Source organism: Streptomyces gamaensis (genome assembly GCF_042656465.1).
GTDB lineage: Bacteria > Actinomycetota > Actinomycetes > Streptomycetales > Streptomycetaceae > Streptomyces > Streptomyces gamaensis.
This window is the reverse complement of record NZ_JBHSPB010000004.1, coordinates 448606-490281: the sequence shown is the minus strand read 5'-3', so window position 1 is coordinate 490281 and position 41676 is coordinate 448606. Positions and strand designations below refer to the sequence as shown.

The 41676-nt window shown below is 72.3% G+C and carries 45 protein-coding genes and 2 tRNA genes (1 of these 47 only partly in view); 9 read left to right on the top strand and 38 right to left on the bottom strand.

Going from position 1 to position 41676, the window contains the following annotated elements:
- The 3 genes from ACFP1Z_RS09585 to ACFP1Z_RS09575 all read left to right on the top strand — a co-directional run.
- On the top strand, positions 1-690 hold a 690-nt coding region (locus ACFP1Z_RS09585), incomplete at its 5' end, for a C40 family peptidase (protein ID WP_390315521.1).
- A 35-nt stretch (positions 691-725) separates the two neighbouring features.
- Entirely contained in the window at positions 726-1382 is a 657-nt protein-coding gene (locus ACFP1Z_RS09580) for a nucleoside/nucleotide kinase family protein (protein ID WP_390315520.1), read from the top strand.
- A gap of 70 nt (positions 1383-1452) precedes the next feature.
- Positions 1453-2043 (top strand): lytic polysaccharide monooxygenase auxiliary activity family 9 protein, encoded by a 591-nt coding sequence (locus tag ACFP1Z_RS09575; RefSeq protein ID WP_390315519.1) that lies wholly within the window; start codon positions 1453-1455, stop codon positions 2041-2043.
- A 95-nt stretch (positions 2044-2138) separates the two neighbouring features.
- Here ACFP1Z_RS09575 and ACFP1Z_RS09570 read toward each other — a convergent pair whose 3' ends face one another.
- From ACFP1Z_RS09570 to ACFP1Z_RS09550, 5 genes are all read right to left on the bottom strand, one after another.
- Positions 2139-2990 carry a cytochrome c biogenesis CcdA family protein gene (locus tag ACFP1Z_RS09570; RefSeq protein WP_390315518.1) on the bottom strand — a complete coding sequence of 284 codons (852 nt, stop codon included), beginning with the start codon at positions 2988-2990 and terminating at the stop codon, positions 2139-2141.
- A gap of 7 nt (positions 2991-2997) precedes the next feature.
- Complete coding sequence (locus ACFP1Z_RS09565; protein WP_390315517.1) at positions 2998-3807, bottom strand: DsbA family protein; 810 nt, start codon at positions 3805-3807, stop codon at positions 2998-3000.
- Positions 3808-3887: 80 nt separating this feature from the next.
- On the bottom strand, positions 3888-4358 hold the full coding sequence (locus ACFP1Z_RS09560) for a hypothetical protein (protein WP_390315516.1): 471 nt from the start codon (positions 4356-4358) through the stop codon (positions 3888-3890).
- A gap of 99 nt (positions 4359-4457) precedes the next feature.
- Positions 4458-4531 (bottom strand) — tRNA-Lys (locus ACFP1Z_RS09555).
- 75 nt (positions 4532-4606) lie between these two features.
- Complete coding sequence (locus ACFP1Z_RS09550) at positions 4607-5365, bottom strand: IclR family transcriptional regulator (protein WP_390315515.1); 759 nt, start codon at positions 5363-5365, stop codon at positions 4607-4609.
- Between the two features lie 238 nt (positions 5366-5603).
- Between ACFP1Z_RS09550 and ACFP1Z_RS09545 the strand changes: the two genes are divergently transcribed.
- Positions 5604-6701, top strand: coding sequence for an LLM class flavin-dependent oxidoreductase (locus ACFP1Z_RS09545; protein WP_390315513.1), 1098 nt, complete (start codon positions 5604-5606; stop codon positions 6699-6701).
- Positions 6702-6707: 6 nt separating this feature from the next.
- Here ACFP1Z_RS09545 and ACFP1Z_RS09540 read toward each other — a convergent pair whose 3' ends face one another.
- Positions 6708-8483 (bottom strand): putative bifunctional diguanylate cyclase/phosphodiesterase, encoded by a 1776-nt coding sequence (locus ACFP1Z_RS09540; RefSeq protein WP_390315512.1) that lies wholly within the window; start codon positions 8481-8483, stop codon positions 6708-6710.
- A 392-nt stretch (positions 8484-8875) separates the two neighbouring features.
- On the opposite strand from ACFP1Z_RS09540, the gene ACFP1Z_RS09535 reads away from it, so the two are divergent.
- The gene (locus tag ACFP1Z_RS09535) at positions 8876-10093 is read left to right on the top strand and encodes a M6 family metalloprotease domain-containing protein (RefSeq protein WP_390315551.1); all 1218 of its coding nucleotides are present in this window, start codon (positions 8876-8878) and stop codon (positions 10091-10093) included.
- Between the two features lie 76 nt (positions 10094-10169).
- Here the strand turns inward: ACFP1Z_RS09535 and ACFP1Z_RS09530 are convergent.
- From ACFP1Z_RS09530 to ACFP1Z_RS09515, 4 genes are all read right to left on the bottom strand, one after another.
- Positions 10170-10243 (bottom strand) — tRNA-Lys (locus ACFP1Z_RS09530).
- Between the two features lie 56 nt (positions 10244-10299).
- Positions 10300-10878, bottom strand: coding sequence for a bifunctional DNA primase/polymerase (locus ACFP1Z_RS09525; protein WP_390315511.1), 579 nt, complete (start codon positions 10876-10878; stop codon positions 10300-10302).
- Positions 10879-11313: 435 nt separating this feature from the next.
- Positions 11314-11676 (bottom strand): hypothetical protein, encoded by a 363-nt coding sequence (locus tag ACFP1Z_RS09520; RefSeq protein ID WP_390315510.1) that lies wholly within the window; start codon positions 11674-11676, stop codon positions 11314-11316.
- Positions 11677-11763: 87 nt separating this feature from the next.
- Positions 11764-12627, bottom strand: coding sequence for a phosphatase PAP2 family protein (locus ACFP1Z_RS09515; RefSeq protein ID WP_390315509.1), 864 nt, complete (start codon positions 12625-12627; stop codon positions 11764-11766).
- 317 nt (positions 12628-12944) lie between these two features.
- Between ACFP1Z_RS09515 and ACFP1Z_RS09510 the strand changes: the two genes are divergently transcribed.
- Positions 12945-13538, top strand: coding sequence for a histidine phosphatase family protein (locus ACFP1Z_RS09510; protein WP_390315507.1), 594 nt, complete (start codon positions 12945-12947; stop codon positions 13536-13538).
- Positions 13539-13562: 24 nt separating this feature from the next.
- Here ACFP1Z_RS09510 and ACFP1Z_RS09505 read toward each other — a convergent pair whose 3' ends face one another.
- On the bottom strand, positions 13563-14978 hold the full coding sequence (locus tag ACFP1Z_RS09505; RefSeq protein WP_390315505.1) for a tetratricopeptide repeat protein: 1416 nt from the start codon (positions 14976-14978) through the stop codon (positions 13563-13565).
- A 294-nt stretch (positions 14979-15272) separates the two neighbouring features.
- On the opposite strand from ACFP1Z_RS09505, the gene ACFP1Z_RS09500 reads away from it, so the two are divergent.
- Together ACFP1Z_RS09500 and ACFP1Z_RS09495 are read left to right on the top strand one after the other, a co-directional pair.
- The gene (locus ACFP1Z_RS09500) at positions 15273-15713 is read left to right on the top strand and encodes a hypothetical protein (RefSeq protein ID WP_390315504.1); all 441 of its coding nucleotides are present in this window, start codon (positions 15273-15275) and stop codon (positions 15711-15713) included.
- A gap of 79 nt (positions 15714-15792) precedes the next feature.
- Positions 15793-16665, top strand: coding sequence for a spermidine synthase (locus tag ACFP1Z_RS09495; protein ID WP_390315503.1), 873 nt, complete (start codon positions 15793-15795; stop codon positions 16663-16665).
- 18 nt (positions 16666-16683) lie between these two features.
- Here ACFP1Z_RS09495 and ACFP1Z_RS09490 read toward each other — a convergent pair whose 3' ends face one another.
- From ACFP1Z_RS09490 to ACFP1Z_RS09450, 9 genes are all read right to left on the bottom strand, one after another.
- Positions 16684-18081, bottom strand: a complete 1398-nt coding sequence (locus ACFP1Z_RS09490; protein ID WP_390315502.1) for a GH1 family beta-glucosidase — start codon at positions 18079-18081, stop codon at positions 16684-16686.
- Positions 18082-18133: 52 nt separating this feature from the next.
- Positions 18134-19021, bottom strand: coding sequence for a carbohydrate ABC transporter permease (locus ACFP1Z_RS09485; RefSeq protein WP_390315501.1), 888 nt, complete (start codon positions 19019-19021; stop codon positions 18134-18136).
- A 9-nt stretch (positions 19022-19030) separates the two neighbouring features.
- Positions 19031-20029 carry a carbohydrate ABC transporter permease gene (locus tag ACFP1Z_RS09480; RefSeq protein WP_390315500.1) on the bottom strand — a complete coding sequence of 333 codons (999 nt, stop codon included), beginning with the start codon at positions 20027-20029 and terminating at the stop codon, positions 19031-19033.
- A gap of 321 nt (positions 20030-20350) precedes the next feature.
- Complete coding sequence (locus tag ACFP1Z_RS09475; RefSeq protein ID WP_390315498.1) at positions 20351-21745, bottom strand: ABC transporter substrate-binding protein; 1395 nt, start codon at positions 21743-21745, stop codon at positions 20351-20353.
- A 442-nt stretch (positions 21746-22187) separates the two neighbouring features.
- Positions 22188-22502 carry a MazG-like family protein gene (locus tag ACFP1Z_RS09470; RefSeq protein WP_390315497.1) on the bottom strand — a complete coding sequence of 105 codons (315 nt, stop codon included), beginning with the start codon at positions 22500-22502 and terminating at the stop codon, positions 22188-22190.
- A 32-nt stretch (positions 22503-22534) separates the two neighbouring features.
- Positions 22535-23176 carry a dTMP kinase gene (gene tmk, locus ACFP1Z_RS09465; protein ID WP_390315496.1) on the bottom strand — a complete coding sequence of 214 codons (642 nt, stop codon included), beginning with the start codon at positions 23174-23176 and terminating at the stop codon, positions 22535-22537.
- Positions 23173-24657, bottom strand: a complete 1485-nt coding sequence (locus ACFP1Z_RS09460) for a B12-binding domain-containing radical SAM protein (RefSeq protein WP_390315495.1) — start codon at positions 24655-24657, stop codon at positions 23173-23175. The genes tmk and ACFP1Z_RS09460 overlap by 4 nt, the downstream gene beginning before the upstream one ends.
- Positions 24632-25459, bottom strand: coding sequence for a DNA glycosylase family protein (locus ACFP1Z_RS09455; RefSeq protein ID WP_390315494.1), 828 nt, complete (start codon positions 25457-25459; stop codon positions 24632-24634). The genes ACFP1Z_RS09460 and ACFP1Z_RS09455 overlap by 26 nt, the downstream gene beginning before the upstream one ends.
- Before the next feature lie 199 nt (positions 25460-25658).
- Entirely contained in the window at positions 25659-26129 is a 471-nt protein-coding gene (locus tag ACFP1Z_RS09450; protein WP_390315493.1) for a hypothetical protein, read from the bottom strand.
- Between the two features lie 610 nt (positions 26130-26739).
- Here ACFP1Z_RS09450 and ACFP1Z_RS09445 point away from each other — a divergent pair.
- On the top strand, positions 26740-28215 hold the full coding sequence (locus tag ACFP1Z_RS09445) for a transcriptional regulator (protein ID WP_390315492.1): 1476 nt from the start codon (positions 26740-26742) through the stop codon (positions 28213-28215).
- 58 nt (positions 28216-28273) lie between these two features.
- Here ACFP1Z_RS09445 and ACFP1Z_RS09440 read toward each other — a convergent pair whose 3' ends face one another.
- The 18 genes from ACFP1Z_RS09440 to ACFP1Z_RS09355 all read right to left on the bottom strand — a co-directional run.
- Positions 28274-28540 carry a hypothetical protein gene (locus tag ACFP1Z_RS09440; RefSeq protein ID WP_390315491.1) on the bottom strand — a complete coding sequence of 89 codons (267 nt, stop codon included), beginning with the start codon at positions 28538-28540 and terminating at the stop codon, positions 28274-28276.
- Positions 28537-28791, bottom strand: coding sequence for a hypothetical protein (locus ACFP1Z_RS09435; RefSeq protein ID WP_390315489.1), 255 nt, complete (start codon positions 28789-28791; stop codon positions 28537-28539). The genes ACFP1Z_RS09440 and ACFP1Z_RS09435 overlap by 4 nt, the downstream gene beginning before the upstream one ends.
- 58 nt (positions 28792-28849) lie before the next feature.
- Positions 28850-29719 carry a peptidoglycan-binding protein gene (locus tag ACFP1Z_RS09430; RefSeq protein WP_390315488.1) on the bottom strand — a complete coding sequence of 290 codons (870 nt, stop codon included), beginning with the start codon at positions 29717-29719 and terminating at the stop codon, positions 28850-28852.
- Between the two features lie 75 nt (positions 29720-29794).
- The gene (locus tag ACFP1Z_RS09425; protein WP_390315487.1) at positions 29795-30037 is read right to left on the bottom strand and encodes a hypothetical protein; all 243 of its coding nucleotides are present in this window, start codon (positions 30035-30037) and stop codon (positions 29795-29797) included.
- Between the two features lie 86 nt (positions 30038-30123).
- Entirely contained in the window at positions 30124-31593 is a 1470-nt protein-coding gene (locus ACFP1Z_RS09420) for a hypothetical protein (protein ID WP_390315486.1), read from the bottom strand.
- Positions 31594-31609: 16 nt separating this feature from the next.
- Positions 31610-32467, bottom strand: a complete 858-nt coding sequence (locus ACFP1Z_RS09415) for a hypothetical protein (protein WP_390315484.1) — start codon at positions 32465-32467, stop codon at positions 31610-31612.
- Positions 32467-33570: a hypothetical protein gene (locus ACFP1Z_RS09410; protein WP_390315483.1), complete on the bottom strand. Its 1104-nt coding sequence runs from the start codon at positions 33568-33570 to the stop codon at positions 32467-32469. The genes ACFP1Z_RS09415 and ACFP1Z_RS09410 overlap by 1 nt, the downstream gene beginning before the upstream one ends.
- 12 nt (positions 33571-33582) lie before the next feature.
- Entirely contained in the window at positions 33583-34572 is a 990-nt protein-coding gene (locus ACFP1Z_RS09405) for a hypothetical protein (RefSeq protein ID WP_390315482.1), read from the bottom strand.
- A 16-nt stretch (positions 34573-34588) separates the two neighbouring features.
- The gene (locus ACFP1Z_RS09400; RefSeq protein WP_390315481.1) at positions 34589-35494 is read right to left on the bottom strand and encodes a phage distal tail protein; all 906 of its coding nucleotides are present in this window, start codon (positions 35492-35494) and stop codon (positions 34589-34591) included.
- Between the two features lie 4 nt (positions 35495-35498).
- The gene (locus ACFP1Z_RS09395) at positions 35499-37913 is read right to left on the bottom strand and encodes a phage tail tape measure protein (protein ID WP_390315480.1); all 2415 of its coding nucleotides are present in this window, start codon (positions 37911-37913) and stop codon (positions 35499-35501) included.
- A gap of 228 nt (positions 37914-38141) precedes the next feature.
- Positions 38142-38633, bottom strand: coding sequence for a DUF7426 family protein (locus ACFP1Z_RS09390; RefSeq protein WP_390315479.1), 492 nt, complete (start codon positions 38631-38633; stop codon positions 38142-38144).
- Positions 38633-39151 (bottom strand): phage tail tube protein, encoded by a 519-nt coding sequence (locus ACFP1Z_RS09385; protein WP_390315478.1) that lies wholly within the window; start codon positions 39149-39151, stop codon positions 38633-38635. The genes ACFP1Z_RS09390 and ACFP1Z_RS09385 overlap by 1 nt, the downstream gene beginning before the upstream one ends.
- 12 nt (positions 39152-39163) lie before the next feature.
- The gene (locus ACFP1Z_RS09380) at positions 39164-39595 is read right to left on the bottom strand and encodes a minor capsid protein (RefSeq protein WP_390315476.1); all 432 of its coding nucleotides are present in this window, start codon (positions 39593-39595) and stop codon (positions 39164-39166) included.
- Between the two features lies 1 nt (position 39596).
- Entirely contained in the window at positions 39597-39950 is a 354-nt protein-coding gene (locus ACFP1Z_RS09375; RefSeq protein WP_390315475.1) for a hypothetical protein, read from the bottom strand.
- Entirely contained in the window at positions 39947-40270 is a 324-nt protein-coding gene (locus tag ACFP1Z_RS09370) for a hypothetical protein (RefSeq protein WP_390315474.1), read from the bottom strand. Before ACFP1Z_RS09370 ends, ACFP1Z_RS09375 begins: the two co-directional genes overlap by 4 nt.
- Positions 40264-40659: a hypothetical protein gene (locus tag ACFP1Z_RS09365; RefSeq protein WP_390315473.1), complete on the bottom strand. Its 396-nt coding sequence runs from the start codon at positions 40657-40659 to the stop codon at positions 40264-40266. The genes ACFP1Z_RS09370 and ACFP1Z_RS09365 overlap by 7 nt, the downstream gene beginning before the upstream one ends.
- A 4-nt stretch (positions 40660-40663) precedes the next feature.
- Positions 40664-41641 (bottom strand): major capsid protein, encoded by a 978-nt coding sequence (locus ACFP1Z_RS09360; RefSeq protein WP_390315472.1) that lies wholly within the window; start codon positions 41639-41641, stop codon positions 40664-40666.
- Between the two features lie 19 nt (positions 41642-41660).
- On the bottom strand, positions 41661-41676 hold the end of the coding sequence (locus tag ACFP1Z_RS09355) for a hypothetical protein (RefSeq protein WP_390315471.1). It continues 533 nt past the right edge of the window; only the last 16 of its 549 coding nucleotides appear in the window; the start codon falls outside the window, past its right edge; its stop codon occupies positions 41661-41663.

Below are 41676 nucleotides of genomic sequence, written 5' to 3'. Positions count from 1 at the left end.
CACCCCCGCCGCTCCGACGGCCCTTACGACCCGGACCGCCCCTCCCGCCCCGGCACCCCCCACCGCCCGCACGCCCCCGAGTACCCCGGATCCCCGGACCGCCCCGCCGGCCCCGATGGCCCCTACGGTCGGGACCCCTCCGGCCGGCCGGATCATCCGCACCGGCCCGCGCGCCCGGCCGGCCCCCACGACCCCCGTGACCCCTACGACCCGGACACCCCCGCACTCGCCGACCGTCCTCACCGCCCCCACCGTCCCCACCACGCCCACCACCCCCGCGACCCCGAAGCCGCCTCCCCCCACACCCCCGAACTCGCCGACCGGCGCGCGGATCTGGAGCCCGCCGTGCTGTACGCGCTGGCGCATCTCGGGGACGCGTTCCGGATGGGTGGGGCGGGGCCGCGGTGGTGGGACTGTTCGGGGCTGGTGCAGCAGGCGTACCGGCGGGCCGGGGTGCGGCTGCCGCGCGTGGCGGCGGACCAGTACCGGGCGGTGCGGCGCATCCCCAGGACCGCGCTGCGCCGCGGCGACCTCGTGTTCTGGTCGCGCAACGGGCGCGCCTCCGGGGTGCACCACGTGGCGATCTATCTGGGGCAGGGCCGCTACATCGAGGCCCCGCACCCCGGCCGCAACGTCCGCGTCTCGACGTTCTCCCGCTACCGGCCCAACCTCTACGGCCGTATCCGCTGACAGCCCGTACCCCGCCGCCCCCTAGGGTGCGGCCCATGGAGATCACCGAACTGGCGGCCGCCGCCTGGGCCCTGGCCCCCGAGGGCGGCCGTACCCTGCTGGGCATCGCCGGGGCGCCCGGCGCCGGCAAGTCCACGCTCGCGCGGGCCCTGGTGGCCGGGCTGGAGCGGCGGTACGGGGCGGGCTCGGCCGCGTACGTCCCGCTCGACGGCTTCCACTTGTCCAACGCGCAGCTGGACCGGCTGGGCCTGGCCGCCCGCAAGGGCTCCGCCCCGAGCTTCGACGTGTGGGGGTACGCCGCGCTGCTGCGCCGCGTACTGGCGGAGCGCGAACGCCCGTTGTACGTACCCGACTACGACCGCACCCTGCACGAGCCGGTCGCCGCCCGGCACGTCGTCGTGCCCTCGGCCCGGCTCGTGGTGACGGAGGGGAACTATCTGGCGTGCGACGCGCCCGGCTGGCGCGAGGCCCGTGCGTGCCTCGCCGAGGTCTGGTACCTGGAGGCCCCGGACGACGTCCGTCAAGTGCGCCTGATTGAACGCCATATGACCGGTGGCCGGGATGAGACGGCCGCGCGCGCCCGTATGCAGCGCAACGACGCTCCCAACGGCGAGTACGTGAAGGCGTCCCGCTCGCACTGCGACCGGATTGTTTCGGTTGTTGGCCTGGACGCGCTCAACCGTCCGTACTAGCCTCCGAGTTGGTCTAGACCGCAGCTCACTCACCTCACAGAACCCCCCACGTTCACGAGGAGCAGCAGTCATGCGCAAGAAGATCAGTGCGGTGATCATCGGTGTCTGTACCGTCGGGGTGTCCGTGCTCGCGACCGGGAGCGCGAGCAGTCACGGCTACACCGACTCCCCCACCAGCAGGCAGGTGTTCTGCGCCAACGGCACCGTCCAGAACTGCGGCGAGATCCAGTGGGAGCCGCAGAGCGTCGAGGGCCCCAAGGGCTTCCCGGAGTCCGGCCCGTCCGACGGCACCCTGTGCGCGGGCGGCAACAGCCGCTTCGCCGAGCTCGACGACCCGCGTGGCGGCAACTGGCCGGCCACGAAGGTCACGGCGGGGCAGCCGTACGACTTCCGCTGGCGGTTCACGGCCCGGCACGCGACCACGGACTTCCGCTACTACATCACCAACAGCTCCTACGACCCCGGTAAACCGCTCACCAGAGCCGACCTCGACCCCGAACCGTTCCTGACGGTGGACTTCGGCGGCCGGATCCCGGACGCCACCGTCACCCACACCGGCACCATCCCGGCGGGGAAGACCGGCAAGCAGCTCGTCCTCGCCGTGTGGACCATCGCCGACACCGGCAACGCCTTCTACGCCTGCTCGGACGTGCAGCTGTGACGGCTGCGACGGCTATGACGGCTGTGATGGCGTGAGAGCCGGGTGCCGCCTCCCCGGACCCACCCCGGGGAGGCGGCACCCTCACAGGCACCCCCTCACCGGCCCCCGCTCTCCTCCGCCTCCTCGCCGCCCCGCTCCGGCCGCAGCGCGATCCACGCGAGGACACCGGCGACCGCCAGCGCGACGACGGCCAGCACCGCGTAGTCCGGCACCGCGTTCCCCACCGACCTGGCGATCTCCTCGATCCGGAACTCCTGGTCCGCGTCGAGGATCCCGGGCAGCCCGGTCGCCCCGTCGAAGCGCAGGAAGAGCACGCCGATGGCGATGAAGAACAGGCCCGAGACGAGCGAGGTCGTGTGCAGCCGCAGCCGGCCCAGCCGCAGTTCCTTCCCGCGCAGCCAGCTCCGGCCGCCCAGCTGGAAGCGGTCCCAGAACACGGCGAGCAGGAACAGCGGCAGCGCCATGCCCAGCGCGTAGACGGCGAGCATCGACGCCCCGTACACCGGATTGCCGTGCACGGCGGTCACGGTCAGCACCGCGCCGAGGATCGGCCCGGCACAGAAGCCCGCCAGTCCGTAGACGCAGCCCAGCAGGAACGTCGACGCCGCCGTGCGCGGCGTCAGCCGCCCGGCCGCCGCCTGCGCCCGCTTCGAGGCGAAGCCCAGTCCCAGGATCTGGGCCGCGCCCATGGCGATGACGACCCAGCCGCCGATGGCGATCAGTACGTCGCGGTGGCCGTTGAACAGCCGGCTCGCCGCGGTCGAGGCCGCGCCCAGCGGGACGAGCGTGGTCGCGAGCCCCCCGTAGAACACGGCCGTGCGTGCCAGCAGCCGGCCCGGGCTCGCCAGCGAGTACGCGAAGAACGCCGGCAGCAGCAGCGCGCTGCACGGGCTGAGCAGGGCGAGCGCGCCGCCGAAGAACGCCGCGAGATAACCGATGTCGGCCATCGCGGGCTCACTTGCCGCTCTGCGGGGAGTCCGTCCCCGCGTCGTGGGCCGTCTTCGCCTGCGCGACGGCCGCCTCGAAGACGCTCATCGGCTGGGCGCCCGAGATCGGCAGGCCGTTGACGAGGAACGTCGGCGTGGACTGCACGCCGATCGAGTAGCCCTCCTCCTGGTCCTTCTTCACCGCGGCCTGCGACGCGTCGCCGTTCAGGTCCGCGCGGAAGCGGTCGAGGTCGGTGATCCCGCTCTGCTTGGCCATGTCGAGGAGCTTGTCCTCGGCGAGCGCGTCGCCCTTGCGGGTCTTGGCGTACAGCTCGTGGTGGAACTCCCAGAACTTCCCCTGCCGGCCGGCCGCCCACGAGGCGCGCGCGGCCCGCGTCGAGTCGTCGCCGAAGATCGGGAAGTTGCGGAACTCGATGCGCAGCACGCCCTCGTCGACGTACTTCTTGACGAGCTCCGGCTGGGTCTCGCGGGTGAAGCGGCCGCAGAAGGAGCACTGGTAGTCGGCGTACTCGACGAGTACGACCGGGGCGTCGGCCCTGCCGACGGCGAGCGGGTCGCCGTCCTGCCGGCGGATGCTGAGCTTCGCGGCCTGGTCGTAGAGCTTCTGCCGGGGGTCGGCGCTCTGCCCGGAGGCGCTGGGGTGCCGCTTGCCGGAGCCGCCGGCGTTCTTGCCGATGGCGATGCCGGCGCTGACGAGGGCGACGACGAGGGCCACGACCGCGCCGATCGCCGCGACGCGGCGCTTGGCGGACTTCTTCGGGGGTGTCGTCCTGGCCCCGGCGGGCTTACGGGTGGACTTTGGGGACTTGCTGGACATGGGGAAGGGCTCCCTGGTGGGTCTTGCGGAAACGAGGACATGCCGGAGCACGGCCCGGCGCGGGCCGTGGCGCGGCGGGTCTAGATCCGCAGAACGGGGAGCAGCTCGGCGCAGCCGGCGACGGGTACGGGCGGCGCCCTGGGCGCGCTCGGGCGAACGGCGGGGTCGGCGGGCAGCCGGTCCCGTACGGCGGCGGGCGCCGTGAACGGGTCGCCGTGCGGATGCGGCAGGGCGACCGCGGACCCGCCGAACGGCAGCTCCTGCGGGCGGCAGCTGCCGCCGCTGCCGGCGGGGTCGGCGGCGGGCACGGGACCGACCCGGTCGTGGGCGCCCTCCGCGGCGCCGGGGGCCGCCGGTGATCCGGCGTGTGCCCTGGACGGGGTCTGGGCCCGGTCGGGGACGTCGGGGCCCGGTGCGACCGGGATCGCGTCCCGGGCGGCCGCTGCCGCCCGCGCGCCCGCCCCGGCGGGGGCCTGCGTGAGCCAGGGGCCGAAGGCGATCGCGAGGAGCAGCACGAGGACGGTGCCGGCCCGGCGGCGGGTCGGTGCCACGGTGTGCTCCCCTCTCGTGTCGGCTGCGGCTGCCCCCATGCTACGGGCCGCTCCACGACGAAGGCCCCCCACCATCGGTGGAGGGCCTTCGCCTGTCTGTGCGCCGCCAGGGACTCGAACCCCGGACCCGCTGATTAAGAGTCAGCTGCTCTAACCAACTGAGCTAGCGGCGCTCGCTGACGGGATAAATACTACCTGGTCCCGGGGGGTGCTCGTGACCACCGGCCGCCGGGGCCCGCTCCGGGCGGCTACAGCGCCAGCGACAGCAGCAGGGGAGTGGCCCGCCGGTTCAGCGCCTCGGCCGCGTGCCGCAGCCGGTGGGCGTGGTCCAGCGGGAGCGAGAGGGCGAGGGCCCCGGCGCTGTCCCCGGCGGTGATCGGGACGGCCGCGCAGACGGTGCCCACCGCGTACTCCTGGAGATCGAGGACGGGCACGGTCGCGGGGTGGGTGTCGAGCCGGCTGCACAGCAGCCTCGCGCTGGTGATCGTCCGGGAGGTGAGCCGGGGAGTCCGGTGCCGCGCGAGGTGGTCGCGGCGACCGTCGTGGTCGAGCTGGCCGAGCAGGCACTTGCCGAGCGCGCTCGCGTGGGCGGCGGAGCGGAAGTCGACCCACTCGTGAACCTTGGGGGTGTGCGGGCCGTCCGCGTACTGCGTGATCCGCACCTCGCCGTCGATGTAGCGGCTGAGGTAGACGGCCGCGCCCAGGGAGTCGCGCAGCCCGTCGAGCGAGCGCTGGAGCTTGGCCCGCAGGGCGCGCGGGCGGTCGCCGGAGGAGGAGAGCAGATCCAGTGCCTCGCCCGCCACATACGCCCCGTCGCCCACGCGCAGGGCGTAGTCCTCGTGGCAGAGCATCCGCAGCAGGCGGCCGAGGTGCTCCGGAGACAGTCCGGTCTCGCGGGCCAGGTGGGCCCCGGTCACCCCGCCGGGGTGCCGGGTGAGCGCTTCCAGCACGCGCAGGGCGTGCGGCAGTGACTGCTGCGGTGCGGTCCGCTCGGGTCCGATCGCCACGGTCTCCCCCAGGTGCGGGTCTGCGACGTGTTCCGGTCCCCACGATAACCGTGAACGTGTCGACAAGTAGAGGGTGTTGAAGAGAACGGGAGGGGTCGTTGAGGTGCTGGTCCGGACGTTTCCGGGGCGGCATATGTCGATGTCATGGGTGCCGGGGAAGGGGGCCCTCCGGGAATAACCGGAGAAGCGCTCCGGTTCTCTGCGGCGGCAGGAAGACCGCGATCAGGGAGGGGCCGCCGTGGCCGACGTACAGGACGACACCATCCGGGGCACGGCCGTGGGCGACGCGCCCGTACCGCTGTCCGTACTGGATCTCGCGACCGTCGGCAGCGGCCGTACCGCGGGGCAGGCGCTGCGGACCACCGTCGAGCTCGCGCGGCTCGCCGAGCGGCGCGGCTACCGGCGGTTCTGGGTCGCCGAGCACCACTCGATGCCCGGTATCGCCAGCTCGTCCCCGGCCGTCGTCCTCGCCCACCTCGCCGCGCACACCGAGCGGATCCGGCTCGGCTCCGGCGGCGTCATGCTGCCCAACCACGCGCCACTGGTGATCGCGGAGCAGTTCGGCACCCTGGAGGCCCTCGCCCCGGGGCGCGTGGATCTGGGCCTGGGGCGCGCGCCGGGCACGGACGGCGCGACGGCCGCCGCGCTGCGCCGCACGGACCACCTGGACGAGGGGGCCGACGCATTCCCGCAGCAGCTCGCCGAGTTGGTCCGCTTCCTCGACGACGACTTCCCCGACGGGCACCGCTACGCCCGCATCCACGCCGTGCCGGGGCCCGTGCAGGGGCGGGTGCCCGGCGGGGTGCAGCGGGCGGGCCGGCCGCCGGTGTGGCTGCTGGGCTCCTCCGGGTTCAGCGCGCGGCTGGCCGGCGTGCTGGGGCTGCCGTTCTCCTTCGCGCACCACTTCGCCGCCGCGAACACCCTGCCCGCGCTGGAGCTGTACCGGCAGTCCTTCCGCCCGTCCGCGGTCCTCGACCGCCCGTACGCGAAGATCGGTGTGCAGGCGCTGGCCGCCGAGGACGCCGGACAGGCCCGCCGGCAGGCGATGACCGGCGCGCTCGCGATGCTGCGGCTGCGCGCCGGCCGGCCGGGCCTGGTCCCCTCGCCCGAGGAGACGGAAGCCCACGCGTTCACCCCCGCCGAGGAGGAGTTCGTCGGGAGCTGGCTGGCGAACGTCGTCCACGGCACCCCGGACGAGGTGCGCGCGGGCCTCGACGCGCTGGTGCGGCGGACCGGCGCGGACGAGGTGATGATCACCTCCAACGCGCACGGCCCCGAGGCCCGGCTGCGCAGCTACGCGCTCATCGCCGACGCCTACAGGATGCCGGGCGCCTGACGGCCGTCACGGCCGCACCCCCGTGCTGAGCAGGGCGGAGATGCTGTCGGCGGGCACCGCCCGGGAGTAGAACCAGCCCTGGCCGGTGTCGCAGCCGATCCGCCCCAGCCGCTCCGCCTGCTCGGCGCTCTCCACGCACTCGGCCGTCACCGTGATGCCCAGCCGGTGCGCGAGCTGCACCAGCGCCTCGACGATCGTCTCGTCGGCGGGGTTCGCCTCCTGCCCGGAGCGGAAGCCGTGCACGAACGACCCGTCCAGCTTGAGGGTGTTGACCGGGAGCCGGCTGAGATAGGCGAGGTTGGAGTAGCCGGTGCCGAAGTCGTCGATGGCGATGGCCACGCCCATGTCGCTGAGCTGCTGCAACTGCTGCAAGGGGCGGCCCGCCGAGCCCATCACGGCGGACTCGGTCAGTTCGAGCTGCAACAGCCGCGCGGGCAGCCGCGTCTCGGCGAGGATCGCGGCCACGTCCGCGACGAGGTCGGAGTCCCACACCTGACGGACCGCCACATTGACGCTGACGACGAGCGGTTCCCCGGGATGCGCCAGCTGCCAGCGGCGGGCCTGCCGGCACGCGGTCGCCAGCACCCAGCGGCCCAGCGGGACGATCGCGCCGGTCTCCTCCGCGAGCGAGATGAACCGATTCGGCGGCAGCATCCCGAACTGCGGATGGCGCCAGCGCACGAGCGCCTCCACCCCGCGCACGACCCCGTCGCCGAGCCCCACCAACGGCTGGTAGTGCAGCACGAATTCGCCCCGCTCGACCGCCGGACGCAGCGTGCTGGAGAGCGCCTGCCGGGTCATGCGGTGCGCGTTGCGCTCGGGGTCGAAGAGCGTCCAGCGCGCCTTGCCGTCCGCCTTCGCCCAGTACAGCGTGGTGTCGGCCGCCTGCATCAGCTCCGTCGCGTGCGTACCGGCCGCGGGGCGCTCGACCACGCCGATGCTCGCCGACACCGACAGCCGGTGCCCCGCCACGTCGAACGGCCGCTGCAGCCCGGCCTGGACGCACGCCGCGAGCTCGACGAGCTGCTCGGTTCCCTTCGACTCCTCGACGAGCAGGGCGAATTCGTCGCCGCCGAGCCGGGCCACCAGATGCCCGCCGGGCGCCGCGCACTCCGACAGCCGCCGCGCGACCGCGCTCAGCAGCCGGTCGCCGGCCCGGTGCCCCAGGGTGTCGTTGATGGCCTTGAAGCCGTCGAGGTCCAGATAGCACAGCCCGATCCGGCCCGTGCCGCCCCCGCCCCGGCCGACGGCCGCCGCGGACAGCGCCGTCGTCAGCCGCTCGAAGAACAGCGAGCGGTTGGGCAGCCGGGTCACCGGGTCGTGCATCCTCAAGTGCCGCAGCCGGGCCCGCAGATCGCGCCGGTCGCTGATGTCCGCGACCGACAGCAGGGTGTCGCAGCTGTCGGGCAGCGGCGTGACGATGACCTCCGCCCACACCCCCTGGCCGGTGGGGTGCTTGAGCCGGCGCGTGCAGTGCAGCCGGTCGCGGCGGCCCAGCAGCACCTCGCGGTAGGCGCTCCAGGTCCGCGAGTCCTCGCGCAGCCCCGTGAAGTCCGCGGCCGGGGCGTCGGCCAGCTGGGCCGGGTCGGTGCCCAGCAGCGCCCCGAGCGCGGGATTCGCGGTCCTCACCCGGCCGTCGCGGCCCACCACGGCCATGGCGAGCTCCGCGGCGTCGAAGGCGGCGCGAAAATCACTGGATTCATTACGTTGCGTGACGACTGTAGGCGTTGAACCGGGCGCGCCGCCCGCTCCGAGGGTTCCGCTCACCGCTCGCTCCCGCATGGCATTCGGTCCGCACTGGCTTCGGCTGGTCTCGTGCAACTCGTACGCGTGCCCGAACGGACGGCGGGCGGCCGTCTGCCCGGGGGAATCCGTGCTGGAAATGTGGCGATCATAGGGCTCACGCGAGGACCGTTCCAGCGGCTCCGCCGTGACTGCCCGGGCCGCCGCCGCCCCCCTGTCCATTTCTGCACGACCGTGCGCGCTCGTGCCTGTGCCTGTGGTGCCGCACCTTCTCGATTGACCGTCAGTGACTGAGTGTGATGTACCCAGAAGTCGGCCTAGTCACTCGACTGGGGCAGCGGAACAGGGCATAACGCCACAAATCCAATGAGGGTGGATGCGGTGTCCCGAATCCGTCCCCGGAGGTCGACGTGGTGCGTCCGCAGACACCCATGGGAGTGGACCGGTCACGCTGGCGACGCGCCAAGGCCGTGGCGACCGTGCTCTGCGCGCTCGCCGCGAGCGTGGTGTCCATACCGGCGCACGCGGCCGGGCCCGGCGGCCCGTGCGCGCTGCCGCGCAGCCAGGCCCACCACTCGGAGGGCCTCGACAGCTGGAACCCCGCCTACCCCCGCCCCCTCGGCCGGCTCGACGCCGTCATGATCTTCCTCTCCTTCCCCGGCTCCCGGCCCGCCCTCACCCCCGCCCGGCTCGCCGCCGACCACTTCCCCGCCACCTCCCGCTTCTTCGACCGCGCCTCCTACGGCCGCTTCACGCTGCGCGCCCACCCCGTCGACCACTGGATCCGGATGCCGCGCACCGCCGTCTCGTACCGCATAAGGCGCGACTGGGACGGCGAGCAGCGCACCGACTTCCTGCGCGACGCCGTCGCCGCGGCCCGCGGCAGCGTCGACTTCGGCCGCTACGACCTCGTCTACCTCGTCGCCGACCCCGATGCCCCCGGCGTCGACTCCGACGCCACCAAGGTCGTCAACCTCGATACGCCCCTTCAGGTCGACGGCACCGCGCTGCGCCGCGTCGTCACCGTCTTCGAGCGCCACCCGCCCGACCGCAACGTCCTCGCCCACGAGACCGGGCACGCCCTGGACCTGCCCGACCTCTACCACCGGCCCGCCGAGGGCAAGGGCGACTGGGACACCCACGTCGGCGACTGGGACCTCATGGGCAGCCAGTTCGGGCTCGCCTCGGAACCCTTCGGCTGGCACAAGTGGAAGCTCGGCTGGCTCGGCCCCGGCAACGTCGACTGCGTCTCCTCGCCCGGCACCAGCGTGCACACCCTCCAGTCCCTGGAGACCCCGATGCAGCCGGGCGGCGAGCAGCGCACCCGGCTCGTCGTGGTGCGTACGGGCGCCACCAGCGCCGTCGCGATCGAGGCCCGCTCCGCCTACGGCAACGACGCCGCGACCTGCTCCGAGGGTGTGCTCGTCTACCGGGTGCGCAGCGACACCCCCTCCGGCGCGGGCCCCGTCCAGGTGCTCGACGGGCACCCGGACCGGCAGGCGTGCCGGGGCGAGTCCGTCTACCCGCCGCTCGCGGACGCCCCGCTGGGCGCGGGGGAGTCCCTGGCCTCGCGTACCGACGGGGTGCGGGTGAGGGTGGGGGCGCGCACGGCGGGCGGGGAGTGGACGGTCGCGGTGACCCGGGGGTGAGAGGGGGACGGCGGCCGGCGCCCGTACGGAAAACACCGAAGGCCCCCATCTCGCGATGGAGGCCTTCGGCTGTCTGTGCGCCGCCAGGGACTCGAACCCCGGACCCGCTGATTAAGAGTCAGCTGCTCTAACCAACTGAGCTAGCGGCGCCTGCTGACGTGGAAGACTCTAGCACCCCGGTCCGGTGGAACGAAAATCCGCATGTTTCAGCGGCCTGCGGGCGGGACCGTGCTGGTCAGGGGCGGGCTCCCGGCCTCCGCGCGGGCCACCCGCACACACGCCCACAGCAGGGCCTCCGGCCCCGGCAGCCACGGGTGCCGCGCCTCCGGGGCGATCAGCCAGCGGCAGGACGGCGGCACCGGCTCGTCCTCGCCCGGCGGGTACAGCGGCGGCACCGTCACCGCGTCGCCGACGCCGTGGCACAGCAGCGGCGGCATCGCCCGGGCCCACTCCTCCCAGGCCAGCAGCGCGGGCAGCCGCTGCGCCGTGCCGGGCGCCGCGAACAGCAGCAGCCGCCCCCGCTGCGCGGCCACCGGCCCCGAACCGGGACCCGCCGCCCACAGCCGGTCCAGCACCCGGCGCCCGAACAGCGCCGGAACCCCGACCACGTCGAACGCCCTGCCGCAGGGGAGTACGGCCGGGGCGTCCGGCTGCTCCGCCCACAGGGCGTGGACGGCGCGCGGGTGCGGGCTCGCGGAGGCCAGCCAGTCGGCCCCGGCGAGCGGGACCCACACGGCGGGGGTGGACGACGAGGGCGACGGGGGAACGGGGGGCCAAGAGGTCATGCCTCATCCTGGGATCCAACACCCCATCGATTCACGGCAGTTGCGGAACCCGGGACACGACGGAGCCCGGTGCGCTACCTTGCGCCCCCGCATATGCCAAGGGCCCATGGAGGCGAACCGTGGGCCGGGTGTGACCGCCGAAGACGGGTGTGGGGGCACGCGGCCGTGCGCGGGCGACAGGGCGGAGTGTGAGGCGCGTCACGCGGGGTCCCTCCGGGAGGGGTGGTCGGCGCCGTGTCGGCCGTAACGGCCTTACGGGCGCGGACGCGCGGCCCCAGTCTGGGCCGGCCTCGCGGGTACAGTGCGGCCCCGGCCTGAGTAGGCCTTGCGGGCACGGACGTGCGGTCCCAGCCGGGGTCGGCCCGCCCTGCGGGCAAGGGTGCCGGGGCCCCGGACCGGGCGGGCGGGGCACCCCGTGCCCGGTCCGTGAAGCCGTCAGGCTTCCCCGCGCAGCAGGTCGCGGCCGAACTCGATCATCTTCTTCGCGTAGTCCTCGCTCCACTCGGCGCGCTGCGCGATCACCGACGTCGGCAGCCGGTCGAAGTGCCGGGGATCGGCGAGCCGGGCCGCAGCCACCGCCTGGAACTCCACCGCCCGGTCCGCCGCCGCGCGGAACGCCAGCGCCAGCTCCGTCGAGCGGGCCAGCAGCTCCCGGGGGTCCTCGATGGTTTCGAGGTCGAAGAAGTGCTCGGCCTCCGCGACCACCTCGGGTGGCTCGAAGAGCAGCGGCGCGGGCTTCAGGCGGCGCGGGGCCGGGGAGCTCTCACGCGTACCGGGAGCCGGCTTCGGCTCGCACATGTATGTACCTCCAGGATCGTCTGCACCGCCATCCATTGTCCTGCGCGGGGCAAGTGCGCGGGGGCCGGTGCCCGCGGCCACGCGGGATCAGGAGGTGCCGGAGCGCGCCGCCGTCGCCCGGGGGAGCGCCGTGGCCGCCGGGGCCTCGCGCCGCGCGACGGTGTGGACGGTCACCGGGATCGTCGGGCGTCCCGTACGGCCGGAGCGGCCCCGGATCCGGTCGGTGAGCCGCAGTGCGGGCCCGGCCAGCAGCAGGCCGGCGCCCATGACGGCGGCCCCGGCGACGGCGTCGAGGAAGTAGTGGTTGGCGGTGCCCATGACGACGAGCAGGATGACGAGCGGGTAGCACAGTGCCGCGATCCGCAGCCAGGTGCGGCGGCCGTGCCGCCAGAGCACCAGACCGCACCACAGGGCCCAGCCGACGTGCAGGCTCGGCATGGCCGCGTACTGGTTGGTCATCCCGCCGAGCCCGCGCGGGGCGCTCGCGTCACCGCCCCACCAGCCGTACGAGCCGTACTGGGCCATCGTGTCGACGAAGCCCTGGCCCGCGTCGAGGAGCCGGGGCGGGCAGGTGGGCAGGAGCGTGAAACCGATCAGGCCGATGAGGGTCGCGGTCATCAGCCAGCTGCGCAGAAAGCGGTAGTGCTCCGGCCGCCGCCGGAAGACCCAGACGAGGATCGCGGGCGTGAGGAGGTAGTGCAGCGAGGCGTACGCGAAGTCGGCCGGTATGCCGAGGGAGGGGTGTTCGGTGAAGAGGCGATTGAGCGGATGCTCGAAATTTATTCGGAGTGCCTTTTCGAGATCGAGTATGGACAGCCCGTGATCGACCGCGGGTTGGACATCGCCGCGAACGAGGAGGCGGCCCGCGGAGTACAGCCCGTACACCACGGCTATCAGCGGCAGCTCGGTCCACCAGCGCGGCCGCTTGCCGGTCGGTGCGGTGCGGTACATCCGTACGCTCTCCAATTGTCAGGTCGGACGGCAAGAGCGCATGCCACCGTACGGTGTACGCCACACGGATCGCACACCGCCCCGTGGCTTCGCGGAAACCTCGTGTCCGCCCGCCGCCGGCCCTCGCGCGGCCGGCCGCCGGGGAGTTCCGGGGCCCCGGACCCGTGCGGGACCCGGGGCCGGGCGTGCGCGATGATGGAGTGGAACAGATCGCTTCTGTCGGTATCTGTCGGAAGAAGCCCCGACCTCCGACGAAATCTGTAGCCAATCTGTAGCGAAAGTCACCGACATCTGATCAAGGGGAAGGGGCCCTCTCCATGGCACCGCGCATCCTGCTGGCCCGGCACGGACAGACCGAGTGGTCGCTGTCCGGGAAGCACACCGGCCGCACGGACATCCCGCTGCTGGACGAGGGCCGGCGCGGCGCCAAGCTGCTGGGCGAGCGGCTGCACCGCGCCCCCTGGAACGGCCTGCCGGACGTCGAGGTCCGTACCAGCCCCCTGATACGCGCCAGGGAGACCTGCGAGCTCGCCGGCTTCGGCGACCGGGCGAGCGACTGGGACGCGCTGATGGAGTTCGACTACGGCGCCTACGAGGGGATGACCCCCGCCGAGATCAAGGAGCAGCGGCCCGGCTGGCTCATCTGGCGCGACGGTGTCCCCGGCGGCGAGACCCTCGACGAGGTCGCCGCCCGCGCCGACTCCGTCGTCGAGTGGGCCCGCTCCGCCGACCGCGACGTCATGGTCTTCGCCCACGGCCACATCCTGCGTGTGATCGCCGCCCGCTGGCTCGGCGAGGACATCGCCTTCGCCGCCCGCGTCCGCCTCGAACCCACCTCCCTGTCCGCCCTCGGCTGGGCCTACGGCGCCCCGGCGATCGAGCGCTGGAACGACACGGGGCACCTCGGCTGACGTACGCCCCGCGCGCGCGTACCCTCACACCGGCCGTGAGGCCGCGCCGTGACGGTCCAGGAACTCGGCCGCCGCCGGCTCGGCCGCGTACGGGCGCAGGAGCTCCGCCGTCGTGTCGAGCATGGTGCGGATACGGGTCGAGCGGACACCCACGAGCAGGTCCAGGACGCGGCCGGCGGCGGCCGCCGCCGCGTCGGGGCTGCCCGCGCGGGCCAGGTCACCGGCCAACTGGGCGGTGAACAAAGCGGTGTTGCGCACGAAGTGCGCGTCCTGCAGGGCGACGGCCCGCTCCGCGTGCCGCGCGGCACGCGGCCACTCGCCGAGCGCCGACCAGCACTGCGCCTCCAGCCCCTCCAGCTCCGCCTCGCCGAAGAATGTCATCCACGGGGGATCCGCCTCGCGCTCCCCGCGCGCGAACAACTCCCGCGCCCGCAGCAGCGCGCCCTCGCACGCGTGGCGGTCGCCCAGCCCCGCCCAGCCGCCCGCCTCCCGCAGCGCCAGCAGGGACAGCAGCCGGGGCGACGCCAGGTGCCGCCCGGCCCGCTGCGCGGCCTGCGCCGCCCGGACGGCCTCGCGGGGCCGGCCCGCGTCGCGGGCGAGGAAGGACGTGTTGCAGAAGGCGTGCGCCTCCAGCGCCGCGTCCCCGGCGACCCGGGCCATCGCGAGCGCCTCCGCGTAGTGCGAGCGGGCGTCGGCGAACCGGCCGGAGTCGTGGGCCAGCCAGCCCACGGAGACGGCGAGTTCGCCCGCTCCCGCGTGCAGCCGGTCGGCGACGGACTGCCGCCGGGCCCCGGCGTCCAGCAGCGCGCAGGCGACCCGCAGCGGGCGGGCGGCACGCCGGTAGATGCCGTCAGCGCCGTGCCGGTCGTCGAGCAGCCGGATCCGCACCACGGCCGCCTCCACGGCGCACGCCTCCGCCTCGCCCACGCGCCGCACGGCACGGCCCGCGGCCGCCGCCGGGGCGGGGCCCAGCGCGGCCTCCAGGGAGGCCGCGGTCACCGCGGCCGTACTGCTGGTCATGAACGCGCGACGCAACACGTCGCTCTCCTCGGTGCTGTCGAACTCAGTGCTGTCGTACTGGGTGTTGTCGTTGTCGAAGGTGCTGCCGGGCCGCGGCGCGGGCCGTACGGGCGCTGCGGGCGCCGCCAGCCCGGCCCGTGCCGCCCGCCCGCGCACCTGCTCCCGGGGGGCGAAGCCCATGTCCGCCGGTTCGTGGCCCGGGAACATGTACCGGAACACCCGCTCGTAGGCGTAGTTGGGGCAGCGGATCTCCCCGGACTCGACGCGGCCGATGTAGCGCGCGTCGCACGAGACCTGCTCGCCGATCTCCCGGGCCGCCCGGCGCACGGCCGCCGCGAACTCCCCGGGCGACATCGCCCCGCGCAGCTGCCGGAAGGCCAGGTTGGGCACGAACGGACCGTGCCGGTACGACGACGCCATGGCCGGACCCTCTTCACCCGGGGGACCCCCGGGGATCCCGCAAGACCTGTGGCGAGTGCCGCCCCGCGCGAACGCGCGCGGACGGGGCGACGGTACCCGCAACTCGCCCTCCCTCACCGAGGGTTTGGCTACAAACCGGATATCTCACCCACGATCCGCCATGAAGTGCCATCCTTTGTGACGGCGCCGCACCGTAGCCGTTGACGCCTCCCGCGCGTTGGACACCGTGGAAGACGCCCCGGACGGGCAGAAGAACGGCAGGGCGAAGTCGCAACGGCTGAGGAGGGGTTTCCGTTGACGGAGGCCGGAGTGGACATCAGCAGCGCGCGGACGACGGCCGGGCACCGGCCCCGGCAGGACCACAGCCCGTCCCCCCGCCCGGCGCTCGACGCCGGGCCGTGCGATCTCGTCACCGTGCCGGTCCGCCAGGGCCTGGAGGCCGTCGACATCCTGCGGCTGCGCGACGGCGTCGGCCCGGTGCTGCACGACGGCGACTGCGACACCCTCGGTTTCCTCGTGCCGCCCGGCACGGCGGCCGGCTGGGACCTGCCGGGCAGCGCCTGCACCAGGGCGCCCGCCCGGGGCCGGGGCAGCGCGGACGGGCCCCCGCTCACGGGCGGCGGCTGGCTGGTCGCGCCCGAGGCCGCCTTCGCCGCCGCCACCGACCCGGCCGTCCTGCGTGCCGCCCTCGGCGAGGCGGCCCGCACCATCGAGGCGGTCGACCGCTGCCGCTGAGGCGGCATGCCGGGGTGCCGCGGGTGCCACCGGCCCGCGCCCGGGAACGGGCGGCTCCCGCTCGGGAGATACTCGACCTGTGGCACGGAGCAAGCAGAAACGAAAAACCGGGCGCGCCGGGGACACGGCGGCACAGCAGGTCGCGGGCGGTCTCGCCGAGCTCGTCCCCGACCGCGACCGGCCCCGCGCCCGCACTCTGCTGATCGACGGTGCCCCGCAGTCGTTCGTCGACCCCGACGACCCGGCCCACCTCGCCTTCGGCTACCAGCGCCGGCTGGGCCACGTCGCCGACCTCGTGGCCCCGCCCGGCCGCCCCGTGCGCGCCGTGCACCTCGGCGGCGGCGCCTTCACCCTCGCCCGGTACATCGCCGCCACCCGCCCGCGCTCCACCCAGCAGATCGTCGAGATCGACGCGCCGCTCGTGGAGTTCGTCCGCCGTGAACTGCCGCTGGACAGCGGCTGGCGGATCCGGGTCCGCTGCGCGGACGCCCGAGAAGGGCTCGCGAAAATACCCGACGGCTGGGCCGACTTGATCATCGCGGACGTCTTCGGCGGCGCCCGCACCCCCGCGCACCTGACGAGCACCGAGTTCGCCGGGGAGGTACGGCGGGCGCTGCGGCCCGGCGGCGCCTACGCCGCCAATCTCGCCGACGGGCCGCCGCTGGCCCACCTCAAGGCGCAGATCGCCACCGTGGCGACCGCCTTCCCCGAACTGTGCCTGATCGCCGAGCCCGCCGTGCTGCGCGGCCGCCGCTTCGGCAACGCCGTCCTGCTCGCCTCCGACGAGGGACTGCCGGTCGCCGAGCTGACCCGGCGCTGCGCCGGTGACCCGCACCAGGGGCGCGTCGAACACGGGCGCTCCCTCACCGACTTCACGGGCGGCGCCGCGCCCGTCACCGACGCGAGCGCCCGCCCGTCCCCGGCGCCCCCGCCCGGGACCTTCGACCACTGACGACGTACGGAACGCCCCTCACTCGGGAGGCAGTTGATTCGTACGGGCCACCTTCGCGTACCAGTGGAAGCTGGACTTGGGGATCCGCCGGCCCGTCGCGTAGTCGACGTACACGAGGCCGAAGCGCTTGCTGTAGCCGTATGCCCACTCGAAGTTGTCCAGCAGCGACCACAGGATGTACCCGCGTACGTCGGCGCCGTCCGCCATCGCCCGGCGCACCGCCGTCAGATGGGAGCGCACGTACGCGATGCGCGCCGGATCGTGCACCGCGCCGCCCCCGTCCGGTGCGTCGTCGTAGGCCGCGCCGTTCTCGGTGACGAGGAGCGGCAGCCCCGGGGCCTCGCGCGCGAAGCGGGTCAGCAGCTCGTACAGGCCGGTGGCGTCGACGGCCCAGTCCATCGCGGTGTGCTCGCCCGGCTGCCGGTGGAAGACCACGCCGTCGGCGCCGGGCCAGGGGGAGGGCCCCGCGCCGTGCCCGTCGGCGCGCGGGCCGCGGTCGTTGTCAGTGGCGGCTGATACCACGGTGGGTGTGTAGTAGTTGATGCCGAGCCGGTCGAGGGGGTGCCGGATGACAGCGAGGTCGTCGTCGCGCACGAAGGACCAGTCGGTGACGCCGGCGGTGTCGGCGAGCAGGTCGTGGGGGTATGCCCCGGCGAGCATGGGCCCGGTGAAGATCCGGGTGGCGAGCGCGTCGATACGCCGGGCGGCGTCCAGGTCGGCGGGCGCGTCCGTGCGGGCCCGGACGGCGGCCGCGTTGAGGGCCACCGACAGGCGGGCGTGCGGCAGTTCGGCGCGCAGGGCCGAAGCGCCCAGGCCGTGCGCCAGGTTGAGGTGGTGGGCCGCGCGCAGGGCGGCCGCCCCGTCGGTGCGGCCCGGGGCGTGCACCCCGGCCGCGTAGCCCAGGAAGGCGCTGCACCAGGGCTCGTTGAGGGTCGTCCACAGCTCCACCCGGTCGCCCAGGGCGCGGGCCACGAGCCGCGCGTAGTCCGCGAAGCGGTACGCGGTGCCGCGCTCGGGCCAGCCGCCCGCGTCCTCCAGCTCCTGCGGCAGGTCCCAGTGGTAGAGGGTGAGCACGGGCCGGATGCCGTGGGCGAGGAGGTCGTCGGCGAGGGCGCGGTAGAAGTCCAGGCCGCGCTCGTTGGCGGGGCCGCGCCCGGTGGGCTGCACGCGCGGCCAGGAGACGGAGAAGCGGTAGGCGCCCAGGCCCAGTCCGGCCATGAGCCGGACGTCCTCGGGGCGCCGGTGGTAGTGGTCGGTGGCGACATCCCCGGTGTCGCCGCCGAGGACCTTGCCGGGGGTGCGGCAGAAGGTGTCCCAGACGGACGGGGTGCGGCCGTCCTCGCCGGCCGCGCCCTCGATCTGGTAGGCGGCGGTCGCCGCCCCCCACAGGAAACCGGGCGGAAAGGTCACGGTCATGGCAGTCCCTCCAGGACAGCGGCCGGCGGACACCGGCGGGAAGCGGGCGGGGTCAGCCCTTGAGGGCGCCCCGCATGATGCCGCCGACGATCTGCCGGCCGAGCACGGTGAAGGCCAGCAGCAGCGGCAGGGTGCCCAGCAGCGCGCCCGCCATCACCACGGCCTGGTCGGGCACGTAGCCGCGGCCCAGCCCGTTGAGCGCGACCTGCACGGTCGGGTTCTCCTGGGTGAGCGCGACCACGGGCCAGAAGAAGTCGTTCCACGCCTGCACGAAGGAGAGCATGCCCAGCACGGCCATCGCGGGCCGGGCGACGGGCAGGACGACGTGCCACACCAGGCGCAGGCTGCTCGCGCCGTCCATCCGGGCCGCCTCGACGAGCTCGCCGGGCAGCGCCTCCAGCAAGTACTGCCGCATGAAGAACACCCCGAACGCGCTGACCAGCGTGGGCAGGACGACCGCCTGCAGCTGGTCGGTCCAGCGCAGCCGGGCGATCAGCATGAACAGCGGCACCACGCCGAGCTGCGGCGGCACCATCATCGTGGCCACCGTCAGCAGCAGCAGGCCCCGCCGGCCGCGGAACCGCAGCCGGGCGAAGGCGAAACCGGCGACGGTGCAGCACAGCACCGTGCCGAGCGCGACCGTCCCCGCCACCAGCAGGGTGTTGCCCAGCGCCAGGCCCATGCCGGCCTCGCTCCACGCGGTGCCCAGGTTCTCCGGCAGCCGTTCGCCGAACCAGAAGGGCGGCGGGGTCCGCGCCAGCCTCGTGGTGTCCCGCGAGGCCGCCACCACCGTCCACAGCAGCGGGAAGAGCGAGCCCGCCGTGAACAGGGCCAGCAGCGCGTAGCCGAGGGGCCCGCCGTGCAACTGCCGCCCCGCGCGCGGCCGGTGGCGCCCCACGCGCCGGGACGGTGTCGGTGCCGGATGGTCGGTGGTGGTCACGAAGGCCCCTCATCGGCTCGTGCGCAGCCGCCGCGCGAGCAGCCCGCCCGCCCCGGCGATCAGCAGCAGGATCAGGAACATCGCCCAGGCGACCGCGCAGGCCCGCCCGAGGTGGAAGTCGAACCAGCCCTGCTCGTACAGGTACAGGCCCAGCGTCTGGAACTGGTGCGCCGCGCCGCCCTTCTGCCCGCCCGCCCCGCCGAACAGCAGCGGCTCGCCGAACAGCTGCGTCGCCCCGATCGTCGAGACGACCACGGTGAACAGGAGCGTCGGCCGCAGCGCGGGCAGCGTCACGTACCGGAACTGCTGGGCGCGCGAGGCCCCGTCCAGCGCCGCCGACTCGTACAGCTCGTCCGGCACGGCCTGCATGGCCGCCAGGTAGATCAGCGCGTTGTAGCCCGTCCACCGCCAGATCACGATCGAGGAGATCGCGCACTGCGCGGTCCACGCCGAGTTCTGCCAGTCGACCGGGCCGATCCCCGCCGCGCCGAGCGCCCAGTTGACCATGCCGTAGTCGCGCCCGTAGAGCAGCGCGAACACCAGCGTGGCCGCGGCGACCGAGGTCGCGTACGGGGTCAGCAGCGCGACCCGCCAGAAGGTCGCGGCCCGCAGCCGGTAGTGCAGCAGGTGGGCCAGGCCCAGGGCCATCAGCAGCTGCGGCACGGTCGAGAGCACCCCGATGGTGAAGGTGTTGCGCAGCGCGTTCCAGAAGAACTCGTCGTCCAGCAGCCGCGCGTAGTTGCGCAGCCCCACCCACGCCATGCGGTCCGGCGCGGTCAGCTCCACCCGGTGCAGGGAGGCCCAGCCCGTCCACAGCAGCGGGAAGAGGCCGAAGGCCGCGAAGAAGACGAAGAACGGGGCGACGAAGGCGTACGGGCCGTAGCGCACGTCCCACCGATAGCGCCGACTGCGCCAGCCCCCCGCGCGCCCCCGCCCCGGCGTCCGCCGCTCGGGCGGCCCGGCCGGCGGCGTCGGCGTGCCGTCGACGGCGGGGGCCGTGGCCGTCATGGGGCCACCGCGCTCTGGGATCGCCGCGGGGCGGGGCCGGGGGCGGGTGCCGGGTGCCGTCGGAGTGCGCCGGGGGGCGTCGGTGTGCCTTCTGCGGTGGGGGTCGTGGCTGTCATGCGTCCACCGCGCTCTCGGCCTGCCGCGGGGTGGGCCCGGGGGCCGGTGCCGGGTGCCGCCGGGGCGTGCCGGGCGGAGCCGGCGCCTCCTGGGGGATCGCGGTCGCCGTACATCCACCGGGGCCGGGCGGCCGCCCCGTCGTGTGTCGCGGGGGAGCGCCGGGCGGTGGCGCGGGCGTGTCCCGGGCGGCGGGGGCCGTGGCCGTCATTCGTCCACCACGTTCTCGATCTCCTTCAGGGTCGCCCGCCACGCCGCCGCGGGGGAGCGGCCCTGCTGCTCGACCTGGGCGATGCCCACGTCGGTGACGGCCGTCCCCACCTGCTGTTCCTTCGGACCGGTCACCGGTGTGGGGATGCCCCGGGCCGCCGCCGCGAAGATCCGGCCCACGGGCGCCCCGCCGAAGTAGGGGTCGCGCGCGTCCGCGACCTCCGGCAGGGCGTACGCGGCCGGGGTCGAGGGCAGCCCCGCCTGCCGGGCGAAGAGCCGGGCCTGCTGCGCGGGCGCCGTCAGCCACACCGCGAGCGCGACCGCCGCCCGCCGGTGCCGGGCCGCCGTCGGCACGGCGAGGAAGGAGCCGCCCCAGTTCGCGGGCCGGGGCGCGGCCGCCACGTCCCACCGGTCCCGGCCCGCCTCGCCCGCCTTCTGCTTGATGTAGCCGAGCATCCACGGCGGACAGGCGACCGTGGCGAAGCGGCCGTTGGCGAACGCCTGGTCCCAGGGCTTCTCGAACTGCCGCAGCCGGGCCGTCAGCCCCTCGCGCGCCGCCCCCACCGCCAGCTCCCAGGAGTCCTTGACGGCGGGGCTGTCGCGGTGCGCGAGACGGCCCCGCCGGTCGTAGTAGCGCACGGCATGACCCTGTACGGCGGCGGTGTAGAGCCCGGCCGCCGAGTCGGTGAAGACCGTGCCCGCCGGGGCGGCCCGCCGGTACGCCCGCCCGGTCTCCAGGAACCGGTGCCAGTCGCCCGCCCACAGCCGGCCCACGCTCTCCCGGTCCGTGGGCAGCCCCGCCCGGGCGAAGAGGTCCTTGCGGTAGCAGACGGCGAGCGGCCCGATGTCCGTGCCCAGCCCGATCGTGCGCCCGCCCCGGGCCGTGGCCTGCGCCCACTTCCAGCCCAGCCAGTCCCCGGCGCGCACCCCCGGCGCCCGCCCGAGGTCCACGAAGCGGCCGGCCTGGGTGGTGACCACCTCGGTGATGTTGCCGGTCTCGATCGCCTGGATGTCGGCCAGCCCGCCGCCCGCGGCGAGGTGGGTGAGCAGCTGCGGGTAGTAGGTGTCGTTCCGCTCGATCACGCTCTCCTTGATCGAGACGTCCGGGTGCAGCCGCTCGTACTCGGCGTAGAGCCCGGCCTGCCGGTAGCCGAAGACCCCGAAGGTGCCGATCGTGACCGTGGTCCTGCCGCCGTGTCCGCCGCCGCTGCCTCCGCCTCCGCCGCCGGCGGCGCGCGGCGCGCGCCCGCCGGGCGCGCCCCCGTCCTCGGCGCAGCCGCCGCACACCCCGGCGCCCAGCAGCAGAAGCGCCACCGCGGCCGCCACCGTGCGCCATCGCCGCCCGCGCCCGGCCGCCGCACCGCGGCCCTCGTGCCCCGTCCGCCCGGTCACGGCCCTCCGTCAGATGCCATGGCGCACCGGCCCGTACACCGCCCGGCCGCGCCGCCCACCACTGCGACACCTGAGCCTTCCCCCGCACACGCCGCGAACTCTCCCGGCCCGCGCCGCGCTCACCCCTAGGCACTACAGGCGGACACCGGGCGGCGGCAAGGGAGTTGGGGGACAACGACAAGGGCCCCGGTCCGCTTCCGCGGACCGGGGCCCTTCATCAGGGTGAGTAACGGGACTCGAACCAGATCCTTGACCCCGATTTTACGTGCAGTGATTCAGGGAATCGGGACATATGGGGGCGGTTCGATGCCAGTGCAGGCCGCTGAACCCCCGTCAGCGCTGCGTGGTGCTCCCATGGGAGCACGCCCATTCGGGGGTGCGGCTGCGCTCGGGGCAGGTGAGTGCAGAACGGCCCAATGGCGACGCGTGGGAGCCCGGCCTGTCATCGGCTCAGGGAGCGCTCGGCGACGTGCGCGACCCGGTCCTCGAACACCTTTGCTGCGTCCGGCGTGATCGTTTTGAGGGCGACCATGCTGGTGAGGATGACGTCGCAGAGTTCGGTCTGTACGTCGTCCCAGGTGTGGCTGTTGCCCTTGCGGGGGTTGGAGCCGGTGACGCCGTGGATGGCTTCGGCGACTTCGCCGGCCTCCTCGCTGATCTTCAGAACGCGCAGCAGGCGGGCCATGTCCGGTGGCACGGTGCTCTCGGAGTCGAGCCATTCGACGAGCTGCTCGACGGTGTCCCAGGTTTCTTGCACGGGTGCTCCGGTTCTGTGTGCGGTGGTGGCGGTCACGTGCGGTCGGCGGGGCTGGTGGTGACGCTACCGGGGGAGGGCGGGGCGGCGGAGGCGATCTGTTCAGCTGCCTCCTCGGGGGTGGATTCTGTGGTGTTCACGGCGAGTACGGGTACGCCCATGCCGCGGAGCACTTCGGTCGCGCGCTGGTACAGCTCGTTCTCGCGGGCCGGTACCTGCGGGTCCCGTTCGAAGCGGTGGTGCGCTCCTCGGGCTGCGAGCCTGCCCGCGATCGTCTGCGCGTCAGCGGTGAGGATCACGGCCAGGTGCGGCAGCAGAACGTCGGCGTTGAGGTCGAGAAGGAATCGCTCGGGCACGTGGTCGAGGCGTTGCACGACGAGGGTGGATGCGAGGTAGCGGTCGCACAGGACGGTGTCGCCGTGGTCGAGGCGGGGGCGTATCTCGGTGCGCAGGTGCTCGTATCGGTCGGCGGCGACCAGGCAGGCGAGCGCGTGGCCGTGGATGCGGTCGGCGTGGGCGCGGGTGAAGCGGCCGAGTGGGCTGTTGGACGGTTCGGTGGTGGTGTGGACCGGGCGGCCGCGCCGGCGCAGCAGCTCGGCGAGTGCGGTGAGGGTTGTGGACTTTCCGACGCCGCCGGGGCCGTCGAGGGTGATGAAGATGCCCGTGGGGTTGGTCATGCCGCTGTCCCTTTCGGGTGGGTGCGGGCGTGCTGCTCGCGGGCGAGCTCGGCGAGGGCGGCACGGAGCGCGGGTAGGGGGACGCCGCCGAACTGGATGCCGACGGAGAAGTTGAATTCGTCGCGGTCGTGCAGGGAGGTGTCGGCGCCCTGGTCGGTGAGGTCGACGTCGGCGTATGTGAGGAGGGCCTCGGGGGTGTGGCCGGCGGTGGTGAGGTGTTGCCATACGGGGGTGCCGGGGTAGGGGCGGAACTCGAAGACGGAGGCGCGGAAGCGGCCCGGCAGGGTGTCGGAGAGGTGCCACAGGCGGTGGATGTGGCGCATGGTGGCGTTGAGGTCGTCGGGCTGCTCGCCGGGGTAGCCGAGGATGAAGTAGCCCTTCACGTTGATGCCGCGTTCGAGGAGTCGGTGGGTGACGGTCTCGGTCATGGCGGCGGTGATGCGTTTGTCCATGGCGTGGAGGATGTGGTCGCTTCCGGACTCGATGCCGAGAGCGACTTCGCGTAAGCCGTTGCGGGCGAGGGTGTCGAGCAGGGCGTTGTCGGCCCGGTGCAGGACGTTGATCCGGCCGGTCGCGTCCCACGCGTAACGGTCGCCGATCCGGTGCTCGGTGAATGCCTGCATGGCGGGGCGGATGATGCGGGCGGCGCCGAGGAAGAGGTCGTCGACGAACCGGAAGGCTGTCACTGCGGACTGGGTGTGCAGCTGGTCGAGTTCGGCGACGATGTTCTCGGGCGAGCGGGTTCGGATGGTGATGTCGGGGTTCGCTGAGACGGCGGCGCCGCAGAACCCGCAGTCGTAGGGGCAGCCGCGCGAGCCGACGATGTTCGCCTCGGTACGGCCGTCATCGGCCCGGTACGGGTCCTGGGTGAGGTACGCGCGGTCGACGAACGGCAGCTTGTCGACGTGGGGCGCGAGCCACTGCGTGCGGTCTGTGCCGGTGGCGATCCCGGTTGCGGTGGTGCCGAGCAGGCGGTCGCGCCACATCACTCCGGGCAGCTCGGCCCGGCGCTTTTCGTCGTCGAGGAGCGCGGCGACGCGGGTTTCGCCCTCGCCGAGGACCAGGGCGTTCAGGCGGGACATGCGGGGGTCGGTGAGGATGCGCTGGGGCATGGCCTTGGCGTGGTGTCCGCCGGCCATGAGCGCGATGCCGTTGTCGAGGCCGGCGGCGATGCGGGCCGATAACTCGTAGGTGGGGGCGAGCAGGTTCATACCCACCCAGCGCGGGCGGGCGGTGTTGATGATGGCGAGGGCCTGGTCGAGGCCGAGGCCGTGCGCTTCGGCGTCGAGAACCCCGACGTTGTGCCCGGCGCGGGCGGCGTAGGTGGCGATGTAGGCCAGGCCCAGCACGGGCAGCGTGTAGTCGTTCACCCGCGGCCGCAGCGCGTAGTCGCGCAGCGGGGCGTTGACGAACAAGGCGTCGAGCGGCCGGGACGGGTCGGCACCGGCGATGAGGTCAGGTGCGGTCGGTTGGTGCTCCATTGTGCTCGGCTGTGCGGGCATGAGTCCCCCAGGCGAGAGTGAACAGCGTCAGGGCATGGAGCTGCGGGCGGTCGGGCGCGAAACGCTGCCAGGCGGCGGCGAACGCGCGCTCGCCCTCGGGCAGGGGCACACCGGGAGCTGCGCGGCGGGCCCAGGTGCGCACGGCGAGGTCGCCGTGCGGGTAGACGGAGAAGTCCCCGGTGAAGTCCGCGGCAGCGGCCGAAGCGGTCCACGGTCCCACGCGGGGGATGGCATCGAGGGCCTTGACGAGATCGTCGGCGTCGAGTGCGGACCATGCGTCGGCGTGCTGCTGGTAGGCCGCGGCGGCGGCCTGCAAGGCGGTGTGGTGGAACGCGGCACCGGTCCGGCGGAACGCCTCGTCGGGCAGAGCGAGAACGACCTCGGGGGGCGGTGCCAGTGCGACGGGCCCGTGCGGGGTGTCGCGCGTGCCGTGGGCGGCGCACCACTTGAGGTAGAGGGCGCGGGCCTGAGCGGCGCGTACGACCTGCCGGAGGATGGCTGTGGTAATGGCGTCCCACAGGCACGGATTCGGCAGACGCACGACCGTGCCGAGGCTGGTCAAGGCGTCGTGCAACGGCTTGGGCGCGGTCGTGGGCAGGTCGTCGGCGGGGGTGCGGTCGATGCGCGGTGGTGCGTCGGTTGTCTTGCCCAGGGGGAGCAGGGTGAGGTCTGTCCCGGTCCAGTGGGCGGACCACACGGCATTGCGCGCCAGGATGACGCGGGTTGTGCTGCTGTGCGTGTCGGGTGTCCATGCCGGGTGGTCAGTGATGAGCGTTGTCACGGCGTCCCCTGGTTCCTCTGGTGAGTGGTGGCCCAGGATCGTAGGGGCACGGCGAGGCGTGCCTGCGAGTTTCGGCCGGAACTGCCCCACCTGCCTTGAGCCTTGCTGCTGTCGGCGGGTGGGGCGGAACGGTGCCCAGTAGGGTCGCACGCGAGCGGGCCGGCCCGGGGGTGTCACATATTCCGGGGCGGCTCGCTTGCTAGTTGAGCCGCCATCTTTGGCGGACGCTCGTGGTCCCCCATCGGATGGTCCCGGCCTTCACGGCGGCCTCGACGAACCGGCCCCACTCCTCTTGGGTCCGGTTGCTCCGGGACGGCTCGAACCCGACCATCAGACGGACGGGGCCGCCGTCGGCGACGTGCTGCAACCAGGCTCGACCGGGGTCAGGGACGCACATGCGCCAATCCTTGTCGCCGTAGTCGAGCGAGGCGACTCCCCGGTGCACAGACAGCCGCGGCCCCACGTTGATCGGTTCCTCGCCGACCGGGCCCAGGTTGAGGCACGCCGCCAGGGCGCGCATGCCCGCGTCGATCCATTCAAGCGTTTCGCCGGGGCGGCGTGGCGGGGTGTGGGTCATGAGGAGCTGTGCCACGGTGCCGGCGTCGCCGTGGTGGAGGCCGACCGTGTAGGTGATGTCAGCCAGGAAGGCGAGGCCGGGCGTGACCCGCACAGGCGAAGTCGTAGTCTGGATAGGCGAGTTCACGGACCTTTCGCCTCTGCCCCGGGCGCGCGTCACCATGAGCGCCCCCGGCGCTCGCGGTTGAGCACCACTACCCGAGCCCGCAATCGGTCCTGAGCGTTGGCGGGACGGTAGGCCGACGTGTGCCAGGGCTCCCCTCCGTCCAGAGGGCGAAGCGTCACCTCGTGGCCGTCCCACCCGATCGCCTTGCCCACACGGTCACGGCTGGTGTCTGTAACCAACTCGCCCGGCTGCGGAGCCCACTTCGGCGCTTCCGCAGCCTCTTGGATGTTCCGCTCGGCTGCGCCGTCCCGGTCGACGATGAATCCCGTCTGGCGATCAGCACTCGTTGCCTGCCGGTCGGGTCCGCTGACCGTGTGCTCCTCCCGCAGCGCCTTCGAGCGTGAGTGAACGGTCTCACCGCTGTTCACCGCTTCGTGTGCTCTTGGCACCGACGGGCAAGGGGGCGAGGTGGCCCGTCGATCTCCACGATTCATGCGCATGGCCTCAGCCAACACGTATCAGGCGTTGAAGTCGGGAGCCTGGCAGGGGGCCATGGATGGGGCGAGTATGGGGGCCAGTTGGAGAAAGGGGAGACACGGTGAGCGATGAACTGCTAGGGGAGCTGGTCCAACGACTGAGGGGCCAGCGCCTATGGACACAGCAGGACGTCGCGGACGAGTACAACGCCGTTGAAGGCCGGGATGCCATGACCGGCAAGGAGATCGGGCGATATGAGCGGGAGCAGCGCATCCCCAGCCGGTACACCTGTCGCCACCTCGCGACTGTCTTCGGCGTCCCCTCAGAGCTGGTGGAGCGCGCTGCGGCAGTCAGTCGGCGGCACCGGAGGGAAGCCAGCCGCAGGGCTGGCCCCCGTGAACAGGAGAGGAACCTTGCTTTCGAACCACCTTCCATGCCTACTCTGTTCGAGGGTTGTGTTCACGACGGCATGCCGGGGTCGAGGGCTGAGAATGCACTGAGCTTGCATCCGGATGATCCGGCACTCCGCTATCCGGCCTCCGTGCTCTCCGCCCTCGAAACCGTGACGGGCTTAGCGGAGGACGATGTGCTACGGCGTGAGCTTATGGGGCAACTGCCATTTCTCTTGACGGCTTTGCATGAGCCTACACGGAACTGGCTTCTTGCTGTTCTTGAACTGCCGTCTCCCAGTTCGGAGGGCCGGAGGGTGAGCAAAGCAAGGATCGAGCAAATCCGAACCGTGATCAATACTTTTGCTGAGGCAGACGCGCAGCAAGGCGGCGGGCACGGCCGTCAGGCGTTGGCACAGTACTTGCGGACCACAGTCCTGCCTCTCCTGCGGGCCGAGTCCAACGAACATGTTCAGCGAGCTCTGTTCGACTTGGCGGGCGAGCAGGCGCAGCTGATCGGCTGGATGTCTTACGACACCGGACATCATGGTTTAGCGCAGCGTTATCTTTTGCAAGCTCTGCGGTTCAGTGAAGAGGCACAGAACCCGGTACTCGGCGCCCACACCATGGCCACACTGTCCCATTTGGCCGGGACGTTGGGGCATGCCGACGAGGGTGTGCAGCTTGCCAAAACTGGACAGATCGCCTTGCGTGGCGCATCAAATGCCATGTACGCGGACTTGGCGGTCCTGGAAGCCCGCTCGTACGCGATGCAGGGGCTCAGCAGGAAGGCCGCAGAGGCGGTCATCCGGGCAGAGAATGCCCTGCACGATGTGGTGACGGAGAACGAGCCTCCCGAGATGCGGTTCATCGATCACGCCTACATTGCCGGGGAGATCGCAAATACGCTGATTCTGCTGGGAGACCCGTTGCGAGCCATCGATTTTGCTGACCAGTCAATCGACGCCAGCCTGTCTCAAGGGCGTGCCCGCAGAGGCGCGTTGAGCAACATTGCCCTAGCGCGTGCGCACTTGGCGGTTCGTGACATCGATGGCGCCTGCTTGGCTGGTGGCGAAGCCTTGCGGCTGAGTGGCGAAGTGGACTCTGCTCGGACAGCAGAGGCTCTGCGAGATCTCCGGGCCAGGATGGCCAAGTTCGGAGATGTAAGGCCGGTGCGTGAGTTGGTCGAGCTGATGGAGGACACCTGATTAAAACGAAAAACGCGCTCGTGCATCGGCTGAGTGGCCGATGCACGAGCGCGTTGGTTCAGTGGGTGGCCGTAGCTTGCCAGGCGGAGACGAGTAGGCCGGCAACGGCGAGGAGGGCGGCGAGGGAGGGGAGGGGCCAGCGGGCGCGTTCGAGTCCGTCGAGCCGGGTTTCATGGTCGGCGAGCTGCTTGTCGGTCTGGTCGCTGCGCTGGACGAGCAGAGCGAGCGAGCCGTCGACGCGCGCGAACCCCACCTCTACGACCGCCCGTAGCCGTTCGAGTTCGAGTGCGACCGCGGCCGGGTCGTGCGGGGCGGGTTCGGTCACAGACTGCCCCCGCCGGTCCGGTCGAGTGGGGTCTGCTCGTCGACGAGGCCGAGGCCGACGCGGTCGAGCAGGGCCTCGACAGCGGGCAGGGCCATCACGCGGGAGAGACCGCCGGCGACGGCGAGGGCACCCGCGACCCACGGCAGGGACGCGGGGATGCCAGACGCGGCGACGATGGCTGGCAGTGCGACGGCCAGGGCGACCGCGGTCTGCACGATGGTGCGCACGGTGCGCCTGTTGGCGGGGGTCATGAGTTCCTCTCTCAGGGGGCGGTGACGGCCGCGGTGCGGTGGCAGCCGGCGGACGGGGTCAGACCTTGGGTACACGGAGTGCCTCCCAGGTGACGCGGCCGGGCCAGCCGTCCGCGTCGGCGCCGGTGAATCCCTGCTTGCGCTGCCAACGGGCGTAGCTGCGCAGGTCGGCGACGGTCCACTGAGGGCCAGGGCCCTCGGCGTAGGCGGAGCACCCCTCGTCGACGAGGCGGCGGCCCATCGCGGTGACGATCGGCGCACGCGGGTAGCGCTTGAAGAAGTCACGGCCGGGGAACGGCTCGAACTCCGGCTGCTGCACAGGCTCGTCGGGCTTGTGGCCGAGGCGGCGGTCGATCCGCTCGCGCATTGTCTGCATCGAGAACCCGCGCGGGTCGATCTTGTCGGCGGTCCACTCGCGGTGGCCGATCACGCTCGCCGCACTCCAGCCGTAGGCGCGGCAGATCGCGGCGGCGGCGCGCTCGATCGCGTCGAGCTGCGCCTCGGGCCACGGATCATTGCCGGTGCCCAGGTTCACGCACTCGAAGCCGTAGAAGCGGGCGTTGCCGTCGGTGTTGTTGGCGGACGGCTCCGGGGCCGGGCGCTCGGCGATCACGGCGTCGAGCACTGCGCGGTCGCCGCTCCCAGCGTGGTTGGAGCGGCCCGCGCTGATCAGGTAGACGGTGCCGTCCTTGGCGATCACGCCATGGCACAGCGGGCCGGGGAGCGCGGCGTAGCCGTCGTAGCACAGCTCCACCGAGGACTCAGTGCCGCTCGACACGGTGTGGTGGATGACCACGCCATTGATCGGCCCCCACCCGGCACCGCGGGTGCCGCGGTCACGGGTGCGCCAGTTGCCGTACTCGACGACGCGGCAGCCCTCGGCACGCAGTGCGGCGGCGAGGCGGTCGGGGGACAGGGGGTTTGCCATAGGGGTGTCTCCTGACATGAAGAAGGCCCCGGCCATGGGCACGGGGCGTCGGGGCAGTGCGGGGTAGAGCGGGGATCACATGGGCGTCTTGGTCTCGCTCACCAGGGATGCAGCGATGTTGTACGCGCGGTTGGTGGGAAGGGCTGCGACGAACGCCTCGACGGCGGCCTTCAGCGCAGCCTCGCTCTCCTGGGGCGTGAGGTAGACGCCCGATGCGAACGCCCTGACGGGCATGCCGTGCTTGATGATGGCCGTGTGCGGGTCCTTTTCCTCGTTGCCCTGCGACACGGTGACCTCGGCGCGGATGATCTCTGTCATGGGATGTGTTCCTTTCTTTCTGCTGATTTCAGGTAGGGGAAACGCCCCGGTGCGGGGCGGGTAAGGGTGACGGATGGCCGACGGGATCAGCCGAGGCCGGCCCAATAGCAGGTGGATGCCTCGGCCATGTCGGCGAGCGTGAGCTGCTCGGGCAGGGATGTGACGGTGGCGGATGACGTCTGGAGCCATCGATGGACGCCGTTCGCGTCGGCGGCGCGGGCCCCTGAAATGGTGGAGTTTCCGGCCCAGTTCGCGGCGGCGAGGAACGGTACGGCCGTGCCGGTGCCCTTGATCAGAATGGCGACGTAGTAGCTGCCCGGGGCAAGGCTGACCGGAGTGGGCAGCGCGACGGGTGCGAGCTGACCACCGATGTTGTGCGTCTCCGGCAGAGCCGCGGCAGAGGACGCCGTTGAGGTGACACGCTTCAAGTCCTTGTCGTAGATACCGAAGTACGCGGCGGTCACTGTTGAGTTGGGCTTGTCGTAGCCCATCACGTGAACGACAGCCTTGCTGATCGTGGCGGCCATCCGGAGCGGCACACCCACGAGGTACAGGCGGCCGGCCTCGCTCGGCGCGTCGCCCGGGGTACGTGATCCGGCATGCAGGTCGTACGCCCACGCGCGCAGCCCGTAGTCGTCGGGCATCCACGTCCCCGGCAACGACTCGGCCACAGAGGGGAGTTGCGTTGCGGGTACTTTCCCGGAGGCGTCGAGCGCGGCCACACCCCCGGCCGTACCACGGGCGGTGGCGGCGATGGCACCTACCTGGGCGGCGGTGTGGGCGTGGGCGGCCGGTGCTGCGCCGATGTCGGCCACGGTGAGCTTCACGGCCCCCGTGTACCCGTTGACGGACTCGACCGCGCCCCCGGCCGATGCCGGGAGCTGTGAGGCCGGCACTTTCCCCGACGCGTCGAGCTGGGCAACGCCCCCGGCTGTACCGGCCGCAGTGGCGGGGATGGCCTCAACGTCGCTTGCGGTGAGCTTGATTGCGGCGGCGGAGACGCCGTTGACGGACTGGACGAGGCCGGGTGTGCCCGGGGGGCCGGCGGGGCCGGGGTCGCCTTTGGGGCCGGTTGCGCCGCGGGGGCCGGTCAGTGATGCGAGCCAGTCTGCCGGGGTGCCGCTGAAGCCCTCGGCCGCCGCCACTTCGTAGGCCGAGGCGCCGCGGTCGCCGCGGGGGCCGGGCGGGCCCTCGACGGCCACGTAGTTGGGTTTCGTGGGGTCGGTGGGCGCGATGTCGGCGAGGTCGACCCGCGCCTGCTTGGCGGGCAGCAGCAGCTGATACGTGCGGCCGGCGGGGATTCCGGCGAGTGCCTCGGTGACGGTGTAGGACCAGCCGGAAGGGTCCATGCCGGGCGCGTCCGTGGCGGGCAGGGTGACCTCGATCTGCCCCTGCGCGTCCAGCTGCGCGAGCACGGGCCCGCCGAGGATCACATCGGCTTCGGGGAAGGTGAGTTGTGCCGGGGCACGGAAGGTGACGGAACCGCTGAGGGGATGGCCGTCCGGGCTGAGGAACCGGCCGCGCACGGTCACGGTGGGGATGGTGTCGGGCAGCACGGGAAAGGGGTGCTCCTTACTCGTCGACGCGACGCAGGCCGGGCGCCGGCGGGGGCTCGGGGACGGATTCCGCGGACGCTGCGGGCGCCTCGGCGGCCGGGGCAGCCACGGGCGTTCGCTGGGGCGGGCGTGGCACCTCGTCGCGGGTGTGGGTATGGCGCTGCAAGGCGGAGTACAGGCGCGTCTCGATGTACTGGTTGGCCTCGTGGTTACGGTGGTCGACAGTCCATGTGACCCATTGCATGTACTCGACGTCGTGCAGGGGCTGCACGACGCGCTTGTACATCCACGTGTCGGCCGGCACGTCGTACTCGGCCACCGTCACCGGGTGGTCGGTGCCGTCCGGCCGCATGGTGATCTTGACCTGCCCGCCGCGGCTGGCAAAGGTGTACAGCTGAATCTCGGCGACAGCGTGTGTCGCAGGCGCAGCCCCCGACCATGCCGATTGATAGATGGCAAGGTCACTGTCCTGCCGCTTGGTGGGGTGCAGTTGAAGAGGCAGCACCGGGCGGCCGAGGAACCGGTCGCAGAGCGCGTCATCCATCATCAGCACGCCAGCGGGTGAGCCGGTATCCCGCGCCCACATGCGCCACATCTGGTCACCGTCGTTGACGTCGTCGCCGATGGTGATCGCTCGGGTGCCGTCGTCGCGGCGCAGGAAGATCCCCCAGTCGCCTTGCGGTGTCTGTCCCACGGAGAAGGTGGCGTTGCCGTTCGGCGCCCGGGCGATGAGCTGTCCGCCCTCGCCGATGACGATGTCCCCGTGCAAAATCTTGTCGAGCGCTGGCCGCATCTGCGCACGGCCAGCCAACTCGCGTACCTGCCTTTCCAACTCCCTGATGCGGTCGAGGAGGTCGAGGGGAATGGCAGCCATCAGGCGGTCTCCAAGCTCAGGCGGGCGGTCTCGGCGCGGCCGCGTTCGGGCGGGGTGATGGCGAGCCCGACGATGCGGTACCGGGCGTCGAGGCCCTCGGGCCACCACAGGTCACGGATGCGCAGCCGGACGGTGGCGCCGAGCAGCGCGGGCGTGATCGATCCGTCCATGCGCACGGTGATCTCGGGGATCGTCAGTGGCGTACGGGCGCGGGCGTGGTCGGCGCGTGCATGGGCGTCGAGCACGCTCGGGGTGATGACGGTCGAATAGTCCGAGGATCCGTCGAGGCGGGGCCAGCCGGCGGTGATGGCTGTGTCGTCGACGAGCAGTTCGGACAGGAGTGGCACTGACTCTTCGGTCTGGTTCTGGTTGGTGCTGGCACCCCTGCTCTGCCATGTGTTGGCCTGCACGGTCGCGTCGACGGGCCACGTGTAGGACAGGACGGGGCCGGGGTGGTCGAGGACGATGTCGGCCGTGCCGGTCCGGATGACCGGTGTGCCGAGCTGGAGTTCTTTGACGCGCCGCCCGGAGGCCGGATCACGGTAGGCGGCGATGCGCCACTCGAACCCGCCCTCGACAGCGGCGAGTTGGGAGATCAGGTCGCGGATGCGGGGCAGGTCGTAGCGGGAGTAGGTACGGTCGCGGAGCACGCCGGAGGGGGCGCCGGAGTAGGTGATCCCGATGTCCCCGCCGGGCGTGCCCTGCACGTAGGAGATCAGGCCCCGCACGATGTCGTACTGATCCGTCCGCGCGGCGGTGTGCGTGTCGGTGAGCATCCGGTGGTCGAGGTACGAGTCGAACGTCGCTGCCTGCACCTGCACTTGGAGCTCGCCGCGGGTGCTGCTGGTGATGCGCGCGGTCCACAGGATGCCGCCCCACCAGACCTCAAGCCCGCGCTCGACCCACACCGCGGTACGGCCCGGCAGCAGCGCGCGCCGGATGCGCGCGGCAGTCTGCGCGTTGGGTACGGGGATGGTGGCCGACATGCTGCCGGTCTTGCCGATGTAGTCGTCGAGCGCGAGGGACTGCACCGGCACGACGTCGAGCAGCTGATCGGTGCGCAGGTCGCACAGCAGCACCCGGTAGAAGCCGGGGGAAGCCACGTCACCCCCTGGTCAGTCGGTCGTGTAGGTGACGCTGTCGAGGCTGATCCACTGCGGCGGCGACCAGATCTCGTACGTCCGGAGAGTGCCCGTGGGGGTGATCTCGACGCGGCACAGCGACGGACCGCTGCCGGTCAGGTCCCGAGGCGAGGCCCACGCGAATTCCCGCCCGTCGGCGGGCCGGGCGGTAGCGGGGAGAGTAAGGATGGTCGCCCCGTGCGCGATGGTTGCCTCGCTGCGGGTCGGGCCGATACGGCCGCGGAGCATCACCAGGGAACCAATGCGGCGCCATGCGGCGGGCATGCCGTGCCCGGGATTGCCGTAGCCGTCGGCGAGCGCGAGGGGCTGCCATCCGGAGTCGGCCGGGTACGGCTGCCAGGCTGCGGCCGATGCTGACCAGCGTTCGAGGCCGGTGCCGGTGTCGCGGTACTGCCCGTCGTACGCCCCGGCGAAGCTGAGGCCCCAGCCGCGGGGGATGATCCCGCCGTAGGCGCTGGTGTAGCGGCGGCGGTCGGCCAGGGCGCGTCTGACGTCGAGGCCGCCGACCCCGGCCGAAGTGCCGGCGGGCACGGTGATGTCCCACAGGCGGAGCGCGGCCGGGGGCAGGGGCGGCGCCGTGGGGGCGGCGGCGGGGGTGCCCTGCACGATCTCCACCGTGGCCGCTGCCTGCCCGCTGGTGTCGTACTGCCCGTCGCGGACCCGCAGCACCACCGAGTCGACCCGCCCGTACTGCGGGTCGCCATCGGCAACGGTGAGGGTTTCCGGGGCGGTGACGGTGACGGGGTAGGCGCCCTGTGCGGTGGTGCCCTGGACGATGGCGCGGCCGGTGCTGATCTGCACCTGCATTGGGCCGACACCGGACGCGGCGAGCGGGGTTCCGCCGGCGATCACGCCGTCGCGGCTGGTGAGTTCGGCCTCGGGCGCCATGGTCCCGAGCGGGGCGAGGCGGGTGTCGGCGCGGGTCTGCCCGGTGGGCGGAAGCCACGCGGCACGTACGGTCACAGCGGGATGTCTCCTTCTACCAGTAGGCCGAGCGCCAGCGGACGGCACAGGCGGCACGGGGGTCGGATGAGCCGGGCGCGGCACGGAACGCGAGATTGCTGGTCCCGGGTGGGAGAGTGAACGTGCCCTCGGGCACGCTGCGCGCGGTCACGGTGTAGAGGCGCGACGCAGACCCGTTGAGCGTGACCGTGCCGGCGGCGGTGTCGACGGTCAGCTCGTCGTCGGCCCCGAGCGCGATGTCGTACTCGATCGCCTCACCGCTGTCGACATCGGTCAGCGACGGCAGGTCAAGGGGCCCCCGGAAGACAATCACGGGATGCGCCGGGGCGTCGCCGGTATTGAGCGCGGTGAGAGATCCGGACGAGCCGGGGGCGCCGAAACCCAGCGGGTACGCGAGGCCCTCCGGGCCGGGGTCGAGGTGCCAGTCGAGGCCGGCCTCGGGCATCGGCAGGTGCGCCTCGGCGCGCTGCTCGACGACCTCGTACCGGCGCGGGTCACTCGCCTCGAACTGGAGCGCTGCGCCGGTCACAGTGCCGATGCGGTATCCGTCGGTGCCCACGGGCACGCTGCGGCGCAGGCAGCGGGCCCAGCACATCAGGGGCGGCGCGTCGTCGAGACGGATCATGAGCGGTATTTGGGCGTCACCGATCGCGGTCGCGGCCGCCAACTTCCTTACGGCGGTGCTCATGCGGCCGGGGTCGGTGCGGATCACGATGCCGTCGAGGGTGATCGTGCGGGGCTGTGCAAGCAGTCTGCCGGGGAACGCGCCGTGGGCGTCGGCGCGCGGGACGGTGCCGGAGTCGAGGGCGGGGGAGTCCTCCCAGCCGGTGAGCTGCTGCCAGCCGTAGGCGGTGCCGGGGCCGAGCAGCAGCTCGCCGAACTGGATGTGCCCGGGGGTGGTGACGCGGTCGCCGGCAGGCATGGCCTCACCCCCGCATCTTCATGTGCCACGCGAGTGCAGCGGCGGTCTGGTCGGCGGTTGTGTCGCCCTGGTGCCAGTTCTCGATGTGGACGGCCGGGCCCCAACTCCCGCCGCCCACCTTGCCCGTGGCGGGCGCACCGGTGGTGGCGAACTGCGCTGCGGGGACGGTGACCAGATTGCGCATGGTGCGGTCTACCGCGGGGGCGCCGGCCTTGATGCCCTCGACGACACCGGCTGGAATGAAGCGGCCGATCTGGTCGCGCATCACACGCGACGGGCTATGGATTCCGAGTGCTTTGGCGATCGGTCCCGGAATCATGTCCCGCGCCCATGACATCAGTTTCGACCGGAGCCACGATCCCATGGATTTGATTCCGTTCCACAGGCCGCTGATCAGGTCAACTCCCTTGCTGTACAGCATGCTGCCGAAGTTGCCGAAGAATCCGACGATGCGGCCGGGGAGGCCGCGCACGTAGTCGAGCATGGCGCCCGCCACGCGGGCCGTGCCGTCCTTGATGGATGACCAGTGGCGGATGATCAGCCCGACGAGCGGCCAGTCGAGGAAGAAGCTGACGATCCGGCCCGGGATTCCCCGGACCCAGTCCACAACAGCGTTCCAGACGCGGACGGTGCCGGATCGGATGGAGTCCCAATGGCCGATGATGATGCCAACGAGGGTGAAATTCAGGAACAGATCGAGCAGGGCCTGCGCAACGCCCTTGATTTTGCCCCAGACCCAATCCCACGCCGCCACCGTCGCGTTCTTGACCGTGTCCCAGTTGGCGACCACCAGTGCGACGAGACCGGCGATTGCGGCTGTGATCCAGCCGACCGGGCCCATAGCGATCACCCATGCCGCAGCCATGCGCGCGGCCTGCACGAGCGCCTGCGCGCCCATCATCACCCACGCGCCCACCACACGCAGCGCGGCGGCGCCGGCCGCGGCACCCTGCGCCGCCCAGCCACCGATGATCAGCGCGTTGGTGGCCAGGAAGCGGGCACCCGCCGTGACACCGGCGGCGGCCTGCGTGGCCCACCCCGTCACGACGGCAACCGTGGTGGTAGCGGCTTGTGTGGCCAGCTGGATCAGCGTGGGTAGCATCACCAGCGTGATCACCCCGGCAGCGACTGTGAGCGCTGTCGAGTGCTCCGAGATGAACGACGACGCAGCCGCAAACGCTGCGCCGAGGCCGCCCGCACCGACCCAGTCGGCGAGCTTCTCAATGACCGGAATCACTTTGCCGCCGATGACCGCGACGGCCTTCTGCTCAAGGGCCCGCTTGAAAACCTCGATCTTCGTCGCGGCGTTGTCCCGCATCGCGTCACCCGCACCGTCCGCAGCGCCCTTGATGTCCCCCAGCGCCTCAACAGCGCTGGACGGATCGAGGGAGTACAGCGCGTTTCCCAAGTCCTCGGCTTTCGTGCCGAAAAGCTCGGTCGCGATCGCATTGCGCTTCACGGGGTCCTCGACGGCCCTCAAAGTGTCGAGCGTCTTGTCGAGCGCGCCGTTCGCGCTGCTGCCACCCTTGCCGATGGCAGCAAACATGGCGTCGGCGTTGAGGCCGAGTTTCTCGAACCCGCCCCGTACCTTGTCCGATCCGGCGACAGCCTCGATCGAGAATTCCTTGATGGCGTCGGCGACCACGTCGGCATCGCGGGCACCGCCTTGCAGACCCTGTTGGATAAGGCCCATGGCGGCTTGTCCGTCAAGGCCCATGTTTCGGAACTGTGTTGAGTATTCGGTGAACGTGTCGAGCAGGTCTTCGGCTGCGTTCCCGCCTCGTTGTGTGCCGCGGACAAGGACGTCCATGGCCTCATCCGCGCTCTGGGCCACGCCAGTGCGCATCATCTGCCCGACTGCCCGCGTCACCGCGGACACGTCCTCGCCCATGACGGAAGCGGTGTCCGCGACGCGCCGCCCCATGGTCTGAATCTGCGCCTCGGTCGCCTCGGGCGGGAGGAGACCGCCGCGGGCGATCCCCTTCATGATCTCGGCACCGTCCTCGACCGACTCGACCACGGCCGAGGAATAGAGGGCGCCAGCGGCCTTGCCGTACGCAGCCGCAACCGGGCCCGAACTGCCCAGCTGCGCTTGCAGCTTGCCCTGCAACTTGCTTTGGTCGAGGGCCTGCCCGATCCCGCCGACCAGCGCGATGCCTATCCCGATCCCGAGCGCGGCCGCCCCGATCGCCTTGATCCCCTTCTCCAGCAGCTCCCGGGCCTTGCCGCTGCCCTGGTCGGCTCCCTCGGCGACACCGTCGCCGAGCTGCCGCCCGGCCTGCTGCCCGGACCGCCCAGCCGTGGTGGCCATCTGGTCGCCGCCGGCGCGCACTCGGCCCTCGGCCCGCTGCATCCCCGCCGCGACCGCGGAATCGTCCACGCTCACGGTGGCGGCGAGCTCACCCACGCGCAGCGCCATCGGCTCATCACCTCCGGGAAGTCGGCACCCCTGCCGGGGCGTTGGGTTCGGGTGAGGGTGTGAGTACGCGGGCGAGCCGTGACTCGGCCGACAGAAGCGCGAGGATGCGGACGCGGAGCCAGCGCCAGGAGCGGGCGCGCAGGAGGGCCCGGTCGCCGAGATCGATGCCGTAGACCTCGTGCAGATCGGCCTCGACGAGAGGCCACTCGGTCAGGATCTGCGCCCAGGTCAGCGCTGGCGCTTCTGGCTGCCCCTGGCGGGGGCGGGTGCTACCGGGCGGGTACTCGTACCACTCGTAGAGCCCCGAGACCTCGTCGAACTCGCCGCAGCCGATGGCGGGTTGCGGCGGGCCTGACGGTTCGGGGCCATCCGAGAAGGGTCGCCGCCGCTGTTCCAGTAGCGTTCTGCGGCGGCCTTGTCCTGACTGATCCACACCATCGTGGTGATCGCGCTGTGCTTGAGCGCCGGCCACGGCACGCCGTCGGCGACCATCTCGGCGTGAGCGGAGCCGAGGACGTCGGCATACAGATCCCGCTCGGCTGCGTCGGCGAGGATCTGCTCGTCTGCCCGCCCGCCGTCCGCTGCGACCGCGGCGGCGTGCACAATCGCTTGTGTGCGCAGCCCGACCTCGGCGGATGGGGCGGGTACGCGGTACACGCGGCCGGCGATCGGCAGGTGCAGGGACTCGTCGAGCAGCTCGTCGAGCGCCTCGAACGCCATCAGCTACCACCCCCCGCGATCGGCTTCGGCGGCGTGGCTGGCGCCGGGTTGGTGATCGGCTTCAACGGCCCGGACCCGGTAAACGTGATCTTGATGGTGTCGACCTCGTCGGGGCCGCCCCCTTCGGGCTCCCACGTCACCAGGGCAACGCCCTCGTACGCCTCATCGGCGCCGGTCCGGTCGTAGTAGCGGACGTTCACGTACGACGCAGCGCCGAAGGACAGCGAAGCCTTACGGATGAACTCCTGGGTCGCGTTGAAAGCGCCGGTCACAGGGTGCGCGCGGTGCGCGATCGTCGTCTCGATCGACCACGCGAGCATGGTCACAGCCTGTTCGGACCACCCCTCGGCGTCATACGTGGTGACGTCCTGCTGCGTCGGCTCAACCTTCGGGGCGAACTCGGTGATCCCAGGCAGCAGAGTCCAAGCCGGGGTGCCCGTAGTGCTCGTGTTGACTTCCAGTCGGTACCGGCGCGCGAGCGCGGTCACCGTCTCGGCCGGCGGCGTCGGTGTAGCCATGCGGTCGGCCTCCTATTCGAGATGAGGGTGCGCGCGGTGCGCACGTATGCGGTAGTTGGAGGTGCGCTCCATGCGGCCGGCCGAGTCGGCGCCGATCGGGGCCCCCGAGACACGGGTGATGAGCTGCACCCGGACAACTCCAAAGAGGTGCGGCCCGGCGCTCTGCAGAACGGAAAACACCAGGTCATCGAGGGTGTCGACCTCGCGCGGGTCTGCCCCTGCGCGGGTGCGCACCTGAACGCCTGTCGTCGTGTCGGTGAGCACGGAGGAGTCGGCGACGACGTAGGCCGAGAGGCAGAGCGCGCGGTCGGGGGCCGGCGGCATGGCAGCGATGGTGATCGCGGTCTCGCCCTCCACGTACATGCCGTCAGGCCGGTACGTGCCGACGCCGACGGCGTCCAGCATGCGGGCGAGACCGTCGAGGAGATCGACGGTGTAGGACACGTCAGCCGCCCAGGGCGCGCCGCACCTGCGCCGCGATCAGCGCCTGCACGGCGCCGCTGGTCTCGGGCAGGACGGATTCGAGGTACTTGGCGGAGCGGCCGGGGGCGTGCCGGGCGGTCATGTCCTCGTGCACGCGCACCGCGTACGGGGTGTCGTACGACACGGCCGCAGTCAGGGTCTGCTCATCGGCGCTCGCGGCGCCGGAGCGTTCGAGGGTGCCCTCGTTGATCGGCACCTTCTTGCGGCTCTCGGCGAGCACGTGCTCGGCGCCGAGCAGCACACCACGGGCGGTGGCGCGCCGGATCACCTCGGTCGCCGCCCGGCCGTTCCACTGAAGCCGTACCGACTGGCTCATTCGCAGGTCACCTCCGTGCAGGCGGGCACCGGCAGGCCCGGGGCGGTGTGGTGGGTAACGGTGATCGCCGTGGTCATGCGCCCGTCGGGCAGGGTGATCCGGGAGCCGGGCGGGCAGTCCAGCACCGGCCCCGCAATGAACGTTGCCGAGGCGGTGACCTGCCGTCCGTCCGGGGCCCGCACCAGCCGCGGGGAGGCATCGACGAGCGCGGGCACGCCAGGGATGGCGTGCCGGTACTGCTGCCCGTACGCGCTCTCACCGGCGTACGGCTCGACGGTGATGCGGTGACGCAGCAGCGCCGGGGGCACCCGGGTCACCATGCGAAGATCCTTCCCGGTTCGAGGCCGGCGCGGCGCAGCACGCGGTCGGCGCGCGGAGCGAGCTCGACGCCCGAGGCACCCGCCGTGCGCGCAGCGCGGCCGGAGAGGCTCACGGGGCCGATGTTGACCGAGTCCCACTGTCCGGCCGCGCCGGTGCCGTCGTCGCCGGTGGCGAGCTGCCACTCGACCTGTGCACACGTGGCATCCGCGAGGACCTGCACGATGAGCGGGTCGAGCGGGTCGCCGTCGCCATCCACGCGGTAGACGGCGGTGAGCAGCGCTGAGTCGATGTCCTCGGCGGCACGGGCGAGCCGCCGCTCGGCGTCCGCCGGGGCGGGCGAGCCGAGCCATGCGGCGAGCTGCTCGGGGGTGGCGTAGACGCGGCGCACCGCACTACTCCTTGACGGGCGCGGTCGGGTTGACCTTGATCCCGCGCCACACGGCCGCTGCTTTGGTCGCCTTCAACACAACGGCGACGGGGCCGAGTTCGACCTCGCCGCGCTTGACGGCCCCGGCGGTGGCAAAGTCCGGCAGCCACTGCCGCACGAGGCCGCCGCCCACGGTCGAGACACCGTGGAAGCCGTCCAGACCAAGGCGGACCGCGTACAGGTCGGTGGTGCCGGTCTTGCCGTCGATGCCGATGACGGGGTCGGCGGTGCCGGCCTTTGCACCCAGGTCGATGAAGGGGATGCCGTTATACGCCTCGACCGTCTGCCCGAACGCGTTCTCGGTACGGCTGTAGTACCCGGCCCGGCGTGCGAGCGAGCGAATGCGGGCGATAGTCTTCTTGTTGCCGAGCAGCGCACTCGGGGTGTCATCGAGCAGTCCGAGGAACTCGTCCAGGCCGTCGATCACGTTGTGCGCGGCGGCCTGATCGGCAGGCGTCGACCAGTCAGCCGCGGCCTTGAACTCCGTTGCGGTGCCGGTGAGTACCTTCGACAAGCCCTCGAAGCCGGTCGCTGTCGACGTGTTCTTGGTGCCGTTGATGACCTGGTCGGAGAAGAACGCCCGCGCCGACTTGACCGTCTGCCCCATCTGAAAAGCGACTTCGTTGGTGGCGGCCGGGCCCAGATTGGACAGGACCCGATCGATCTCGAACGCACCACCCAGCACCGACAGATCGACGGTCGCACGGGTGCGCTTGGCCTGCTCGGTGCCGTACTCGGTCCCGAGCTGACGGAACGCCGCGCCGCGCTCGGAGACGAGACGGGTATAGCCGTAGGTCAGCGTCGCGCCCCCGCCGGCGGGATTCACGACGTCGTCGAAGGTGAGGTTGTCGAGCAGCCAACTCGACTTGCGGAACTCGTCGATGACCTTCAGATCGATGTCGTCCTGTGTGTTCTGTGCTGCGTCGGCAAGAGTGATGGCCATGGGTGGTGCTCCCTAGGGGTCAGGCGCCGCCGAGG

Bases quoted from the DNA above. Each gene is read 5' to 3' on its own strand.
- ACFP1Z_RS09460 (WP_390315495.1), bottom strand. From the start codon at position 24,657: ATGGAGCACCAACCGACCGCACCTGACCTCATCGCCGGTGCCGACCCG.
- ACFP1Z_RS09385 (WP_390315478.1), bottom strand. From the start codon at position 39,151: ATGGCTACACCGACGCCGCCGGCCGAGACGGTGACCGCGCTCGCGCGC.
- ACFP1Z_RS09520 (WP_390315510.1), bottom strand. From the start codon at position 11,676: ATGTGCGAGCCGAAGCCGGCTCCCGGTACGCGTGAGAGCTCCCCGGCC.
- ACFP1Z_RS09580 (WP_390315520.1), top strand. From the start codon at position 726: ATGGAGATCACCGAACTGGCGGCCGCCGCCTGGGCCCTGGCCCCCGAG.
- ACFP1Z_RS09360 (WP_390315472.1), bottom strand. From the start codon at position 41,641: ATGGCCATCACTCTTGCCGACGCAGCACAGAACACACAGGACGACATC.
- ACFP1Z_RS09415 (WP_390315484.1), bottom strand. From the start codon at position 32,467: ATGGCTGCCATTCCCCTCGACCTCCTCGACCGCATCAGGGAGTTGGAA.
- ACFP1Z_RS09395 (WP_390315480.1), bottom strand. From the start codon at position 37,913: ATGGCGCTGCGCGTGGGTGAGCTCGCCGCCACCGTGAGCGTGGACGAT.
- ACFP1Z_RS09435 (WP_390315489.1), bottom strand. From the start codon at position 28,791: ATGACCCCCGCCAACAGGCGCACCGTGCGCACCATCGTGCAGACCGCG.
- ACFP1Z_RS09565 (WP_390315517.1), bottom strand. From the start codon at position 3,807: ATGTCCAGCAAGTCCCCAAAGTCCACCCGTAAGCCCGCCGGGGCCAGG.
- ACFP1Z_RS09505 (WP_390315505.1), bottom strand. From the start codon at position 14,978: ATGGCGTCGTCGTACCGGCACGGTCCGTTCGTGCCCAACCTGGCCTTC.
- ACFP1Z_RS09480 (WP_390315500.1), bottom strand. From the start codon at position 20,029: ATGACGGCCACGGCCCCCGCCGTCGACGGCACGCCGACGCCGCCGGCC.
- ACFP1Z_RS09535 (WP_390315551.1), top strand. From the start codon at position 8,876: ATGGGAGTGGACCGGTCACGCTGGCGACGCGCCAAGGCCGTGGCGACC.
- ACFP1Z_RS09370 (WP_390315474.1), bottom strand. From the start codon at position 40,270: ATGGTGACCCGGGTGCCCCCGGCGCTGCTGCGTCACCGCATCACCGTC.
- ACFP1Z_RS09390 (WP_390315479.1), bottom strand. From the start codon at position 38,633: ATGGCGTTCGAGGCGCTCGACGAGCTGCTCGACGAGTCCCTGCACCTG.
- tmk (WP_390315496.1), bottom strand. From the start codon at position 23,176: ATGACCAACCCCACGGGCATCTTCATCACCCTCGACGGCCCCGGCGGC.
- ACFP1Z_RS09510 (WP_390315507.1), top strand. From the start codon at position 12,945: ATGGCACCGCGCATCCTGCTGGCCCGGCACGGACAGACCGAGTGGTCG.
- ACFP1Z_RS09540 (WP_390315512.1), bottom strand. From the start codon at position 8,483: ATGCGGGAGCGAGCGGTGAGCGGAACCCTCGGAGCGGGCGGCGCGCCC.
- ACFP1Z_RS09490 (WP_390315502.1), bottom strand. From the start codon at position 18,081: ATGACCGTGACCTTTCCGCCCGGTTTCCTGTGGGGGGCGGCGACCGCC.
- ACFP1Z_RS09425 (WP_390315487.1), bottom strand. From the start codon at position 30,037: ATGACAGAGATCATCCGCGCCGAGGTCACCGTGTCGCAGGGCAACGAG.
- ACFP1Z_RS09525 (WP_390315511.1), bottom strand. From the start codon at position 10,878: ATGACCTCTTGGCCCCCCGTTCCCCCGTCGCCCTCGTCGTCCACCCCC.
- ACFP1Z_RS09430 (WP_390315488.1), bottom strand. From the start codon at position 29,719: ATGGCAAACCCCCTGTCCCCCGACCGCCTCGCCGCCGCACTGCGTGCC.
- ACFP1Z_RS09570 (WP_390315518.1), bottom strand. From the start codon at position 2,990: ATGGCCGACATCGGTTATCTCGCGGCGTTCTTCGGCGGCGCGCTCGCC.
- ACFP1Z_RS09575 (WP_390315519.1), top strand. From the start codon at position 1,453: ATGCGCAAGAAGATCAGTGCGGTGATCATCGGTGTCTGTACCGTCGGG.
- ACFP1Z_RS09375 (WP_390315475.1), bottom strand. From the start codon at position 39,950: ATGAGCCAGTCGGTACGGCTTCAGTGGAACGGCCGGGCGGCGACCGAG.
- ACFP1Z_RS09515 (WP_390315509.1), bottom strand. From the start codon at position 12,627: ATGTACCGCACCGCACCGACCGGCAAGCGGCCGCGCTGGTGGACCGAG.
- ACFP1Z_RS09400 (WP_390315481.1), bottom strand. From the start codon at position 35,494: ATGCCTGCCGGCGACCGCGTCACCACCCCCGGGCACATCCAGTTCGGC.